Source organism: Sulfurovum zhangzhouensis (assembly GCF_030347965.1).
GTDB classification, from domain to species: domain Bacteria; phylum Campylobacterota; class Campylobacteria; order Campylobacterales; family Sulfurovaceae; genus Sulfurovum; species Sulfurovum zhangzhouensis.
This window is the reverse complement of the sequence record NZ_JAQIBD010000005.1, coordinates 1-57,671: the sequence shown is the minus strand read 5'-3', so window position 1 is coordinate 57,671 and position 57,671 is coordinate 1. Positions and strand designations below refer to the sequence as shown.

General features: G+C 39.1%; 57 protein-coding genes (1 of these 57 running past the window's edge). 35 read left to right on the top strand and 22 right to left on the bottom strand.

The features are described 5' to 3' along the window. The 4 genes from PGH07_RS10925 to PGH07_RS10910 all read left to right on the top strand — a co-directional run. A protein-coding gene (locus PGH07_RS10925; RefSeq protein WP_289414530.1) for a DMT family transporter crosses the window boundary here: on the top strand, positions 1 to 4 show its end. 878 nt of this gene lie to the left of the window's left edge; the window shows 4 of its 882 coding nt (coding positions 879-882); its start codon lies beyond the left edge, outside the window; it ends in the stop codon at positions 2 to 4. A 93-nt stretch (positions 5 to 97) separates the two neighbouring features. Continuing rightward, entirely contained in the window at positions 98 to 814 is a 717-nt protein-coding gene (gene tlyA, locus PGH07_RS10920) for a 23S rRNA (cytidine-2'-O)-methyltransferase TlyA (RefSeq protein ID WP_289414529.1), read from the top strand. Beyond that, positions 814 to 1,620, top strand: a complete 807-nt coding sequence (locus tag PGH07_RS10915; protein ID WP_289414528.1) for a bifunctional riboflavin kinase/FAD synthetase — start codon at positions 814 to 816, stop codon at positions 1,618 to 1,620. The genes tlyA and PGH07_RS10915 overlap by 1 nt, the downstream gene beginning before the upstream one ends. Next, positions 1,617 to 2,384, top strand: a complete 768-nt coding sequence (locus tag PGH07_RS10910) for an alpha/beta hydrolase (protein WP_289414527.1) — start codon at positions 1,617 to 1,619, stop codon at positions 2,382 to 2,384. Before PGH07_RS10915 ends, PGH07_RS10910 begins: the two co-directional genes overlap by 4 nt. Before the next feature lie 10 nt (positions 2,385 to 2,394). Here PGH07_RS10910 and PGH07_RS10905 read toward each other — a convergent pair whose 3' ends face one another. Next, a complete protein-coding gene (locus tag PGH07_RS10905) occupies positions 2,395 to 4,242 on the bottom strand; it encodes a diguanylate cyclase domain-containing protein (protein WP_289414526.1) in 1,848 nt (615 codons plus the stop codon). Positions 4,243 to 4,408: 166 nt separating this feature from the next. On the opposite strand from PGH07_RS10905, the gene cmoA reads away from it, so the two are divergent. Both cmoA and PGH07_RS10895 read left to right on the top strand, forming a co-directional pair. Then, a complete protein-coding gene (cmoA, locus tag PGH07_RS10900; RefSeq protein ID WP_289414525.1) occupies positions 4,409 to 5,116 on the top strand; it encodes a carboxy-S-adenosyl-L-methionine synthase CmoA in 708 nt (235 codons plus the stop codon). Between the two features lie 314 nt (positions 5,117 to 5,430). Then, positions 5,431 to 6,768, top strand: a complete 1,338-nt coding sequence (locus tag PGH07_RS10895; protein ID WP_289414524.1) for a class II 3-deoxy-7-phosphoheptulonate synthase — start codon at positions 5,431 to 5,433, stop codon at positions 6,766 to 6,768. A gap of 53 nt (positions 6,769 to 6,821) precedes the next feature. Here the strand turns inward: PGH07_RS10895 and PGH07_RS10890 are convergent, their stop codons facing one another. From PGH07_RS10890 to PGH07_RS10880, 3 genes are all read right to left on the bottom strand, one after another. Then, positions 6,822 to 8,009 carry an ArsS family sensor histidine kinase gene (locus PGH07_RS10890; protein WP_289414523.1) on the bottom strand — a complete coding sequence of 396 codons (1,188 nt, stop codon included), beginning with the start codon at positions 8,007 to 8,009 and terminating at the stop codon, positions 6,822 to 6,824. Continuing rightward, positions 8,009 to 8,662: a response regulator transcription factor gene (locus tag PGH07_RS10885; RefSeq protein WP_289414522.1), complete on the bottom strand. Its 654-nt coding sequence runs from the start codon at positions 8,660 to 8,662 to the stop codon at positions 8,009 to 8,011. The genes PGH07_RS10890 and PGH07_RS10885 overlap by 1 nt, the downstream gene beginning before the upstream one ends. Positions 8,663 to 8,729: 67 nt before the next feature. Further along, the gene (locus tag PGH07_RS10880) at positions 8,730 to 9,527 is read right to left on the bottom strand and encodes a shikimate dehydrogenase (protein WP_289414521.1); all 798 of its coding nucleotides are present in this window, start codon (positions 9,525 to 9,527) and stop codon (positions 8,730 to 8,732) included. A gap of 301 nt (positions 9,528 to 9,828) precedes the next feature. On the opposite strand from PGH07_RS10880, the gene PGH07_RS10875 reads away from it, so the two are divergent. Then, positions 9,829 to 12,018 carry a TonB-dependent receptor gene (locus PGH07_RS10875; RefSeq protein WP_289414520.1) on the top strand — a complete coding sequence of 730 codons (2,190 nt, stop codon included), beginning with the start codon at positions 9,829 to 9,831 and terminating at the stop codon, positions 12,016 to 12,018. A 9-nt stretch (positions 12,019 to 12,027) separates the two neighbouring features. Further along, positions 12,028 to 13,506 carry a 4Fe-4S binding protein gene (locus PGH07_RS10870; protein ID WP_289414519.1) on the top strand — a complete coding sequence of 493 codons (1,479 nt, stop codon included), beginning with the start codon at positions 12,028 to 12,030 and terminating at the stop codon, positions 13,504 to 13,506. Between the two features lie 58 nt (positions 13,507 to 13,564). Here PGH07_RS10870 and PGH07_RS10865 read toward each other — a convergent pair whose 3' ends face one another. From PGH07_RS10865 to PGH07_RS10845, 5 genes are all read right to left on the bottom strand, one after another. Beyond that, on the bottom strand, positions 13,565 to 14,971 hold the full coding sequence (locus tag PGH07_RS10865) for an anthranilate synthase component I family protein (RefSeq protein WP_289414518.1): 1,407 nt from the start codon (positions 14,969 to 14,971) through the stop codon (positions 13,565 to 13,567). A gap of 2 nt (positions 14,972 to 14,973) precedes the next feature. Beyond that, positions 14,974 to 15,870, bottom strand: coding sequence for an SPOR domain-containing protein (locus tag PGH07_RS10860; RefSeq protein ID WP_289414517.1), 897 nt, complete (start codon positions 15,868 to 15,870; stop codon positions 14,974 to 14,976). A gap of 51 nt (positions 15,871 to 15,921) precedes the next feature. After that, positions 15,922 to 16,419 (bottom strand): DUF1882 domain-containing protein, encoded by a 498-nt coding sequence (locus PGH07_RS10855; protein ID WP_289414516.1) that lies wholly within the window; start codon positions 16,417 to 16,419, stop codon positions 15,922 to 15,924. A 36-nt stretch (positions 16,420 to 16,455) separates the two neighbouring features. Further along, positions 16,456 to 17,706 (bottom strand): serine hydroxymethyltransferase, encoded by a 1,251-nt coding sequence (locus PGH07_RS10850; protein ID WP_289414515.1) that lies wholly within the window; start codon positions 17,704 to 17,706, stop codon positions 16,456 to 16,458. Positions 17,707 to 17,809: 103 nt separating this feature from the next. Then, a complete protein-coding gene (locus PGH07_RS10845) occupies positions 17,810 to 18,049 on the bottom strand; it encodes a hypothetical protein (RefSeq protein WP_289414514.1) in 240 nt (79 codons plus the stop codon). A gap of 162 nt (positions 18,050 to 18,211) precedes the next feature. On the opposite strand from PGH07_RS10845, the gene PGH07_RS10840 reads away from it, so the two are divergent. Next, positions 18,212 to 18,622 carry a hypothetical protein gene (locus PGH07_RS10840; protein WP_289414513.1) on the top strand — a complete coding sequence of 137 codons (411 nt, stop codon included), beginning with the start codon at positions 18,212 to 18,214 and terminating at the stop codon, positions 18,620 to 18,622. 53 nt (positions 18,623 to 18,675) lie between these two features. Here the strand turns inward: PGH07_RS10840 and lysS are convergent, their stop codons facing one another. Genes lysS through gatC form a run of 6 tightly spaced genes read right to left on the bottom strand, consistent with a single transcriptional unit; the run spans position 18,676 to position 23,242 of the window. Beyond that, the gene (gene lysS, locus PGH07_RS10835; protein ID WP_289414512.1) at positions 18,676 to 20,328 is read right to left on the bottom strand and encodes a lysine--tRNA ligase; all 1,653 of its coding nucleotides are present in this window, start codon (positions 20,326 to 20,328) and stop codon (positions 18,676 to 18,678) included. 50 nt (positions 20,329 to 20,378) lie between these two features. Beyond that, positions 20,379 to 20,834, bottom strand: a complete 456-nt coding sequence (locus PGH07_RS10830; protein ID WP_289414510.1) for a Fur family transcriptional regulator — start codon at positions 20,832 to 20,834, stop codon at positions 20,379 to 20,381. An 11-nt stretch (positions 20,835 to 20,845) separates the two neighbouring features. Continuing rightward, positions 20,846 to 21,481, bottom strand: a complete 636-nt coding sequence (locus PGH07_RS10825) for a CvpA family protein (protein WP_289414509.1) — start codon at positions 21,479 to 21,481, stop codon at positions 20,846 to 20,848. 57 nt (positions 21,482 to 21,538) lie between these two features. Next, positions 21,539 to 22,591, bottom strand: coding sequence for a type IV pilus twitching motility protein PilT (locus tag PGH07_RS10820; protein ID WP_289414508.1), 1,053 nt, complete (start codon positions 22,589 to 22,591; stop codon positions 21,539 to 21,541). Positions 22,592 to 22,601: 10 nt separating this feature from the next. Next, positions 22,602 to 22,943 (bottom strand): arsenate reductase family protein, encoded by a 342-nt coding sequence (locus tag PGH07_RS10815; RefSeq protein WP_289414507.1) that lies wholly within the window; start codon positions 22,941 to 22,943, stop codon positions 22,602 to 22,604. An 8-nt stretch (positions 22,944 to 22,951) separates the two neighbouring features. Then, positions 22,952 to 23,242 carry an Asp-tRNA(Asn)/Glu-tRNA(Gln) amidotransferase subunit GatC gene (gatC, locus tag PGH07_RS10810; protein WP_289414506.1) on the bottom strand — a complete coding sequence of 97 codons (291 nt, stop codon included), beginning with the start codon at positions 23,240 to 23,242 and terminating at the stop codon, positions 22,952 to 22,954. Between the two features lie 82 nt (positions 23,243 to 23,324). Between gatC and PGH07_RS10805 the strand changes: the two genes are divergently transcribed. The 14 genes from PGH07_RS10805 to PGH07_RS10740 all read left to right on the top strand — a co-directional run bounded on the left by PGH07_RS10805 (position 23,325) and on the right by PGH07_RS10740 (position 36,957). Continuing rightward, complete coding sequence (locus PGH07_RS10805; RefSeq protein WP_289414505.1) at positions 23,325 to 23,666, top strand: ferredoxin-thioredoxin reductase catalytic domain-containing protein; 342 nt, start codon at positions 23,325 to 23,327, stop codon at positions 23,664 to 23,666. Positions 23,667 to 23,742: 76 nt separating this feature from the next. Then, on the top strand, positions 23,743 to 24,087 hold the full coding sequence (locus PGH07_RS10800) for a rhodanese-like domain-containing protein (RefSeq protein ID WP_289414504.1): 345 nt from the start codon (positions 23,743 to 23,745) through the stop codon (positions 24,085 to 24,087). A gap of 1 nt (position 24,088) precedes the next feature. After that, positions 24,089 to 24,637: a YqiA/YcfP family alpha/beta fold hydrolase gene (locus PGH07_RS10795; RefSeq protein WP_289414502.1), complete on the top strand. Its 549-nt coding sequence runs from the start codon at positions 24,089 to 24,091 to the stop codon at positions 24,635 to 24,637. A gap of 8 nt (positions 24,638 to 24,645) precedes the next feature. Further along, complete coding sequence (gene dapE, locus PGH07_RS10790) at positions 24,646 to 25,743, top strand: succinyl-diaminopimelate desuccinylase (RefSeq protein WP_289414500.1); 1,098 nt, start codon at positions 24,646 to 24,648, stop codon at positions 25,741 to 25,743. Between the two features lie 10 nt (positions 25,744 to 25,753). Continuing rightward, entirely contained in the window at positions 25,754 to 26,155 is a 402-nt protein-coding gene (locus PGH07_RS10785; protein WP_289414499.1) for a thioredoxin family protein, read from the top strand. Positions 26,156 to 26,197: 42 nt separating this feature from the next. Beyond that, complete coding sequence (locus PGH07_RS10780) at positions 26,198 to 27,187, top strand: sensor histidine kinase (protein ID WP_289414498.1); 990 nt, start codon at positions 26,198 to 26,200, stop codon at positions 27,185 to 27,187. Between the two features lie 247 nt (positions 27,188 to 27,434). Then, positions 27,435 to 28,193, top strand: coding sequence for a 4Fe-4S dicluster domain-containing protein (locus PGH07_RS10775; RefSeq protein WP_289414497.1), 759 nt, complete (start codon positions 27,435 to 27,437; stop codon positions 28,191 to 28,193). A 1-nt stretch (position 28,194) separates the two neighbouring features. Next, positions 28,195 to 29,163 carry an NrfD/PsrC family molybdoenzyme membrane anchor subunit gene (nrfD, locus tag PGH07_RS10770; protein ID WP_289414496.1) on the top strand — a complete coding sequence of 323 codons (969 nt, stop codon included), beginning with the start codon at positions 28,195 to 28,197 and terminating at the stop codon, positions 29,161 to 29,163. Between the two features lie 13 nt (positions 29,164 to 29,176). Then, positions 29,177 to 32,515, top strand: a complete 3,339-nt coding sequence (locus PGH07_RS10765) for a molybdopterin-dependent oxidoreductase (RefSeq protein ID WP_289414495.1) — start codon at positions 29,177 to 29,179, stop codon at positions 32,513 to 32,515. A 171-nt stretch (positions 32,516 to 32,686) separates the two neighbouring features. Next, entirely contained in the window at positions 32,687 to 33,343 is a 657-nt protein-coding gene (locus tag PGH07_RS10760) for a TorD/DmsD family molecular chaperone (RefSeq protein WP_353049841.1), read from the top strand. After that, positions 33,340 to 34,440, top strand: coding sequence for a 4Fe-4S binding protein (locus tag PGH07_RS10755; protein WP_289414494.1), 1,101 nt, complete (start codon positions 33,340 to 33,342; stop codon positions 34,438 to 34,440). Before PGH07_RS10760 ends, PGH07_RS10755 begins: the two co-directional genes overlap by 4 nt. A gap of 89 nt (positions 34,441 to 34,529) precedes the next feature. Continuing rightward, the gene (locus PGH07_RS10750) at positions 34,530 to 35,000 is read left to right on the top strand and encodes a hypothetical protein (RefSeq protein ID WP_289414493.1); all 471 of its coding nucleotides are present in this window, start codon (positions 34,530 to 34,532) and stop codon (positions 34,998 to 35,000) included. A gap of 102 nt (positions 35,001 to 35,102) precedes the next feature. Continuing rightward, the gene (locus PGH07_RS10745) at positions 35,103 to 35,573 is read left to right on the top strand and encodes a hypothetical protein (protein WP_289414492.1); all 471 of its coding nucleotides are present in this window, start codon (positions 35,103 to 35,105) and stop codon (positions 35,571 to 35,573) included. Between the two features lie 100 nt (positions 35,574 to 35,673). Beyond that, positions 35,674 to 36,957 (top strand): malic enzyme-like NAD(P)-binding protein, encoded by a 1,284-nt coding sequence (locus tag PGH07_RS10740; RefSeq protein ID WP_289414491.1) that lies wholly within the window; start codon positions 35,674 to 35,676, stop codon positions 36,955 to 36,957. Between the two features lie 29 nt (positions 36,958 to 36,986). Here the strand turns inward: PGH07_RS10740 and PGH07_RS10735 are convergent, their stop codons facing one another. Genes PGH07_RS10735 through PGH07_RS10720 form a run of 4 tightly spaced genes read right to left on the bottom strand, consistent with a single transcriptional unit; the run spans position 36,987 to position 40,678 of the window. After that, the gene (locus tag PGH07_RS10735) at positions 36,987 to 37,478 is read right to left on the bottom strand and encodes a phosphatidylglycerophosphatase A family protein (RefSeq protein WP_289414490.1); all 492 of its coding nucleotides are present in this window, start codon (positions 37,476 to 37,478) and stop codon (positions 36,987 to 36,989) included. A 10-nt stretch (positions 37,479 to 37,488) separates the two neighbouring features. Beyond that, the gene (locus PGH07_RS10730) at positions 37,489 to 38,682 is read right to left on the bottom strand and encodes a sulfate adenylyltransferase (RefSeq protein WP_289414489.1); all 1,194 of its coding nucleotides are present in this window, start codon (positions 38,680 to 38,682) and stop codon (positions 37,489 to 37,491) included. Further along, positions 38,660 to 39,538, bottom strand: coding sequence for a response regulator (locus tag PGH07_RS10725; protein WP_289414488.1), 879 nt, complete (start codon positions 39,536 to 39,538; stop codon positions 38,660 to 38,662). The genes PGH07_RS10730 and PGH07_RS10725 overlap by 23 nt, the downstream gene beginning before the upstream one ends. A 15-nt stretch (positions 39,539 to 39,553) precedes the next feature. Continuing rightward, the gene (locus PGH07_RS10720) at positions 39,554 to 40,678 is read right to left on the bottom strand and encodes a bifunctional 2-C-methyl-D-erythritol 4-phosphate cytidylyltransferase/2-C-methyl-D-erythritol 2,4-cyclodiphosphate synthase (RefSeq protein ID WP_289414487.1); all 1,125 of its coding nucleotides are present in this window, start codon (positions 40,676 to 40,678) and stop codon (positions 39,554 to 39,556) included. Between the two features lie 196 nt (positions 40,679 to 40,874). Here PGH07_RS10720 and PGH07_RS10715 point away from each other — a divergent pair, with 196 nt between their 5' ends. The 5 genes from PGH07_RS10715 to PGH07_RS10695 all read left to right on the top strand — a co-directional run bounded on the left by PGH07_RS10715 (position 40,875) and on the right by PGH07_RS10695 (position 45,677). Further along, positions 40,875 to 42,086, top strand: a complete 1,212-nt coding sequence (locus tag PGH07_RS10715) for an Mrp/NBP35 family ATP-binding protein (protein ID WP_289414486.1) — start codon at positions 40,875 to 40,877, stop codon at positions 42,084 to 42,086. Between the two features lie 289 nt (positions 42,087 to 42,375). Further along, entirely contained in the window at positions 42,376 to 42,732 is a 357-nt protein-coding gene (locus PGH07_RS10710) for a hypothetical protein (RefSeq protein ID WP_289414485.1), read from the top strand. A 56-nt stretch (positions 42,733 to 42,788) separates the two neighbouring features. Beyond that, complete coding sequence (locus PGH07_RS10705; protein ID WP_289414484.1) at positions 42,789 to 44,054, top strand: hypothetical protein; 1,266 nt, start codon at positions 42,789 to 42,791, stop codon at positions 44,052 to 44,054. Positions 44,055 to 44,064: 10 nt separating this feature from the next. Then, the gene (locus PGH07_RS10700; protein WP_289414483.1) at positions 44,065 to 44,943 is read left to right on the top strand and encodes a metal ABC transporter substrate-binding protein; all 879 of its coding nucleotides are present in this window, start codon (positions 44,065 to 44,067) and stop codon (positions 44,941 to 44,943) included. Then, positions 44,934 to 45,677, top strand: a complete 744-nt coding sequence (locus tag PGH07_RS10695) for a metal ABC transporter permease (RefSeq protein WP_289414482.1) — start codon at positions 44,934 to 44,936, stop codon at positions 45,675 to 45,677. The genes PGH07_RS10700 and PGH07_RS10695 overlap by 10 nt, the downstream gene beginning before the upstream one ends. On the opposite strand, the gene PGH07_RS10690 is transcribed toward PGH07_RS10695, so the two are convergent. Next, positions 45,663 to 46,145: an exosortase/archaeosortase family protein gene (locus PGH07_RS10690; RefSeq protein ID WP_289414480.1), complete on the bottom strand. Its 483-nt coding sequence runs from the start codon at positions 46,143 to 46,145 to the stop codon at positions 45,663 to 45,665. The genes PGH07_RS10695 and PGH07_RS10690 overlap by 15 nt on opposite strands. A gap of 105 nt (positions 46,146 to 46,250) precedes the next feature. Here PGH07_RS10690 and PGH07_RS10685 point away from each other — a divergent pair, with 105 nt between their 5' ends. Beyond that, the gene (locus tag PGH07_RS10685) at positions 46,251 to 46,508 is read left to right on the top strand and encodes a restriction endonuclease subunit S domain-containing protein (protein ID WP_289414479.1); all 258 of its coding nucleotides are present in this window, start codon (positions 46,251 to 46,253) and stop codon (positions 46,506 to 46,508) included. On the opposite strand, the gene glmS is transcribed toward PGH07_RS10685, so the two are convergent. After that, entirely contained in the window at positions 46,509 to 48,317 is a 1,809-nt protein-coding gene (gene glmS, locus PGH07_RS10680) for a glutamine--fructose-6-phosphate transaminase (isomerizing) (protein WP_289414477.1), read from the bottom strand. A gap of 4 nt (positions 48,318 to 48,321) precedes the next feature. Continuing rightward, positions 48,322 to 50,790, bottom strand: a complete 2,469-nt coding sequence (locus PGH07_RS10675) for a [protein-PII] uridylyltransferase family protein (protein WP_289414476.1) — start codon at positions 50,788 to 50,790, stop codon at positions 48,322 to 48,324. A 113-nt stretch (positions 50,791 to 50,903) separates the two neighbouring features. Here PGH07_RS10675 and mqnE point away from each other — a divergent pair, with 113 nt between their 5' ends. The 6 genes from mqnE (at position 50,904) to PGH07_RS10645 (ending at position 57,390) form a co-directional block, all read left to right on the top strand. Further along, positions 50,904 to 51,986 carry an aminofutalosine synthase MqnE gene (mqnE, locus tag PGH07_RS10670; protein ID WP_289414475.1) on the top strand — a complete coding sequence of 361 codons (1,083 nt, stop codon included), beginning with the start codon at positions 50,904 to 50,906 and terminating at the stop codon, positions 51,984 to 51,986. Then, the gene (locus PGH07_RS10665) at positions 51,979 to 52,425 is read left to right on the top strand and encodes a phosphoribosyltransferase (protein WP_289414473.1); all 447 of its coding nucleotides are present in this window, start codon (positions 51,979 to 51,981) and stop codon (positions 52,423 to 52,425) included. The genes mqnE and PGH07_RS10665 overlap by 8 nt, the downstream gene beginning before the upstream one ends. A gap of 8 nt (positions 52,426 to 52,433) precedes the next feature. Continuing rightward, positions 52,434 to 53,003: an anthranilate synthase component II gene (locus tag PGH07_RS10660; RefSeq protein ID WP_289414472.1), complete on the top strand. Its 570-nt coding sequence runs from the start codon at positions 52,434 to 52,436 to the stop codon at positions 53,001 to 53,003. A gap of 7 nt (positions 53,004 to 53,010) precedes the next feature. After that, positions 53,011 to 54,099 carry a hypothetical protein gene (locus tag PGH07_RS10655; RefSeq protein WP_289414471.1) on the top strand — a complete coding sequence of 363 codons (1,089 nt, stop codon included), beginning with the start codon at positions 53,011 to 53,013 and terminating at the stop codon, positions 54,097 to 54,099. Between the two features lie 129 nt (positions 54,100 to 54,228). Continuing rightward, complete coding sequence (locus PGH07_RS10650) at positions 54,229 to 55,566, top strand: ATP citrate lyase citrate-binding domain-containing protein (protein WP_289414470.1); 1,338 nt, start codon at positions 54,229 to 54,231, stop codon at positions 55,564 to 55,566. A 9-nt stretch (positions 55,567 to 55,575) separates the two neighbouring features. Next, positions 55,576 to 57,390: a citrate/2-methylcitrate synthase gene (locus tag PGH07_RS10645; protein ID WP_289414469.1), complete on the top strand. Its 1,815-nt coding sequence runs from the start codon at positions 55,576 to 55,578 to the stop codon at positions 57,388 to 57,390. Positions 57,391 to 57,671 lie beyond the last annotated feature (281 nt).

Genomic DNA, 57,671 nt, shown 5'->3' with positions numbered 1-57,671 from the left:
ATAAAAAAGAGTTACGTTTCGAGGGTTTATCTGTTGGAATGATATAATATCCCTTATTTTACTTCCGAGTTAAAAAATTTTATAAAAAGAAAGAATGATGAGATTAGATAAATACCTTGTTGAAGAGGGTTACTTCGAGAGTCGTAATAGAGCATTGGATGCGATCAAAGCAGGGAAGGTTACTGTAGACGGCAAGAAAGCCAAGGCATCACAGAAGATTTCGCCTGAAACTCAGGTAGAAGTAGAAGATGAAAAATTCTATGTAAGCCGTGCAGCACGTAAACTAGAGAGCTTTTTATCTACGTATCCAATGGAACTGCAAGGGAAACGTGCACTTGATATCGGCTCAAGTACAGGCGGGTTTGCCCAGATACTGCTTGAAAATGAAGTAGGGTCACTTACATGTGTAGATGTTGGGAGTAATCAACTGCATATTTCACTAAGAGGAGATGCAAGACTCTCTTTATATGAAGAGACAGATATCCGTGACTTTGAGGATGAAAAAGGTTTTGAAGTAGTTACTTGTGATGTCTCTTTTATCTCGATACTGCAGATTATTGATGATATTGATAGGTTAAGCACGAAAGATATCATCATTCTTTATAAACCTCAGTTTGAAGTGGGGCGTGAAGTAAAACGAGACAGTAAAGGTGTTGTACAGGATATTGATGCGATCCGTAAGAGAAAAGAGGAGTTTGAAGCATATGCAGAGGATCTCGGATGGGAACAAAAGTTTCAGACGGCTTCACTGGTAGCTGGAAAATCAGGTAATCAGGAGTATCTCTATCACTATGCTAAATCGGGGCAAAAGTAGTGAGCTTAACCAATCAGATCAAATCTATTGCCATTGGTTCTTTTGACGGCTTTCATCTTGGGCATCAGGTTTTGGTAGCTCAGGCTGAAGCGATCGTGATCATTGAGAGAAACGGCGGTTATCTTACACCTGGGTATAAGCGTAGTTATTATACGGACAAGATCTGTTGCTTTTATCACTTTGATAAGATCAAAGGTTTAACCCCGAAAGCATTTGTAGCGAGGCTGTTAGAGGATTTTCCACTGCTTGAAAAGATCGTCGTAGGATATGATTTTCTTTTTGGACAAGGGAAAATAGGTAATGCTGCACTGCTCAAAGAGCTTTTTGATGGTGAAGTAACGATAATAGATCAGGTATGCTATGAAGGAATTCCTGTACATTCCCGTACGATCAAGGAGTATCTTCGAGAAGGAAGGGTTAAAATGGCCAATGAACTTCTGGGAAGATGTTATGAAATTGAAGGGGAAGTAATACGCGGACAGGGACTTGGGAAAGAATCTTTTGTTCCTACGCTCAATCTTTCTGTTGATCATTATCAACTTCCTCTAGAAGGAGTATATGCTACACGGACTAAGTTGGGTGATACCTGGTATGATTCGGTAAGTTTTTTGGGAAACCGTGTGACCACAGATGGAAATTTCGCTGTTGAAACACATATCCTTGATCATGTAATAGATAATATCCACGACATTGTATCTCTGAAATTTTTAGATCTTATTCGTGTCAATAAAAAGTTTGACAGTTTTGAAGCATTGAAAATCCAGATTGAAGAGGATATTAAAAAGGCAAAAGAACTTTTAGGATGAAAAAAATGTTTTTTTCTGTTATTGCGTCTATTTTAATGATTTATTTTCTTGTTGGATTACTGCTTTACCTTTTTCAAAACAGTTTGATTTACTATCCGACTCCTCTTGTGAAACATGCATTTACCGAAAAGATATTTATGAATGATGATGAAACTATTAGAGTCATTACTTTAAATGAGGGTAAAAAGAATGCTATTGTCTACTTTGGCGGCAATGCCGAGTCAGTTGCCCATAGTGCAGAAGTTTTTTTTGACAAATTTCCCGAGTATACCGTTTATCTGGTCAACTATAGAGGGTATGGGGGAAGCAGTGGTACTCCGACGCAAGCAGGACTTTTTAATGATGCGATATATATCTATGATAATATCAAGAAAGATCATCAGCATATCATCGCTATAGGACGAAGTTTAGGTTCCGCAGTTGCAGTTTATCTAGCCTCACAAAGAGAGATAGAAAAGCTGGTTCTTATTACACCTTTTGATACGCTTCAGAGTGTTGCGCAAGAACAATATCCTATTTTCCCTATGTCATTTTTTTTGAAAGATAAATATCGCAGTGTAGAGTATGTTGAAAAAAATAGTGCAAAAAAGACACTAATGCTTATAGCACAGGATGATAAGATCATACCTGCAAGTCATGCTTATACACTTGCGAAATATTTTGTTCAAAATGATCTTACGATTAAAGTGATTGAAGGAAAAGGTCATAATACAATATCATCTGATAAAAGTTATTACACTCTATTAAAAGAATTTATTGATTGAATAGTATTTGCTAGATTACATAATTTAACGAGGTATCTTTAAGAGGTTTTTCGAACAGATAACATTGCGTATTCGCTTGTGCATACTCGATACAGTTTTTGCCGCTTCTTTTAGCCCGGTACATTGCCTGGTCTGCTGCTTTGACTAGCAGTTCGGAACTAGTACCATCATACGGATATATCGAGGCACCGATACTCATACCTATATTAATCGATTTTCCATCAATGACGCATGGGGTTGCGGTGAGTTTATTGATCCTCTTGAGTACCTTGTCTAGATAATGGAAATTTTCAAGCTCTTCAATGAGAATAACAAATTCATCTCCACCGAAACGACAGACTGTATCCTCTTTTCTCAAAAGCTCTTTTAGATAGTAGCCTACACGTTTGAGTATTTCATCTCCTACCGTATGCCCATAAGTATCATTGATCGGTTTAAAGTTATCAAGATCACAAAAGATGAGACTGATATGTTTATCGAAACGTTGCGCATGTTCTATGGCGTGTTCTAACCTGTCATTGAGCACAATTCTGTTTGAAAGTCCCGTTAGCGGATCGTGTGTAGCGAGAAAGGCTTGTTCACGTGTATTTTTATGGTGGTGCGTTATATCAGAGAAGACAGCGATAAAGTTTTCTATCTTGCCTTGACTGTCCTTGATCGCATTGATACTTAGCCATTCGATATAAAATTCACCGTTTTTTTTACGATTGGTAATTTCTCCCTGCCAGCATCCTTCGTGGTGCAGTTGATGCCACATCTTTTGATAGAACTGTTTATCATGGTTACCTGATTTGAGAACTCTCGGATTTTTACCAATGATTGTATTACGGTCATACCCTGTGATCTCTAGACAAGCATCGTTGACGTGGACGATATTGTTTTTAGCATCAGTAATAACAACACCGTCCATTGTATGTTTGAAAACAGCTGAAGATATCTCTAGGGATTTACGGTTATGGCTGTTATTGATTGCAGAGCCAATAATGGAAGCAGCGGTACTAAGCATCTCCACATTGCTCTCTTGAAGCACTTCAGCATGCCCGTTTCCTATGCCTAAAAATCCCCACCAACGGTCTTGTACAAAAATCGGTAGTATCAGTAAAGAGTTGATTTTAAAGAGTTTGAGAAGTTTTATCTTTGACTTATCATAATCATTCCTGTTACCATTGATCAACTGATTTTTTTTCAACTTATTTTTCCATCGCATAAGATGGTGTTTTTGGTAGTGGATGTTTTGTTTCCCTTTGGCTTTTTCATTATCGTTAATGTAAAGCAGTTTATGAGCAGAAGAACATGTTTTGTCATGTTCATTTTCATAAATAAAGATACAAGAGGCTCTTGCTGCATTTTTGAGATTTTTCATCTCTTTGTACATTGCCAATAGCCAGTCAGGCTGTTGTAAAAAGCTATGTGACATTTCATTGATTGCATGTAAAATATCTTCTTGACGCTCCAGTTCATACCGGGCATCCCTTTTTTCAATGATATCATGATACAGTTGTTGGATCGTTTTAGAGAAACTTTTAGCCTCGAAAGGTTTTGAGAGAAATTGGTTGACGCCAAGCTCGATCGCTTTGAGCAGGATATCCCGTTTTTCAAAGTCGGTAAAGATTGCTATTTTGACATCTTCATCGATCTTACGTATCTCTTCCACCATTTCCAAGCCGTTCATTCGTGGCATGTTGATATCGGATAAGATAAGATCGGGTTGATATGTCTTGTAGTGAGAAAGGCCTTCTTCCCCGTCTGATGCCAGATAGATCCTATCGGCATAAGGTTTCAACATATGATGAAGTATTGATATTGTGGTTTTGTCATCATCGACAATAAGTATCCCCATCTCTCCCATTTTTCCCATTTGTCCCATCTCCTATATTCGTCTATTCTAATAGGATAAAGCTTTAATATAAATAAAATGTATACTACTTGTAAAGAAATAGTTATAAACCTGAAAGTTTCTTTAAATGGCATACTTCTGCTTCTATTGGGTATAATGCTAAAAAAGATAATGAAGACAAACCGCGATGAAAGATAAAGTATTTGACAAGCCTATAGAAAAGAAATTTGAATTTGATGAAGCAGTTGCATCAGTCTTTGATGATATGCTTAGCCGTTCTGTGCCTTTTTATGATGAGGTACGTCAGTTGATTATTTCCGTCATTCTTGCAGAAGAGGGTGAAGGGAAAAGTCTACTTGATCTTGGCTCATCTACGGCGAAATTTTTACTTGATCTTGACAGTAAGTTAAGTACGAAAATGCATCTTAAAGGTATTGATAACTCGCAAGCAATGTTAGATCGTGCCAGACAAAAATGTCAAGCATTTGGTGCGGAAATTGATCTGGAACTTGCTGATATGCTGGAGTATGAATTTGGTGGAGATGATGTTATCGTATCTAACTATACACTGCAATTTATCCGTCCTATGCAGCGTCCTGAATTGGTAAAAAAGATCTATGACGGATTGAATCAAGATGGGATATTTATCTTCTCTGAAAAAGTGGTCTTTGAAGACAAGAGACTTGATAAACAACTTATCGACATTTACTATAACTATAAAAAAGCGCAGGGATACAGTGAATATGAGATCGCACAAAAGCGTGAAGCACTGGAGAATGTACTGATCCCTTTTACGATTGAAGAAAATATCCAGATGTGCAAAAAAGCCGGATTTAAACAAGTTTCTACACTTTTTCAATGGGCTAACTTTGTCACATTTATAGCTAAAAAGTAGATGTGAAAAAGTCTATTTTTACTCTTTCCCTGAAATACGAGTTGCATTATTTAATATGAGTTATTCACAATATATTCACATAGGTGAATAACTTAAGAAATTATAAAAAGTAATAATTAATTTTTAATTTTTTTTAAAATGTTACTTTCTTGACTTGTTCATAATTTTTATCATTTAGCGTTGTTAATATTCTAAAATGGGCTATTTTAAAAATGCTATTTGGCACTCTAAGGTTATTGGAGGTGCGCATAAGCTATAATCATCCAATTTATTACAGGGTACCCAAGAAGGGACCATAGAAGAAAGGAACGATTATGAGTTGGACACCGAGTAGCTGGAGAGAATTTCCTATCAAGCAACAACCAACCTATACTGATCAGGAGGCTTTGAAAGCTGTAGAAAAAGAGCTTAGTTCTTATCCTCCGCTTATCTTCGCGGGAGAGGCAAGAAAGCTTAAAGAAAAACTTGCAGCTGCAGGACGAGGAGAAGCATTTTTACTCCAAGGTGGAGACTGTGCCGAGAGCTTCTCTGACTTTAATGCAAAATCGATCAAGAACCTTTTCAAGCTTATGCTTCAAATGAATATGGTGTTGATGTACTCAACCGGAAAGCCTGTGGTGAAAGTAGGACGTATTGCCGGGCAGTTTGCAAAACCGAGAAGTTCCGATTTTGAAGAACTTAATGGTGTGATGTTGCCTTCATATCGTGGTGATATCATTAATAGTATTGAATTCACTGAAGAGGCTAGAGAACCAAAACCTGAAAATATGATCAAAGCCTATAACCAGTCTGCAGCAACGCTTAACCTTCTTAGAGCATTTTCAAGAGGCGGCTTGGCTGATCTTAGTAAAGTACATCAATGGAACCTTGACTTTATCAAAGATAATCCGCTTGGACAGAAGTATGATGAACTCAGTGACAAGATCGATAGTGCGATGAAATTTATGTCTGCATGCGGTTTGACAAGTGATGTCATGCCGCAACTTCAGCAAACAACACTTTATACGTCACATGAAGCATTACTTCTCAACTATGAAGAGGCATTGACAAGACTTGATAGTGAGACAGGTGAATACTATGATTGTTCAGCACATATGCTTTGGATCGGTGATCGAACCAGAGATCTCAATGAAGCGCATATTGAATATTTCAGAGGAATTGCTAACCCAATCGGTTGTAAAGTAGGACCATCTATGGGTGAGGATGAGCTTATCGAGCTGATCGATGCGCTGAATCCGAAGAATGAAGAGGGAAGATTGAATCTGATCGTACGTATGGGTGCTGATAAGATACGTGAGTACTTCCCAAAACTACTTAAACGTGTAAGGGATGAAGGTAGGAATGTAGTGTGGTCATGTGATCCTATGCACGGAAATGTAGAAAAAAGTTCTACAGGATTCAAAACAAGAGATTTTGCAAATATTCTTAGTGAAGTAGAACAGTTTTTTGCGATCCATAAAGAGATGGGAACCGTGGGTGCAGGTATTCACCTTGAGATGACAGGTAATGATGTTACAGAATGTACAGGGAGTACCTCATGTGCGATTACAGAAGAAGGGCTTGCTAGCCGTTATCATACACAATGTGACCCAAGACTCAATGCTTCTCAGGCACTTGAGCTTGCATTTATGCTTTCAGATACGATTGAGTAATGCTTTTATTCCCAGCCTTAGCTGGGATATATTTTGACTTTTTCAAGACAAAGTTATTTTTTTATGATGAAGCGATTCATACCTTCGATATGCTCATACTTCAGACCCATTTTATGAATATCCAAGATACTTTTTACGATATATAGTCCAAGCCCCAATCCTTTTTTAGAGGTATGGAATGGTTTAAAGTAGTTTTCTATCGGTTCTTGTAGCATCTCTCCTCTGTTTTCTACCGCGATATGATCTTGGTTGATAATCACTTTGATATGTTTATCTATACTGTATTTGATCCCGTTATCTAGGAGGTTTTTGAGTGTCAATGTGAAAAGTTCGAAATCTACTTCAAGTTTAAAGTCTTTAACTGTATCAATACTGATGTGTTGCTTAGGATTTTCAAACATCAAAAGATCGATACTGGCTTCAACAAGATCAGAGGCCTTATAGGGCTTGATAGAGAGTTGAAAGTTCTTTGAAGTGATCTGTTCTATCTTTGCAAATTCATCTATCAGTAGATTTAGCCTCTCAAAGATACTGTGCATACGGGCTTTGTTCTTTTCATCCGGCAGCATCTCACTAATAAGCCGGCCTTTCCCGATAGGTGTTTTTAGTTCATGCATAATAGCACGCAAAAAAAGTTGTCTTGATTGTAGCAATTCCCGTATCATCTCTACCGCATGATCAAACTCGTTTGCCACTGCAGCGATCTCATCGTTTTTATCACTTTTACAAGAGATATTGAGATTGCCCTGTGAAAAGGTTTTTATCTTATTCTTTAGTACTGATAGGGGTCTAAGACTCCGTATGATCCACATATAGAGCATAATGATAAGAAAAAATACGATCGAAAAGACAATTATTCTTTTGAAAGGGAACTCTGCCTTATTTTTATTCTCCAAGATAAGTTTGAATCTGTCATTGTTGATCAGAAGAACACGTTTTAAACGAAAAGTATCTACGGCATAACGTGTGTACTTCCCTTTTTCCTTGAAAAAACTTTCGATCTGAACAAGCATCTCTTTATCTGTGATCAGGGACATATTTTGTGCTTCTAGGTAAGCTTCATCGACTTTACCTGTTTGGAGGTAATAGCTGTAGATATAGTGAACGATTTCCCGCTCCTGTGCCTCTGTTCGTTCTAAATACTGGCTCTGATCATATTTGATCGAAGCCATAAAGAGTGCGGCAAGCAGCACTAAGGTAACAGAAAATACCAGATTGATCTTATTGCGTAGTGAAGTCATCAGACGAGCTTATACCCTACCCCGCGTACGGCCTGGATACGTTTGGGATCACCAAGTTTGGAGCGTATCTTTGAGATGATCACATCAAGGCTTTTCCCTTGTGAGTCAATACTCATTGTTGCAGAGGCGTTGATGATCTGTTCACGTGACTGGGTAATACCCTGATGTTTTACAAGTAGTGAGAGTACTTCAAACTCAGCAGGAGTAAGTGACAATGCCTGTCCTTGAAAATAAATAGTATCGCCCTTGGTTTCAAAGTCACTCTTTGGCAGGGTATCACCGTTCTCTTTGCTTTTAGAGTATCTTCTAAGAAGGGAAGTGATACGTGCATACATCTCTTTGGGATCATATGGTTTTGGAAGATAATCATCTGCACCCAAAGCCAAAGCTTTGACCTTGTCATTGATATCGGAACGTGCTGAAGAGATGATAACAGGGATATCATACTTGCGTACGATCTCTTCACATGCTTCAAGTCCATCCATACCTGGAAGTGTTAAATCAAGGATAGCCAGATCAAACTTTTTCACACCTGCACTCAAACCTAGGTACGGATCTTCGTAGTTTGTTACTTTGATGTCATATTGAGCTAGATATTCACTGAGAAGCTCTGCAAATTCCGGATCATCTTCTATCATAAGGATATTGATCATATAGACTCCTTTATTAGCTTTATTTTAGTCACTTAAGGTTAATGGTAATCAAATGTTTTAGTATGTCTTAAAGTATAAATGCTCTTTTCATATAGGGAATTATCTCATGAAACTTATAGGCATTATCCGTAAAATATTCAAAGGCAATAACTCCTTGGTAGAGCAGCATATCTGCACCGTCTTTGGTAGGTTTGTTATGGGCTTTGGCAAGCTTGAGAAACGGTGTATCTTTGCCATAAATGATGTCAATACAGGCTTTTGCTGAAGGGATGACTTCATCCAAGAACTCTTTGGGACAAGGTAGTGAGTCATCTTCAAGCCCTGCTGAGGTCATGTTGATCACTAGATCATACTCTTGAATTTTAAAATTTTCAAATGTATATGTCTCAAACCCCGCTTCTTGATATCGTACCAGGCGGCCTTCGCTTCGGTTAAGGATCGTAACATCATAACCTGCTTCTTTTAAGATCATTGAGGTAGATTGAGCTGTACCTCCAGCACCTAAAAAAAGTACCTTTTTAGCTCCATTAAACTCACTAATTGCCTTCAGGAATCCTGGTGCATCAGTATTGTAACCATAAAGTTTTCCATCTCTTTCCACTATCGTATTGACAGCACCTACTTTTTGGGCAAAAGGATCTAACTCATCACAGGCTTGGTACGCATACTCTTTGTGAGGAACCGTGATATTGATCCCTTTGAGTCCAAGCTCAAAAAATTTATCTTTTAGTTTTCCCCCATTTTCGAGCAGGTAGCGGGTGTAGCAAGCATCAATCTTCAGACCTCTGAAGGCAAGATTATGCATGAGTGGCGATTTGGAATGAGAGACGGGATTACCGAAAATAGCAAAAAGATGTTTTGACATGATATGTCCTTGGCTTGTGATCATCTAATTTTAGCTTAATGTAGCTTATTAGGTAAGACCTTAGTTCAGTATTGGTAGACAAATATTTACATTTTTAATAAGAATGATAAGTTGATAAAAAAATTAACAGAAAATTAACAGTTCTTTTATATGATTAATTAGCAAAAAGAGGCTTGTTCGTATCCCCTACGACAATAGAAATATACGAACAAACACACATCACATTGTAAAATGCAATGGTGTCATTATATCAACCAGCATCTTTATTTAACCCTCTTTTTGCAGTATAAGGAGGATTTAAATGGACAAAATAAAAGTAGGATTGGTTACTTCTGCTTTAGTATTAGGATTTACGAATATCTCTGCATTGGAGGATATAGGTGACATTCAAGTTTATTCTACAACTATTGACGATAGATTTGAGGCAAAGAAGGATGAACCTTCTTCCGTGAGTACTATTAGCGGCGATAAAGTGGATGAGTCACATGTCGAAAATATTCAACAAATCTTACAGTCAATTCCTGGGATCACGACTGAGGTGAAGACAGGTGATTCACTTAAGATACATATTAGAGGTGTTGAAAACCAGATGTATATGGGTGAAAAACCTGGTGTGGCAGTTGTAATCGACGGTGTGCCTGTTTTTGAAAGAACGGGAAGTGTCAATATTGACCTAGATAATATTGAGAGTATCAAAGTCATAAAAGGTGGTGCTTCTTATTTATTTGGTGATGATGCATTGAGTGGGGCAGTAATAATTACGACCAAAAAGGGAGCAAAGTATAACAATAATTTTGTCTCCCTGGAAAGAGGAAGTTACGGGTACCAAAAACTTTTGGCTAGAACAGGTTATTCCAATGATACAATGAATTTCCACATACAAGCTAGTGAAAGAAAAGGGAAGGGGTATCACGAAGACTCAGCATACAGTGCAAAATATTTCAATGGAAAGTTGCAATATTATATCGATGAAACTTCTGATATCACGTTTGGTATGGAACTCTCAGATAGAGAAAAAGATACGCATGGGACTGTTGGTGGTGTAACAGAAGCTAAGACCAATCCAAAGTCAATCTACCTTGGAGATCAACAAAGCCGAGATTATACAAGAGGCTATGATGTTCAGCTTGGAAAGTTTTTTGTGACATATGCAAAAGATTTTGAAGATAATTCGAACTTGTTAATCAATGGATATGTTTATACTGATGATACAGAATTTATGTCTTCACCTCAAACTTTAGATGAAAATGGAACAGCACAAGAATATTTTGATGATAATGACTATGTATATGATAATGTCTATCATCAGATACAAAGAGGTATCAAGAGCGAATATAGAACATCGTCTGAAAAGTTTGCAACATTGTTAGGATTAGATATTCGTGCCAATGAATATGAAAATAGTTCATTTTATCGTGTTGACCAGGCATTGATAGATTATAGAACCCGTACAACAACACCAAGTTACTTTGAAGCAGGTGATCCTAAAAGTGATAGTACCACTGATGAAAATGTATTTGCTCTATATGGCGAATACAAATATGCAGTAAATAAAAATTTAAGTGTAACTGCAAACCTTAGATATGATATGATCATGCTAGACTACTCAGATTATAAAGATAATCAATTTAAAAAAGATTTTAACGTTTACTCCTATAGATTGGGTGCCAACTATCTGTTAAGTGAAGACACCTCTTTTTATATGAATTACTCTACAGGGTTTAGAGCACCGACTGTAGAACAGCTCTATGCAGGGGATGTAAGTACATGGGGAAGTACACTTAATAATCCTGATTTGGAACCTGAACATGCTTATAACTATGAGATTGGATTCAGAACTAAAAAGAGCGGCATAAGCTATGACTTTTCACTCTTCCAACTAGATAGAAAAGATTTTATTATGAAAACATCAGGGAATTATGGAGATACAGAGACAGATGATATATGGGACAACGTTGGTGGAGCAAGACATAGGGGCGTGGAGCTTGCGGCAAGCGGTCAACTTTTAAAAGACCTTTCTTTTAACCTGGCATATACCTACCTGGATGCAAAGTATACAGACTATAAGAACTTCGGAATGACGTTAGGGAGTGGCTGGAGTGCAGACGTTGTAACTTATGATGTGACTGGAAATACTATTCCTAGAACATCTAGACATCAGTTCAATGTCATAGCTGACTATATAGCTATAGAGGATCTTAAACTTACAGCAGAGGTGAATGCAAGGTCAAGCTATTATGCTGATGATCTGAATGAACTAAGAATTGGGGGACATGCAACTATGAACCTCGCTACAAGTTATAGGATGAAATTCCATGATAATGATGTCAATATGTTTGTCAGAGTGGATAATGTATTTGACAAGCAATACTACAATACAGCAAGATCAAGCGGTGATAGGGATGAAAATGGTGTGTTTGACTATGAGGACCTTTCTATTACTGTAAATCCAGGAAGGATATTTACTGCAGGTTTGAGTGTGAAATTTTAAGGAGTTGTAATGACGACATTCAAAAAAAGAGATAAAAACGATATTTACGGGATGCCTATAGTTGGATTCTTTTTCAAGAATCCTCTTTTTCTCAATGGATTAAGGGTTACCGTATTACTGCTTTTTGCCTATGGGGTTTATATGGGCTTTGTGGATCAAACACCTGAAAACACCTTTACCAGATATCTTTTCTGGGGATTGTTCTGGTCACTATTTATCATCGTATCTCTTTCAAGTTTCGGTCGCATCTTTTGTGGTATCTGTCCGCACGGATTTGTTGGGAAATATTTGACAAAATGGGGAATGAATAGGGAGTTTCCAAAGTTCTTGAAAAACAGATACATCGGTATTTCTCTTATCGTTATAGGATGGTGGGGTGTTTACTATGCCTATCCATCATTCTTTAAATCTCCTTTAGCAACGGCAATGTTGTTTTTTGTACTTACTGTGATAGCAGTAGTTTTTTTCTTTGTCTATAAAGAGATGAGTTACTGTAAATATATCTGTCCAATCGGTTCTTTGACTAGAGCCTATCATCGTATCGCTCCAACTTGGCTTGGTACCTATAAAGAGGATTGCAGTCAATGTAAAACGTTTGATTGTGCAACAGCATGCAGCGCTAACCTGAAGCCATTTACTTTTGACAAGAGAAACAGTATGACTGATTGTACTCTATGTATGGATTGCAGTACAGCCTGTGAAAGTGTCAGTTTCAAGATCAACAAACCTTCGTTTTCTCTCTTTGATACCTTTAAGATAGAAAAGTTTGAAGTATGGGTTTTTATCCTCATCACTGCAGCAATTTCGATCACGATGAGTTTCCACCATGCATTGGGAAGAACGGCGATAGCGGATGAGTTTATTTGGTCTAAAACTGCGAACTTTGTACAGCAGTATATTGATTTGGGTTCTATGGATGTTGTAGGCTTGTTTGCCTTTATCTATGCAATGGTATTGAGTATAGGTATTACCTACATTGGCATGTTCTTAGCTTCAAAGCTTTTGAATGCAACGTTTGAAAAAACCTTTTATACTCTAGGTTATGCATTTATCCCACTATTTATCATCGGTGGATTATCTCATCTGCTGCAGAGTTTTTTTACACATACATATGCGGATATTGCCAATGGATTTATCTATGGATTTGGACTTGATACTGCGCCGGTCCACAATCTTGCTGCCAGAAAAGAGACCTGGTTAAATATCTTTAATTATTTCCCATACATTGCAGTGATATGGGCATATGTCATTTTGGGTAAAAGGATAGGTTTTTTCAATGCATCTAAAGTCAAGAAGACAGTTGCATTTATTTTTGCTTCATCACTGATCACTTTTTTTCTAAGTCTAAATATCTATAAGATATATGTCTATAAAACCTATGGTTTTGCAAATACAGGACACCACCATAGCACAGCAAAGAAAGATCAACATCATGCTGGGATTGAAAAGAAAGGTATAGATAAAACTGTTTCTAAAAAAGATATGTAATGTATAAGAAGCTAATCATTTTTATGATTAAGGGATGTGAGGTGAGGGCACTTTATGATTAAAGTGTCTTCATCTCATTCAGGGTTGCCATAAGTGCTCCCAGTTTGTTTTTTACCTCTAAGTATTCAAGTTCCGGGATGGAGTCTGCAACAACACCTGCACCTGCCTGCAGTGTAATAGAATCAGGTTTAATAAGGGATGTGCGTATAGCGATAGAGGAGTCCATATTCCCATTAAATGAGAAGTAACCTACTGCCCCAGAGTAAAATCCGCGTTTGAGACCTTCATAGCCTGCAATCAATTCCATTGCTTTGATCTTTGGTGCCCCAGTCATCGTACCGGCTGTAAAAGTTGCTGCAAAAAGGTCAAACATATCTTTATCTTCTGCGATCATCGCTTCTACATCAGATACAAGATGCATTACATGAGAGTATCTTTCAACACGCATCATTTCAGTGACCTGTACTGTTCCAACTTTGGCTACACGTCCCACGTCATTACGTCCAAGGTCAATAAGCATGAGGTGCTCTGCACGCTCTTTAGGATCAGCCAGAAGTTCTGATTCCAACTCTTTGTCTCTTTGGTGCGTTTTACCTCTTTTGCGCGTTCCTGCAATTGGACGTAAGAGAATTTCTCCATTAGTAAGTCTTACCATCACCTCTGGACTTGAACCACAGATGGAAAAGTCTTCATAATCAAGTAAGAAAAGATAAGGTGAAGGGTTCTTCGAACGTAGTATCCTATAGAAGCTGAGTGGATCAATCTTTCCTTTTTGTGTATAGCGGTTTGAAAGCAATATCTGGAAAATATCACCTGCACGTATATTTTCTTTACACTCATCGACCATCGCTTTAAATCGTTCTTCTTCAATACTGAACTCACCTTCACCTTCCAGTTCAACAGGTATAAGAGGCATTGGAGTGCAAATATCATTTAGAGACTTTGTAATCTCATTGAACTCGTTGGTTAAACGTGTATCATTGAGAATGAGTGTAAGTTTTGCATTTTTGTGTGAGTGGGCGATAATGATCGAGGGACGTACAAGATCCATATCCGGTGTATCTAACGGATCAAGCAAACCATTCATACTCTTTTCCAGTATTGGTTCAAAGACTTTTACCATGTCATAGCCGATAAAACCGATAAAACCGTCTACAAAAGAGAATCCGACTTCTTCTGCCTTTGCTTGATACTTTGCCTTGTCTAAAGACGTATAGTATGACTTTAGAAAACTAAAAGGGTTTTCTGAAAGGTTTTGGAGAGTTCCGTTTTGATCTGTATAACGAGTCGTTTTATCTTTGTAACTAAGACGCTCTTGAGCTCCTATCGTGATAAAAGAGAAATTCCCGTCAGCTGTGTTGACTACACTTTCAAACAACATTGTGATTTCATCGGGAAAGAGTGTTTTGATCTTTCCGTAAAGTGCTACTGGAGTGAGTTGGTCAAATAGTATTGTTTTATGCATGATTACTTCTTATTAAGCAGAAACGCGCGTTTATTGATGAGGGCTTTGACCCTCACAAGTGCATCTTCTGCAGATTTTTGATCAGAATATGGTCCAATCAGGAGTTTCTTGTATCCTTTTGGACTTCTTTTTGTGATGATATAGGTAAATCCATTACTGGTGATTCTATTCAAGAAATGTTGACTTGGATCATTGCTGAATGCACCTACCTGAATATAGTAATTACCGTGATGAATAGCTTTTGTATAGTTTTCAGCAGGCCTTGTGATCACATTGGCAGGTCTATATTTTTCTACTCTTTGCTCTTCTACGATCTGTTCTGTTCTGTTTTGAACTTTTTGCTTTGATACTTCAGACGTTGGATGAATTGAATTTTCAGCAGGTTGTTCTACGATATTCAGGATATCCGTTGGCTTTTCTTCCTCTGGTTCCGGCATTGGCGCTGGTGTGAGTTCTTTCTCTACTTCCACTTGCTTATGAACCGCTACTTCTTCTGGTTGCTCTTCTGATTTCGGTAGTTCTACATTTGTAGATTTTTCAGGCTTATCGGTTATTTCTGACATAGGTGCCGGAACTTCTTCTGTGATTTTTGGAGTTGTTGTCTCCTTGGTGATTTGGACCCGGTTCTCATCTTCTGTTACTTCTAAAGGTGTGGAAGTTTTATCCTCAGGCCCTGTCACGCTTTGCAGTGTAAGATCGGGACTGATCATCTCTATCTCATTTTGTTCAAAAAGAAGTTGATCCTGTTTTGGTGCTTTGAGTAAGATTTTAGTAAAGATAATTGAAACGATCAGTACAACAATTGCCAGAGCGATAATTGTCAGAAAACTTTTTGCCTTATTGGCTTGCTTCGGTTGTATATCATCGATAATGAGGTCATCTAAATTATGATCGTTCATAGTAGAAAAGTTCTCCCAAACAAATTTGGATGATTATATCATATAGAACTTTTAGATGAGTTTTTTATAAGGCAGTGTGATGATATTGTATGCTTCGGGTAAAGAAATATCCGGCAGACATTTCCACTTTTTTGTGAGTTTTTGTTTGAGCAAATTTGAAAGCTCTTTCAACTGTTTATCCGCTTCTTCCAAAGAGAGTTTATCTACTTCTATAAATACCTGTATACGTTCTTCACTCTTTCCTTGATAGATATGATACTTTTCTATGTGCAAAGTATCAAAAAGATGTTTGATGAGGTAATGGAACCTTTGATACTCTTCCCCTTTGTATTCGATCACGAGATAGTCGGTATATCCATTTTCAAGTAGAGGTGCAGCAATGGTATATTCGCGCTGTAGATGCTGTTCAAGTAAAAGAGGTGTAAGCGGTTCATCTATGCGTTCGAACTTAGCATAAAAAGTACGGTTGTTGAACTGTATCTGTTCAACGATACTATTACGTTTAATATAATAATGGGTATCAATAAGGTCGAGGTCAAATACTTTCAACTATTTGACCTCAAGTTTGATGTAAAACGTCATCGATTAATAAATCGGCTTGTCATAGATTTTAAAGTTTGAAGCAAGTTCTTTCATCTCTTCTTTGATTTTCGCGTGAAGTTCAGCATCATTAATGTTATCAAGTACGTCTGCGATCTTGTTTGCAATGATCTCAAACTCTGCTTCCTTCATTCCTCTACTTGTAAGTGCAGGAGAACCGATACGGATACCTGAAGTTACAAATGGGCTTCTTGTTTCACCAGGAACCGTGTTCTTGTTTACAGTGATACCTGCTGCTCCAAGTGCTGCGTCTGCATCTTTACCTGAGAAATCCTTGTTAAGGAACGAAAGAAGTACAAGGTGGTTATCTGTACCGCCGGAAACAACGTCATATCCTCTTTTCATCAATACCTCTGCCAGTACTGAAGCATTTGCTTTAACCTGCTTTGCATATACTTTCCACTCAGGGCTTAGGTTGTGTTTGAAACCTACTGCTTTTGCAGCAACCACATGTACAAGTGGACCACCCTGAAGACCAGGGAAGATCGCAGAGTTGATTTTCTTCGCGATCTCTTCGTCGTTAGTCATGATCATACCGCCACGAGGTCCTGCCAGTGTTTTGTGTGTTGTCGTTGTTACAACATCCGCATACGGGAATGGACTTGGATGTTCACCCGCACATACGAGTCCTGCAATGTGTGCAATGTCTGCAAAGAGGATCGCACCAACTGCATCAGCGATCTCACGGAACTTTTTAAAATCGATCTCTCTAGCATATGCTGAAGCACCACACACGATGATCTGAGGTTGTACGATCTTAGCGATATCCATTACTCTATCGTAATTGATACGGCCGTCAAGCTCTACACCATAAGTGAAGCTTTGGTAGTTTTTACCGGAGAAGCTCGGCTTAGAACCGTGAGTAAGGTGTCCACCGTGGCTAAGGTCCATACCAAGGATCTTCTCACCTGCTTTTAGCAGTGCAGCATATACCGCACCATTTGCTTGAGAACCTGAGTGAGGTTGAACGTTTGCATAGTTACAACCGAAAAGTTCACATGCTCTATCAATAGCCAGTTGTTCTACAACATCAGCATTTTCACATCCACCGTAGTATCTTTTGTAAGGGTAACCCTCTGCATATTTGTTCGTAAATACCGAACCCATTGCTTCCATTACAGCTGGAATAGTGAAGTTCTCACTAGCGATCATCTCAAGGTGATCGGTCTGTCTCTCAAGCTCATTATTAATCGCTTCAAAAATTTCCGGGTCGAAAGTTTCCATTGCGTATGACATGTTATTCCTTTTCCCGATGATATCGGTGGGTAATTTATTGAATGTATTTATAGCAAATTTCGGCTAAGGATATTATGAAAACATGTATTATTCGTCGGTTGAATCAGTTATCTTTATTTTCTTTATCCTCTATGATATGTTTGATTGTATCAAGTTCTTCTATGATCTTCTTGTTAGTAACACTGTTTTTATAGGACATAATAATAAGTTTCACCGAGACCAAAAAGACACCAACTTCCAACAGGAGCCCATGTGCAAAACCCTTGGTAAAAAGTGCAAGTGTAAAAAGTATCAATGTTACGATAATCACAATTACTGAAGCCATGTCAAAGTGTTCATTCATATCTCTCTCCTGTACTGGACTAGTGATGAAGTTTGATCCATTAATGAGTATATAAAAAGAACACTTAAAGAGGAAAAGCAGATTAATTTTTACATAATTTTAAAATGTAATAATATTCTTAGAATCACTTCTGACTGAGTTGCACCGGCAAAAGGAGAAGAAATGAAAAAAAATATATCTTTTTTGTTAAGTATTATCGCGCTTATTATGGTGGGGTGTGGAGGTGGAGGTTCAGGAGGCTTTATCGATATTGCTGCAATCATTGAGCATAAAGACTTCTATCGGTATATCGAGGCTGAGGAAAAGTATCTTAAAGAGCTGTTTGATGGAAATGGAACATTGATGAAGGAAGTATATACTCTGGATAATGTGAAAGAGGGTAATAGTACAAGTGAGTACCTAATAGATGGGGCTTATGTCTATATTACTGAAAATAATGTGACAGAAAGATGCAGGGTTGAAGATAATAATAAATCAGTGACTTTTTCGTGTATAGAGGTAGGTGTTACAGGTGCTGCTGTTGATACTGTACGTTGGTTTGAACTGGATGATGCATTAGCAAATCCAGAATAAACATAGAGAAGCAATAATCTCCATGTTATTCTTTTGTAAAATATATCTTACTTCTATTTTTTGTTCTGAGATCTCTCTTTACAAGCATTGACATCGATACAGAACATACCTTTGCCTTTTTTGGCAGGTTTGAGCTCTTCGAGTATATCATGCCCGCATTTTTTACATAATGTTTCAGCATCAACGATAGGTAGCAGCTCTTCTCTTGGTTTTTCCGGTTTCATCGCAGGGAAGAGAAGTACATCACGGATAGAGTGCTGGTTGGTCAGCATCATGACAAGACGATCAATACCGATACCTTCACCAGCTGTTGGTGTCATACCGTAGCTTAGTGCTTTAACATAGTCAGTATCCATATGCATCGCTTCATCATCACCGGTAGTCTCTTTTGCATCGACCTGGCCTTTGAACCTTTCATATTGATCGATCGGGTCATTAAGTTCTGAGAAGCCGTTAGCGATCTCTTTCCCTGCCATGAAAAGTTCAAAACGTTCAGCAATATCCAGGTTGTCATCACTTCTTCTTGCCAAAGGCGAGATATCAACCGGGAAATCGGTAATATAAGTCGGATTGATCAGTTTTGCTTCAACAAACTCATCGAAAAGTTCAGCCTGTAGGTAACCTAAGGTAAGGTTAGGATCTACTTCAACTTTGTGTTCTTTAAGGTAAGCGACAATCTTTTCCTTGTCACTTGTGATCTCTGCCGGAACCCCGCCGATTGTTGTCAAGGATTCAATATATGGTACTTTTGCAAACGGTGTGGAGAAATCAATCTCTAGTTCACCATATGGAAGTTTTCTCTCTAATCCAAGATTATCAAAGAGGTAATCAAATAGTTCTTCAGTGATCTTCATCAGATCATCATATCTATGATAAGCCCAGTAAAACTCGATCATCGTGAATTCAGGATTATGAGTATGGTCCATACCTTCATTACGGAAGTTTCTATTGATCTCGAATACAGCTTCCATACCACCTACGATCAAACGCTTGAGGTAAAGTTCCGGAGCGATACGAAGGTATCTTTCTACATCCAATGCATTGTGATGTGTGATAAACGGTCTTGCGTTCGCTCCACCAGGAATCGGGTGCATCATCGGTGTTTCTACTTCAAGGAAGTTTTTCTCTTCAAAGAACCTTCTCACAAGAGACACGATCTTACTTCTCATGATAAAGGTCTCTTTGACTTCCGAGTTCATGATCATATCAAGGTAACGTTGTCTGTAACGTAGTTCAGGATCCTGTAATCCGTGGAACTTCTCAGGAAGCGGAGAGATCGCTTTACTAACGATATTCAGTTCTCTACAGTGAAGGGTGATCTCACCGGTCTGAGTAACAAATGGAAAGCCTTTTGCCTGAATGATATCACCGACTTCAAAGAGCTTTTTGACAATGTTGTTATAATAACCTTCCGGAAGATCATCCCGGTTGTAATAGATCTGTACAAGACCTTCACTGTCTTCTATCTTTGCAAATGCAGCTTTACCCATAATACGTACAAACTTGATACGTCCGGTCAATGCATAGTCTCTAGACTCATCTTTTTTAACCTCTGCATCTATTGTAAGAAGGTCCTGATTTTCACTTAAAAACTGTTTGGAAGGCATTCCTTTTTGAACCTGGTTAGGATAAGGATTTATCCCTTCTTCTCTCAGTTTTTCTGTTTTTTTGATACGTTCTTGGATATATTGATTATCAAATATCAAAGTTTCTCCTATTGTAAGTTTGTTCTTTTTTATATTTTTATTGAGAAGTATTACTCTTCTAATGCTTCTTCTTGGCAATCTTCGCATATACCTTCGATTTTCATAGTATGGCCTGTCATCTTGAAGTTAAACTTCTCAGCAATTGCTTCTTGCCGTTTTTCTATCGTTTCATCATAAAATTCAATGATGTCACCGCACTTGGTACATATAAGATGATCATGGTGCTTTTTAAGCCCCAGTTCATACTTTTTGCCCTGAATCCCAAAAGAGATTGAACTGACAATCTTAGACTCTTCCAGCAATGTCAACGTACGATATACTGTAGCAATACCGATGTTAATATCAGGATGCTGCTGTTTCAGTAGCATATAGATATCTTCAGGGGTATAGTGATCCTCATTTTCATACAAGAACTTCAAAATAAGCTCTCTTTGTTTGGTAAACTTGAGAGAATTACATTTTAGCAAATCCTTAAATTTTTCTAAAAGCTCAGGATATGAGATCATCAGCTGCCTTTTTATTGTGTCGTTGCACTGCTGTTATTATCATCCTTTACAACCGGTGTTTGTGTGGACAATACTGATGAAATATTTGTTTCATTCACTTCTGATAATGAAGTCGTTTCCATACCAAGTGATTTTGTATCCAGGTTTATCAGATAAGAACCGGTCGCATTGAGATAAGGATAGAGTTGACTATCATGTGTATATCTTTCAACTTTCTCTTTTAGCAGTTTAACATTAGAAAGTGCCGTAACGATCAGAGCAAAGATGATGAAGTATTTTCCACCACCTATGATCAGTCCCAAGAGGCGGTTGATAAATCCTAATCCGCTCGCAGAAGTGAGTTTAGATAAGATAGCACCGATCAGCGTCGCACCAAGCCATATAATGATCAAAACTGCAAGAAAACCGATCAGTTTAAGTATCGCAGTATTATCGAGTTGCAGGAAATTTGTTTCAATGAATTGCGCAGCTTTTTCTGAGAGACGTGAGGCAAAGTATACACCCCCGACCAATCCTGCCAATCCAAAAAACTCTTTGATGAAACCATTCATAAAGCCTTTGATTCCGAGAATAATGATGATCGCGCCTATTGTCACATCAAAATAGTTGAAGTCAACCATTGAAAAGTTTTGCAGTGAAAAATCCATGTTGTTTCCTACACTCCCAAATTTATTTTGCGTATTGTATCCAAAAAGACTTAGTGCCTATATTTTCAATTCACTTGGTTTATTGGCAAATTGCATTGCTACATCACGACTGATCAAACCTTCATTAAGGTATTTTTGAAGGGCTTGTGTCTGTGTTTGCATACCTGTATCACCTTGACCAAGTTGCATTTGTGAGTAAATCTGGTGTACTTTATCCTCACGAATCAGGTTGGCAATTGCGTGGTTAGTAATAAGTATTTCTGATGCAGCCACACGTCCTCCCCCCAGTTTCGGAAGTAGTGCCTGTGCAATTACGGCAACCAATGACGTAGAGATCATTGCACGGATCTGTGGTTGTTCATCTCCGCTAAATACGTCGATAATACGGTTAATCGTTCCAGCTGCTGAAGAGGTATGCAGTGTACCAAATACCAAGTGTCCTGTTTCCGCAGCAGTCAGAGCAGCTTCGATCGTCTCTTTATCCCTCATCTCCCCGATCAGGATGATATCCGGATCCTGACGCATCGCATACTTCAATGCCGCAGCGAATGACTTGGTATCTTCACCCACACCCCTGTGAGAGAAAACACATTTTTTATTTTGATGGATAAATTCGACCGGATCCTCAACAGTAACGATGTGTTTCTGTTCCGTTTCATTGATTTCATTAAGCATAGCCGCAAGAGTAGTCGATTTACCTGAACCTGTAGGTCCTGTAACCAGGATAAGACCTTTTTCACGTTTTACAAGTTTTTTATATACTTGCGGTGCTCCCAGATCATCAAGAGACGGGATATTGATAGGAATGATCCTGAATGCTGCAGCCATATCACCCAGTGTTCTATAGTAGTTTGCCCTGAAACGCCCAATCCCCGGAAGTAAAAGAGCGAAGTCTAGTTCATCATGCTCTTCAAATGCCTGTTTTTGCTTTTCTGTGATCAAGGAGTAGCACATCTCTTCGATATCATCACCGGTAAGTTTTGGAAGATTGACTGGTTTGAGTCTTCCATCAAGTCTGATTTGTGGTTCTGTACGACTTACTAAGTGAAGGTCTGATGCACCATGTGTTACAACACTCTGGAGTAGTTTTTTGATATCGAAGCTTGCCATAGGCTATCCTTTATTTTAATATTTCATTATATAAATTCTCATTATACCCAACGATTACATGATTGTCCACTGTAATCACGGGACGTTTGATGAGCATATTCTCTTTTGCTAACCACTCTTTTTTCCCCTGATCATCAAGATTGAGTTCTTTGAGTTTTAGGGTACGGTAGGTTGTCCCCCTTGTATTGAAGAGTGTGTTTATATCACTGTGCTCAAGCCATTTAGAGATCTCGGTATCAGATACAGGAGTTTCTCTGAAATCTATGAATTCGACGTCCAACTTATGGCTTTTGAGGTACTTGAGTGCTTTACGAACCGAGTCACAGTTTTTGATCCCATATACTTTGATCATTGATTGACCTATTCGATAATTGCAGGTACGATGAAGAAGTCATCTTTTGTGTTAGGTGCATGACATAGGATATCTTTTGCAACAGTGTCGTCACCTTGTGGAATATCTTCTCTCATGGGTGTCCCGCCTTCTAGTGTTGAGAATGTAGCTGAAAGGGTTTTTGTGTCCAATTCATTAAGGTTATCTACATAGGCAAGAATCTCTGTGAGTTGATTTTTAACTTCTTCTTTTTTTGACTCATCGATACGTAAGTGTGAAAGTTTTTCTAAATTTGCTAAAACTTTATCGTCAATTTGCATAATTTACCTTGCTTCTTAAAGATTTTTGCTTATTATATATCAATTTAGTTTAGAATTACAGAAATAAAGACAAAGGAAAACGATGTTAAAACTAGATATGAATTCACAAGAATTTAAAGATGAGATGGAAAAAACCGAGAAGTTTGCAGATAAAGTTTGTGAATCAAAAGGATGGGTCTACGGTCCAAATGCTGATGTTAATGAAGGTGTAATCATGGGGCTTGCAAGACACAAGCTTCTTTATGGAAAGAGGTTCTGCCCATGTTTTATGGTAGAAGAAGATCCGGAAAAACCAGGTAAGTTTAGAAGTACGGATGACCGTATCTGTCCTTGTAAACCGGCGATAGAAAAAGAGATCCCTGAACACGGTATCTGTCACTGTCAGATCTTCTGTACTCCAGAATACTTTGAAGCAAATAAATAATAGTTTTAAAAAAAGAAGATAGAATACGCGCATATTATTATCGTCATTTTTGAAAAGACTATATTAAAGGTATATTATGCAGTCAACATTAGATAAAAGCAATATTCACTCTGAAGAGTTGGAGGCTTTGCTAAAAGAGAGAGAAGAAGGAAACGTAGATTTTCTTCTTGTTGATGTAAGAGAAGATATGGAGTATAAAATGGGACACATCAAAGGTGTGGACCTGCTTTTGCCGACTTCTTCATTTGGTCAGTGGGCTCAAAAGTTTGCTGAGGAGAATAAAGACAAAACTGTTATTTTTACTTGTCGTACAGGTAACAGAAGCGGACAAGTACAACATATTTTTAAGCAACACGGACTTGATCGTATGATCAATCATGCGGGTGGAATTGTTTCTTATCGCGGTGAGATAGAAAAGTAAGATGTCCAAGATACTCTATCTGCATGGTTTTGCTTCTTGCGGAGAGGGAAATAAGTCCAGAGTACTTGGGGCATACTTTGGTAATGAGAATCTACTTGCACCTAACCTGCCGTTTGCACCGCAAGAGGCTATCGAAACTCTTTCAACCCAGATCTTGGGAGAGAAGCCTTCCCTGCTTGTAGGATCTTCATTAGGTGGTTATTATGCGACCTATCTTGCTGAAAAGTTTGACATTCCTGCTGTATTGATCAACCCTTCATGTAAACCCTGGGAAACCTTGGCAAATTATGTGGGATGGCAAGAGCGTTTTTGTGACGCTGAACGTTTTGAATTTAAACAGGTTTATTTGCACCAGCTTGAAAGATTCTCATCACCGCCTCAAAGCTCACGTTATCTTGTTTTACTACAAAGTGAAGATGAAGTATTGGATTACCGTGTAGCAAAAGAACAGTATAAAGAGTATAGGGTGATCGTTGAGTATGGCGGAAATCACCGTTTTGAAAATATTCACGAATATCTCTCCATGATAGAGAGTTTTATGAAATCTTAGGAGCATGTATGAATGTTGTTGATCTCTTGATGAAATTATTGAGTTTTGAATCCATCACCCCAGATGATGCCGGTTCTCTTAAGTTTATTGAGGAATACCTTCCCGGATATGAGGCTACTTATGTGAATATAGAAGGGGTTAAAAATCTTTTTTTGACCAAAAAATTCGGAAATGGATCCCATCTTTGTTTTGCAGGGCATGTCGATGTCGTACCTCCGGGTGACGGATGGGAGACCAATCCGTTTGTCCCTGTGATTAAAGATGATAAGATTTATGCCCGCGGTACACAGGATATGAAATCCGGTGTAGCGGCTTTTGTACAGGTACTTAAAGAGGCGGATGAATTTGAGGGACGTTTATCTCTCTTATTAACCTCGGATGAAGAAGGAGATGCAAAGTATGGGACTGTGGTCATGCTTGAGCATTTAAAAGAAGTTGGTATGCTGCCTGATTACTGTATCGTGGCTGAGCCGACCTGTGAAGAGAGATTTGGAGATGCGATCAAGATAGGACGTAGAGGATCGATCAACGGCTATCTTACTATTAAAGGGAAACAGGGACATGCTGCGTATCCTGAAAAAGCGATCAACCCTGTGCATCAGATCGCTCCGATCCTAGATAAGATCGCAGGGGTCAATCTTGATAGTGGTGATGATAATTTTGCACCAAGCAAAATGGTGATTACCGATATCCGAGGCGGTATGGAAGTAACGAACGTTACTCCGGGTTCACTTAAAATCATGTTCAATGTACGTAATTCCACAAAAACCTCACAAGAGGATATTAAACTACACATTGACAAACTCTTTAAAGATTTAAATTATACTTTGGAATTGACGCAGGGCTCCTATCCGTTTGTAACAAAGAGAGACTCTAAGATCGTAGAGAAGCTTACTGAGAGTATTAAAGATATAACAGGGCTTCAAACCAAGTTCTCTACAGCAGGTGGAACAAGTGATGCACGTTACATGGGTGCATACGGAATAGATGTGGTAGAGTTCGGAGTGAAGAATGATACAATTCATGCTCCGAATGAAAGAACCACTATCGGTGAAGTAGAAGGTCTTTATCAGGTATTTAAAGATTTGGTCAAAAATTTTAATTAAAGGCAGGTTGATGAGAAAAATTATATCAGTGTGGGCTATTACGTTGCTTTTTACAAGCTCACTCTTCGGTGTAGAACTGATTTGGGAAAAGGATACTGCTACAGCTTTCGCTAAAGCCAAAGCAGAAAAGAAAAACGTGATGTTAATGGTTGAGGCTACTCATTGTAGATGGTGCAAGAAGATGAAAGAGGAAACTTTGGCTGACAAAGAGGTAAGAAAACGTCTTCAAAACTACATACTGGTAATGATCTTGAGAAGTGATGAAAAAGCAATGAAGATACTGCCTGAGTCATATTACCCGGCACCGACGACTTTTTTCATGACACCGGAAGGTGAGATCATTGAAAAAGCGATCGGTTATTTTGAGGCGGATGACTTTATTACTTATATTAATGATGTTGAGGCTGACTGATATACCATGTTATTCGATCGTCCCCACTTCACAGAGTATGTAATGGCAAGGTTAGTGACATTGTCACTGACCGTTTTTGTCATATTTTCAGTAATTTTGGCGACTTTTATTGATGATACAATGACCTTGTCTTTAGTTATATTTATTCTCTGGCTTGCACTAACGATTTTTGTTTATGCAATCTATAGGGGTGCTTCGAAGATGCAGCGGGAGCTTGGAAAAATAAACAAATATCTTAAAATGCTGGATACGGTTGATACGATTGATCTAGATAGAATTTTTTTTACCCGAGAGTTTGAACAGATCAATCAAAACCTGACCAAGGTCCTTGAAAAATCTAAAAAAAGAGAAGAAATTAAACAACGCTATAATGCGAAACTCAAGCTTAAAAATAAGCAGCGGGGAGATATGATCTCGGCTATCGCCCATGAGTTTAGAAATCCTATTGCTTCTATTATAGGTTATGCACAAACATTACAAGAAGATAAAGATATTCCGCCTGCATTGCATGATAAATTTTTGGGAAAAATATGTAATAACGGTGATAAGATAGAAGCGCTATTAAGCAGGTTAGTACTTTGGAACAAGTTTGAAAGCGGAGAAGCAAAACTTCACCAAAGCACTTTTGACCTTATGAGTCTGACCCAAGAGGTGAAAAGTGCTCTTGTTGATGATAAGTATAAAAGCAGGAAAATTATCATACAGGGTGAACCGCGCCAGCTTGAAGCGGATCGTACATTAATTGAAATAGTCATTAAGAATTTGATTGAGAATGCACTTAAATATTCAAAAGATGATGTTTTGGTCAGTATAACCGATGATCGTTTTTCGGTGAGTGACAAAGGTGTAGGTATCTCTGAGGATGATATTGAGAAAGTGACCAAAAAGTTCTATCGGTCAGGTACACACAACTGGGATAACTCAATGGGGCTCGGACTATCGATTGTCAAAAAAATCCTTCTCCTGCATAATACTGAACTTGAGATCCAAAGTACACTGGACAAAGGTTCTACTTTTTCTTTTAAGATATAACCATTTTAAATAATTAATAATTTTATATCTTAATTGAAGTATTTCTTTATTTGATGATATAAGACATTTTTATTTATGAGCAAAGTTACCTAAAAGTTACATTTTAAAAAAATGCAATTTTCTTTCCACACAATAACCATTTTTTTATTCAAAATTAAATAAACTCTTAACATGCAATACCCTGAAAAGCCTGCTTTAAGGGGTACTTATGATAATCATAAGTTTAGCTAAATTTTAAGGAGGAAACATGAAACTGGGTTTCTTGGTTGACCTAAACCTATGTATGGGTTGTAAGGGTTGTGAAGTCGCGTGTAAAGTGGAAAATGAAGTTCCACTTAGCTCTTGGCGTTTACGTGTAAAGTATATTGATATCGGAACATTCCCGGATACATCAAGATCATTTACACCACTACGTTGTAACCACTGTGAAAGCGCACCATGTGAGCGTATCTGTCCTGTTTCGGCATTGCACTATCTTGAAAACGGTATTGTAAATGTTGATAGCAATAGATGTATTGGATGTGCAGGATGTATGATGGCGTGTCCATACGGTGCAATCTACATGGATCCTGAAACAAACACTGCAGATAAATGTACATACTGTGCACACCGTATCGAGAGTGGTATGATGCCGGCATGTGTAGTTGTTTGTCCAGTAGAAGCAAATATCTTTGGTGATGTGGAAGATGATCATTCTCATATCTCTCAGTATATTATGGCACATCAGGGTGGAGTACAGGTGCGTAAGCCGGAGAAGCATACAAATCCTAAACACTATTATGTAGGTGGTGGTACTTATACACTTGACCCACTAGCTCATCAAAGACTTGAAGGACATAACCTCTTCAACAATATTACAACCCTTAAGCACGTCGGTGATCCAAACCACGGTGTATTAGATAGATTCTTGGCACCATTTGTATCACATGCTGAACATGATAATAAGAGCTTCATGAACTTTGACAATAACGGACTTGAGTCTCATGAACAAGAGGGAGGTCACTAAGATGGTAGAACATACAATTGATGCAACACACGCAGTTGTTACGCTTGACGTAGCACTTCCAGGTATTATCTGGGGATGGATGATCACACTGAATATGTGGGCAAAGAGTATTGGTACGGGTGTAGTATTTGTAGCAGCATACCTACTTTACAGACACAATAAAGATGCAATGCCTAACCTAAGATGGTCAATGCCTGTGATCTCTTTCATCGCACTAAACGTATTTTTGCTCTTTACACTTGTGGATCTTCACCAGCCGTATAGAATGGTAAATATCTTCTTGCACCCACACTGGACATCTGCGATTACTGTAGGGGCATGGATGGCATCACTTTTTACACTTTTAATCACGATTCTTATGGTGATTGGTTTGGCTGATCAGTTTACTGAATACTTCAAAAGAGGATGTAAAGTAGCACCAGTAAGATCACTCATGTCATTTGCAAGCAGCAAATCTGCTACATATGAGAAGATTTTCCCATTTGTAGTATTTCTTGCTATTCCTGTAACGGCGTATACTGCGATCATTATGGCAGAATCAAGTGCAAGAGAGCTTTGGCAAGCACCTACTGAAGTAATGCAGATGATTTGGGCAGCCTTGATGGCAGGTTCAGCAGCACTTATTTTGGTATCTGGTTCATGGAGTCAGGAAGCAAGAAAAGATCTGGCATTGATCCTTTCAGTCGCTGTGTTCTTCTCATTTGCAATGTATATGGGTGAGTATTTCTTCTCATTCAAGTCTTCTGAAGCGGAAGCGACATTGGCATATGTACATGCAGGTGGATCATATAATGTAGAGTTCTGGTTTGGTATGACACTTGGATTTATCGCACCTTTCTTCCTCGCAACTTCTACAATGAAGAATGACAATGTAACGCTGCTTAGATTTGCAGCTATTTTGGCACTTGTGGGTCTATATATGGCAAAAGACGTATGGCTCAAAATCCCACAGATGTTACCATTGAGTTAAGGAGAGTAGATTTATGACAAAATCAATGAATAACACAACAGATAAAAATTTTATCGAAAGTAGAAGAAGTTTCCTAAAAGGTACAGCATACTCTGTAGCAGGTGCAACACTTGCTACAGGTGTATTTAAGACTGTAGCTGAAACTCCGGCTGTAGCAGAGAACAAGTTCACACCTACACCGAAAACACTCTCTTTCTATCCACCACTTGAAGAGTGGGATAGCTTCACTGAGCTTGATGGAAATGACTGGAAAAGAGGTGGTACAGCTAGAAACGGTGTACAAAGTGAAGAGAATCCAAACGGTATCAAAACTACAGAGTATATGCTTGTTCCAACTGCATGTTCAAACTGTGAGGCTTCTTGTGGTCTGACAGCATGGGTTGACCTTTCTACATATAAAGCTGGCGGTCAATTGGCAGTACGTAAGTATATGGGTAACCCGCTTCACGCAGGTTCACGTGGTAGAAACTGTGCAAAAGGTTATGCAACTCAGTCACAAATGTATGATCCGGATCGTATCCCATTCCCACTTAAAAGAGCACCAGGTTCAAAAAGGGGTGAAGGTAAGTGGATAAGAACCACTTGGGATGAAGCAATGGCTGAAATCGGTAAGAAGATGAATGATACTCTCAAGAAGGGTGATGAAATCTCAAGAAAGTCTATCATGTACCATGTTGGTCGTCCAAATGAGAATGGGTTTGGTCACCGTGTTCCTCACTCAATGGGTTGTGATGGATATGATTCTCATACAAATATCTGTTCTGCAGGTGCAAGACAAGGTACAATCCAGTGGACGAATGACGATAGAAACTCTCCGGATTGGGCAAATGCGAAGTTGATCTTCCTTCAGTCATCACACGCAGCAGATGCTGGTCACTACTTCCAACAAGCAGCAGGGCGTATCGCTGATGCACGTAAAAAAGGTGCAAAGCTTGTTGTTATGGATCCAAGACTTTCAAACTCTGCTGGTATGGCTGACCTTTGGGTACCATGTTGGCCAGGAACTGAAACGGCTCTTTACCTTTACCTTGCAAACAGAATTCTTAATGAAAAAGGAATCAATGGTGAGGATCTAGTAAATCACGAGTTTGTGAGAAACTGGGTAAACTGGGATGAGTTGATGAGCAACAGAGAGTATCTTGACCTACTTGTAGAGAAAGGATATATTAAAGCTGCTCCGGCTGGAAACTCATATGAAGATTTCATTGAGATGGCAAAAGAGATGTACAGCCCGTATACACTTGACTTTGTAGCTGAAGAGTGTCGTATCGAGAAGCGTATCGTTGAGAAGCTTTACGACATGTTCATTGATGCAGGTGCAAGAGTAGCTACATATATCTGGAGAGCAGGTCCTATCGGTCATAAAGGTGGATGGATGATCGCTCGTTCAGCATTCCTTCCATTTGTACTTCGTGGTGCGATGGCAGGAGACAAAGGTGGAGTAGGTCTACACCACTGGCATGTTATCTCTGTTAACGGAAAGGGTGATAAAGCAACTGAAGCAGATAATGCACCAGGTGCAGTTGATGTATGGAATGAATTGGCTTGGCCACCTGAGTATCCACTCAGTTCATACGAGATGTCTCATATCTTGCCACACCTTCTTCTAGATGATGAGTGGAGAGCGAAGTGGAAAGCTAAAGGATTGAACGTACCTGAGAAATTGGCTGTATGGATTCCACGTATGTACAACCCAGTATGGATCAACCCGGACGGATTCAGATGGATCGAAGCGTTGAAACGTGAAGATAAGATTGAGATGTCATTCAACCTTTCTCCAACTTGGTCTGAAACTAACTGGTACTGTGACTATATCCTTCCAGTAGGATTGGCAGGTGAGCGACATGACCAACACTCTGAAGCAACTGAACCTAAAAGATGGTTAAGTTTCCGTAACCCGGCACTTAGAGTAGCTCTAGAGAAAATGGGATGGCAGCCAAAAGATCCAACACGTGCTACACTTGAAGCGCATATTAAAGCAGGTCTTGGTGAAATCTGGGAAGAAGTAGAGTTCTGGGCAAACATCATGGTACATCATGTAGATCCTGATGGAAGCCTTGGTATCAGAAAATATTGGGCATCAAAAGAAGATCCAAGTAGAGCAGTAACGATTGCAGAGTGGTATCAAGCAGCATTTGATCAATTGCCGAACCTTCGTGCAGCAGCTAAAGCAGCATACCCAGACTCTAAGTATCCTAACTACGAGATGATGAGAGATAGAGGTACATGGCTAGAAGAAGCAAATATCTATAAGCCGCAAGAGAGACCACTGGCTAAAGACGGTGATGCTTATATTGCACATGGACATAGATATGAAGCAGATCAAGTTGAAAAGACTGAGTTTGGAACTCTCGTTGTAACTGATGAGCATACAGGTGAGAAACAAGCGATCGGTATTGAGCGTGATGGTAAGATTATGGAAGGATTCCATACACTTTCTAAGAAGCTTGAGTTCTTCTCTTCTTACTTTGCTGAGTGGAAATGGCCTGAGTACGCTGTGCCTATCTATCCAACAACAAAAGAAGATAGAGTGAAAATGACACATGTTGTTACGCAAGTACACCATGACTTTATGACAAAAGAGAATGAATTTGCACTGAATACAATATTCAGATTGCCATATAACATTCATACACGTTCTGTGAACTCTAAACACTTGATGGAGATCTCTCAGAACCACAACCCGATTTGGATTAACACAGAAGATGCGAAGAGACTTAACATCAAACGTGGTGATGCAATCAAAGTTACGATTACAGATACTGTATCAGGTCTTGATTCTGGTTATTTTATTGCTATGGCAGTACCTACAGAAGCGACAATGCCGGGTGTTCTAGCTAACTCTCACCACGCAGGTAGATGGAAGCTTAAGAATGCTGTTGAGATCCCAGGATTTGAGCATAAACTTGGAATAATGGGTCTTGGTGCACCGCTTTATGAGATGACTATGGATGGTAAAGTGGGAACACTGAAGCCAAAACAAGGTCTAGATCAAGGTATGCAAGAGCGTAGAGATACTTGGCAGTTCAAAGAGTACAACAGAGACCTTGATAATATCTGGTGGGATGGTCTGAGCGGTTCTTGGCAAAATGCTGTAGCACCATCACATCCAGACCCGGTTGCAGGTAACCATGCATGGCACCAAAAAGTATCTATCGAGCCTGCTGGTAAAGATGATAACATTGGTGATATCTGGGTGAACTATGAGAACAATATGAAAGTTTACCAAGCATGGAGAGATAAACTTACTCGTCCGCTTGCAAAAGGCGATACACTTAGACGTCCTAAGCATATTAAGCGTCCATGTGTGCCTCTTTCTCACAAAGCATATTCAGTGGAGATCACTGACTAATGCTATTACCTTGGGCTTCGCCCGGGGTATTAATCTTCTTATACACCAGCTTGTACTATTTTCCAGATAACTAACACTCTTATGGCTTATTTATCTTGAAAGTGGTATAGTGCCAACTAATAATAACCCTGTTTACTTAAATAAGAAACAGGATGAACGACAAGGGTAATAATGGAACAAATGAAACATGATATAGAGAATCGTATTGCGTTGTATGCGTTGATCTCAAGATTGATGTTGATTGAAGTTGATGATAAGTTTTTGGATACGATTGAAAGTGATGAAGCGATTCTTGCGCTTTTTCCCCACTATATGGGATGGAACAAGCGTAAAGAGCTAAGTCGTGAAGAACTTATCAGTCAATACTACAATGTAGACTTTGCGAATCTTTTTTTGATGCACTTAGTGCCTTATGAAAGTTTCTATACTAGAGATGATCAGATGATAGAGAGCGGAGGAGATAATCCGGTTATTGAACTTTATAATGAACTTGACTTCCGTGTGGAACTTGATAAAGCCAGAGTAGTTAGTGCAGACCATATAGGTGTAGAACTTGAGTTTATGTACATGCTCTGTGCAGCACAAAAGAAAGCACTTGAGGCTGATGATAAAGACGGCATCTGTGAATTACTTCAAGTACAAAGAGCATTTTTGAAAGAGCATCTCCTTGAGTGGGCTCCGATGTTTCTGATCAATGCAAAAAGAGAGTCTCGTACACCGCTTTATCATGATGGTACTGAGTTGACACTGGAGTTTTTACTTTCTGATTATGAATATATTACTCAAATGCTTGCTGCACACTGTAATGAGGATGCGGAGAACGAATGAGCCTTCATTTAGAGATCGCTTCATGTGTACGTGCGACCAGTAAATTTTCCCAGTGTACCAAGTGTGTAGATGCTTGTCCTGAGTCGATTCAGATTGTTGATAATTTACCTACTTTTGCGAAGGGTACAGGTGTCGAGGCAGCTGCATGTATTGGTGCCTGTCCTACTGAAGCTTTTGCATTGAGTGACTTTTCGACTACAGAGTTCTTTTTTACTTTTTTAGAATCAAAAATAAGACTTATTTCACCAAAGATCAACGTTCCATGTCTATCAGTACTGAGTATTGAACATCTTATATCCCTTGCAGTGGCAAGTGAAGAACCGATCACACTGGATCTTAGCAGTTATGATCCGGATAGTCAGCTTTATGATCTGATCGAGGCTCGTGTCGAAGAAGCAAATTTTATTCTTTCCAGTATTTCATCAAAGCAGTTGGAGACCAATATTGATAGAGTTGAGACTCTTTTAGATACAGAGAGTAAGGAAGAGACTTCCAGACGATCATTTCTCGGTAATGCATCGCTTAAGGGAGTGATGAAACATAAAAAAGAGTTTGATGAAGCTGTAGAAGCAGAAGAACTTCGTTCATTTGAACTAGATACTTCCGTGATCTCTAAAATAAAAGAGAAGCATCTGCCAGATAAAAGAAAGATACTCTTTACAACATTTAAGCGTCTTGATATACCGGAGTCTTTTGATGTTATTGCGATAGAAGATATAAGCTTTATCTCCCAAAAATATGTGGATGAGAACTGTACGAACTGTCAGATCTGCTACCGTATCTGTCCTACGGGTGCACTCTCAAGCAACAAGAAATTCTCACTTATTCACTTTGATGCCATGCTATGTGTGAAGTGTCATCTCTGTCATGATGTGTGTGAACCTAATGCAATCCAATTACAAGATGGGTTTGAGATTAAAGAGTTTTTTGAGCCACAACAGCGGACATTGGCAACTTTCAATATCAAACGTTGTAATGAGTGTGGAAACCATTTCACTTATATTGGTGGTGAGCAGACCTGTCCACGCTGTTTGATCGAAGAGGAAGAGGCTATGTTCCTGCATGATAATGCCAAACGTATGAGAGGAGAAGAGTAAAATGGTACATTTTTCTGAACCGATAGGTGAAAATTTAGTGAGAGGAATTGAAGGTGAGCTTTGCTTAGCTTCAAGAAGATAGGAATAATATGCAACCTCATGAGATACAGCCTGATACGAAGTTGTGTACGATACTTGGTTATAATGCACAAACGGGGTATACGAGAAAATACTTTAACAAAATATTGAAGTCACAAGGGATTAATGCTACTGCAATCGCACTCAATATTACCGATGAACATTTTGACTTTACGATGTCAAATGTAGCAAGTTCAAAGGTTGATCGTATGATGATTGAGAGGGAGTTCCAGCAAAAAGCAGTGCATTACTGTGACAGCTTAAACGAAGCAGCTCAAAGAGAACAAAGAGTTGACTTTATCGAGATAGAAGAAGGTAAGATCACAGGATATTGCCTGGATGATAAAGTGAATTCACTTTTTGAAAAGCCGGAGTTTCTGGATGATCAGATACGCTTTATTGCAAAAATGATGCTGATTGCTAACAGGTGGTATAATGCGAAGATAGATACGGATGAGATACCGCTGTTGATAGGTGATTGAACTAAATAAGATTGATTTTTAAAAAGCGGCTAGTTGCTTGATAGCCTGTCGAAAACACATTGAAGCTTTGCTTCACGAATGATATGATAGAAGGAGAATAATATGAGAGATATGGAAGATTTAAGAAAAGAATTTGAAAACTTTAACGAGCAGAACTTCAATGGAAACCCTGCGTTTTGTCCTGATGGACAGTGTGATTCAGATGAGGAGATAGATCTTAAGGATTACCCATCTTATACAGAAGCGCTTTATGAAAAGTTGATCGCTCCTTATCAAAGCGGTATCTACATTTCACGTTGGGATATTAAAGATATTGCACTTGCTGCAGGTGATTCAATGGCGATTCACCCACGTAAGCGTATGTTTGAGCTACTAATGAAGTATGCTACAAGTAAAGAAAATATGCAGAAGGTACTTGATGCACTTGAGGAGCATATGGAAGATAAGATTGGTATTTATACTGAAATGATTGAGAATTTTCCTGCAAGTGCAGAGATATTTGAGCCAAAGATAGAGAAAGCTCGTAGAACGATGAGGATCTTCCCTCAGATCATTGAAGAGTATTTTGAGTAATTTTGCTCAGATACTTTTTTATCCTTCTATTCTTTCCTACACTTAAATCCCTAATCTTTGATACAGTATAATTAATATCACATGCATTGAAAGGGATATCATGTCAGAAATCAAAAAAGAAAAAGCCTTAGAATATCATATCGGTGGGAAAATCGGTATAGAGATTAAAACACCATGTAATACACAGTATGAACTCTCATTAGCTTATACCCCGGGTGTAGCACATCCATGCCTAGAAATAGCCAAAGATGAGAATCTTGCATTTGTATATACCAATCGTGCCAATTTGGTGGCTGTTATCTCTGATGGTACTGCAGTACTCGGACTTGGCAATATCGGTCCCTTAGCCGGGAAACCAGTAATGGAAGGTAAATCGGTACTGTTTAAAAAATTTGCAAACGTAGATGCATTTGATATCGAACTTGATGTACATAGTGTGGATGAGATCGTTGCAACATGTAAAGCGATAGCACCTACTTTTGGCGGGATAAATCTTGAAGATATTGCTGCCCCACAATGTTTTGAGATCGAAAAAAAATTGCAGGCAGCGTTGGATATCCCTGTTTTTCATGATGATCAGCATGGTACTGCAATCATAACTACCGCAGGGCTTATGAATGTACTCGAACTAACAGGTAAAAAGGCGGAAGAGATTAAAATCGTGGTTAATGGTGCCGGCGCAGCAGGAATTTCATGTGCAAAGATGTACAAAGCATTAGGCGTAAGACATATCGTAATGTGTGATAGTAAAGGAGTGATTTCTACAAGCAGGGATAACCTCAATCAATATAAAACAGAGTTTGCCATTGATACAGACGCAAAGACACTAGAAGATGCTATAGAAGGAGCAGATATGTTCTTAGGGCTAAGTGTAGCAGGTGCATTGACCAAAGAGATGGTGGCAAAAATGGCTCCTGAGCCTATCATTTTTGCATTGGCAAACCCGACTCCTGAAATACTCCCGGAAGAAGTTGCAAAAGTGAGAGATGATGTGATTATGGGGACAGGGCGCTCAGACTATCCTAACCAGATAAACAATGTACTGGGTTTCCCGTTCATCTTTAGAGGAGCACTTGATGTGCGTGCCAAGAAGATCACAGAAAAGATGAAGATGGCTGCTGCCAATGCACTGGCAAAGCTGGCCAAAGAGCCGATCCCGTATTATGTCAAAGCAGCATATAAAAATGAAAATCTTGTATATGGTAAAGAACATATCATACCAAAACCGTTTAATAAAGAGGCCTTGATCTGGGTTGCATCAGCTGTTGCCAAATGTGCTGTAGAGGAGGGGGTATCACGTATTGATAATTATGATCATGAAGCGTATAAAAAGCAGTTAAGATGTATGATCTACAATACAGAGGACTGTGAAGAAGAGAAATAATTTGGAAGAGTTCATCTTCCAAATTATGCTTAGATGATCTTATTGATACCTAGTAGGATCAGAGAACTCAATAAACCTCCGGCGATTCCTGCCAATACATCATCCAACATCACACCATATCCGCCTTTCCATTCTCTGTCGATCTTTCCGATCGTAGAAGGTTTCCATATATCAAAAAGTCGGAACGCAGCAAAACTAAATACAAGTGAGAGTATGTCTGCATACGGATAGCTTAATGTGATCATCGTAGAGTAGGCGATCATTAGTGAAAGCCACATACCAACGGCTTCATCGATAACGATGTGGCTTTGATCATGATCCCCGGTAAGTTTTTCATACTTGTTTACTTCAAAGATACCGATAATTGTCACAGCAATCGTTAACATAAAAAGAGACTCTATCCCCAAATAATAAAGGATAGCCACACCAAAAGGAAGTGCAGCAAGTGAGCCTACGGTACCAGGTGCTTTAGGAGCAAGCCCGGTACCGAAAAATGTCAAGAAAAGTTTTTGTATGGTCATCTTGTTACCTTTATGTGAGTGAAGAGGTTTGATAAAGCTCTGTAAGCTTTAGGTAGAACTGTTCTTCACTTTGCTGTTCCAAAAGTCCTGAACCGGGCATCAATGAGTAGTGAAGTTCCTGGAGGTTATCGAAACGGTCCGGAAAGAGTGAAGCAAGGATATTTGCTGCCACTTCTTTACGTACCAGTATCGGAGGAGGTACCAGTCCAGACTGGATCAGTTTCATGATCGAATCAGAATGATAGTGTACATGATGATGCTGTCCATGAGGACAGGTATTGATGCTGACCAGTGTTTTACACATATCACAGTAGACGTACTCATCTATGGTTTTGATTTCTATATCGATATTTTTACAGGTATCAAAAATAGAACTGAGTCTGTTCTTATCATAATATAGTCCTAGCCCGCCATGGTTTTTTCCGATGACCAATTGATGACAGCCGTAGTTCTTTGCTAAGAGTGCATCTAGTACAAGCTCATTGTATCCTGCAAAAATATAAGTATTTTCAAATGGAAGTATCAATACTCTATTACGCGGTAAGAAGTTTTCTACATATGTTGAGAGTGCATTGTAGCGAATATCATATCTAAGACCTTCGTTATTGAACGGTTTGCGTAAAAAGATGATCAAGAGGTCATTTTCACTTATAGTTTGACGTATCATACGCTCATGTGCACGGTTTAGCGGGTTAGCAGCAATCATCATAGAGCTTACACGTTTAGCTCCTGTTTTGGTGATCATGCTCTCGATACGTTTTAGTGTATCTTCAATCAGCGGGTAGGTAACAGTATATTCTCCGCAAACAGCAATTTCCCCAAGTCTTGATCTGGTATGTTTGACACCTGGGTGGTGAGGATCAGTTGTACCATAGATCTTGATGAGCCTTGCTGCAGGATCAATAGGAAATGTTTCATCTACGATTAATTCCCCCACTTTTTTACCATCATTGATAAGATCTAATACTTCACCTTTCTTTGTATCTTGAAGTACGGCATCATTCTTTTTCCCTTTAGGCGCTAGAACAAATGAAAAAGGGAAAGGTATGCCTTTATATTCCTGAGTTTCATCAACCTCTTTAGCTTCTTGGGCATTCATCAGCTTATCAACCGGTGAGATCAGTCCTGCTTGTACAAGTGCCAGAGAAGAGAGTGCTTCTGTATCTATATAGAGTGATCGATTATTTGTTTTTGAAGAGCCCATACTTTTTCCTTTTTTCCCATAAGCTTTTTCTAGAGATACCAAGTTTCTTAGAGAGTTCCGTATCCGGGAACTTGTACTGGAAGCTATTGACGATAAATTTGACATAGTCATCAATGGTCAATATCTCGTTTTGATCGTAAAGTTTACTGTCAGTATTGAGTGTAATCGTATTGAAATTACTCTCAAACGACGAAGTACAGCTGAGTATAAAATTATAATCATTCAAGATCTCGAGGAGCTGCTCTTTCTCTGCTTTTTTGAGTGTATGCACTTCTGTGATATAGAGTAGAGACTTTCTATCGCTGCTTTCTATTTTTTCTTTCCATTTTTTCTCTGAAAGCGGTATAAAGGTAAGTGTTTTATTTTTTGCTTTTGCATGGTTGAACACTACTTTATCAACAAGTCTTTGATAATTTGTCTCGATAACTACCGGTGTAGTAAACTCAATATCCTCATCCACTGTGATCTCTTTAAGGAAGTTATCGATGTACTCTTCATAAAGATTGATACGTTTTTTGAGTTGCTGGTACTCTTGAAAATGGTCAATCTTACGTACAAGTTCTTCGATCATAAACGGTTTTACAATATAATCTTTTGCACCTAGTCTTAAAGGTTCACTCACTGTGTCATTATTGATATAACTGACCATCAAAATGATGATCTTATCTTTAAATTTTGTGATGAGCGGCCCGGTATTTTGCCCTGGCAGGTTGGTCGAGAGTAGATAAACATCGCCATTTGTATTCATAGCCTCTTTAACCGAGCTAAAAATCTCAGTCTCAAAGCCAGCTTCATTCAGCTTAGCGGCGATACTTTGAGCCAGATATAATTCATTTTCTACGATAATGATTTTCATAACGTTTACTTTCCTTTATAAAAGTCGTTGCCATTGATAATAGTTCAAGTTTGCCACTGCATGTACAGTAACTCCCTCTTTACGTCCGATAAATCCAAGTTTTTCAGAAGTCGTTGCTTTGATATTCACCAAATGCGGCGGGATATTCAAAAGTGATGCAAGGTTCTTTCTCATCTTCGCTTTATAAGCCCCGATTCTCGGAGCTTGTGCTACGATGGTCATATCGACATTACCTATGGTATAACCATATGAGGTGATGCGTTTGACCGTATCTCGCAATAACTTTTGTGAATCAATATCCGCATAGTTGTTGTCAGTATCCGGATAAAGTTCTCCTATATCACCCATTCCTGCTGCACCAAGTAATGCATCAATGAGTGCATGGATCGCAACGTCTCCATCACTGTGTGCTTTGAAACCGTAATCGACTTCAATTTTGATACCACCAAGCTTCATCTCTTTCCCCTCTTCAAAAGGATGGGTATCTATACCAAATCCAGTGAGAGTACGTGATGAAGGAGGTGTAAGACAGGGGAGTTTTCCCAAGTCTTCAACCGTTGTAAGTTTATGGGCCATAGCCGAACCTTCCACAAACAAGATCTCTTCTCCCAATGCAGCGATCGCAGAGCTTTCATCTGTAAAGGAGTAAGAGGTCTCTAGCGCTCTTTTCAAGGTATCGGTATAACTTAATTGAGGTGTCTGAATACTTCGTACATTCTCTCTATCGATGGGCTTACCTTCATAATAGAGTGTATCTACCGCTTTAAGCGTCGGTACGACACAGGCACATTCTCCTTTAGACTCAAGGAGACGGCCAAGTACCTTAGGATCGATACAGCATCTGGCAATGTCGGAAACAAGTACATAAGGTGTATCAACAACCTGCAAAGCATTGCTGAGTGACTCCTGACGAGAGCTTCCGCCTATAACATAGGTATAGTCTGCAAAGTTTTTCATAATATTGATCTCTTCATTGGTTGAAACAATAATAATCTTTGCAAAATGGCCTAGGTGTTCAAACTGCTCAGTAACATGCAGCCATAACGGAATCTCTCCGCTGAAGAGCCACTGTTTTTTTACCGGTGCGTCAAAACGAGATGAACTACCCGCCCCTAAGAGGACCAAGCTAATATCAGACAATCTCATTTCCTTTCTTTCAAATATAGTTTACATCATGTATCAAAATGTAACGTATTATACATATAAAAGCTTGATTAATTCTGTAAAAAAATATAAATAGGATAAAATTTATCTGATTTTATCTGGGCTTTCAATCTATTTTAAGATTTGCTTGGTATAACTCTCCTATAGATTTCTCAACTAGATAGGAAAAAATATGACAAAAGAAAATGTATTAGAAGCATTGAAAAATGTAACTTATCCTGGTTTTACTAAGGATATCGTTACATTTGGATTTGTAAAGGATATGATTATCGAAGGTAATGCAGTTGCATTGACTGTAGATATTACTTCTTCGGCAGATGAAGTAAAAGCACAGATTACTGAAGAGGCAACGACTGAGCTAAAGAAGCTTGGCTTTGAGAATATTAACATCAACATAACGGCACCTCAGGCTCCAAAGCAGATGAGTAACTCAGTAACCGGTAAGAATATTGCACCTCATGTAAAGAACTTCCTTATGGTAAGTTCTGGAAAAGGCGGGGTTGGTAAATCAACGACTTCTGTAAACATCGCAGTAGCGATGGCGATGCAGGGTAAAAAAGTAGGTCTTCTTGATGCAGATATCTATGGTCCGAATATTCCTCGTATGATGGGTATCGAAGATCAAAAACCGGAAATTCAAGGGAACAAAGTACTTCCTCTAAAAGCTTACGGTGTAGAAGTAATGTCTATGGGTTCATTGATGGAGCCTGGACAATCATTGATCTGGAGAGGTTCGATGATCATGAAAGCGATCGAGCAGTTCCTGAGAGATATTCTTTGGTCAGACCTAGATGTATTGGTAATCGATATGCCACCGGGAACAGGTGATGCACAGCTTACTTTGGCACAGTCTGTACCTGTGACAGCAGGTATCACGGTAACTACACCGCAAATGGTATCACTTGATGACAGTAGAAGAAGTTTGGATATGTTCCAGAAACTTCATATTCCAACTGCCGGTGTGATCGAAAATATGAGTGGATTTATTTGTCCTGAGTGTGATGCAGAGTCAGATATCTTCGGTATGGGTACTTCAGCACCTGTAGCAATGGAGTATGACACAGAACTTATCGCACGTATTCCTATCGAACCGGCGATCAGAATCGGTGGAGATACAGGTAGACCTGTAACTTACCACCAACCGGATTCTGAAACAGCAAAGCGTTACCAGGAAGCAGCAACTAAAGTACTGGCATTTATCGAGAAGGTAAATGCTGAGGGTGGTGCAAATAACCAGGCGATCCAGCCGACAACACCTCCAGGTGTAAGTGCATGTAGCACAGGTGCAGGTGCAGCTTCAGCACCGGCACAAGCGCATAGTCATAAGCATGAGCATAATAATGGTCCTGATGGCGGATGCTGTGGTGGTGGTTGTCACTCATAAGAACGTTGAGAGAACGTATTTAAGCTAGATGTGTGAGTCTGTCCCAAGGCTCAGTTTCTAGTGCTATCATTGACTTCGACACTGTCACATGTCAATAAGAATAACTCTGAAGGGGCCTCCTTCAGGGGATTTCCCACTATAAAATTTTACAGATTGCACCATTATCTTTATTAAAAGATAATTGATGTACTTTGATGCAAACTTCTTAGATTACCTTATAAAAAAGTTTACTTTTAGTAAGTTCAAACAAATTGGCTATAATGTCACGCTAAAAATAAGGAGAGTTACTGTGAAGAACAATACCACATTGTTTCGTTTTGTTCTGATCGCATTCTTCTTGTTTGCTTATCAAACTACCACGATACATTCCAAACATGACCATCTTTCAGAGTTTAGTGAATGTCAGGTATGTATAGCATTCAAAAGCCTGGGAACATCCCAGCATGAAACAGTTTTTTCTTTACAGAGTGAAAGTATTGCAATTGAGGTTAGTGAGGTTGAAGAGAAGAGGATCGTTAAAGATGCTTATGATCTTACTCAAACACCTGAGCAAAAAACTGTCTGTTTTGATGGGATGTTGGCACTAGATGTCAGCGTTCCACCTTTTGGCTTTGATGCAAATGCCCCTCCCTATATTCTTTCATAATCATTTAAACATATAAAAAACTAAAATCAATATCACTATACCATTTAAGGAATATTATGAAAAAAATATGGATTTTGAGTGCAGTTAGCACTGCATTTCTTATGGCTCAAAGTGATTCACTTGAATCCCTTTTGGAAAGTAAAAAAATTAATAGTACGACAGAGAAGAGTTTTGTAGAGTTATTTCAAGTGTCACTTATCGTTGATGGCGCTTACACTGTTAGAGAATTTGACAATGAAGATGAAGTAGAGCATTTGGAAATTCCGGGTTTTGTTCATGGAGGACATGGTGAAGAACATGAAGGACATGGGCACGCCTCATTGGATGGAAATGAAGGTTTTACTTTTAATTACGCCGAGTTACATTTTGGTGCACAAACAGATTTAATGGATTTTTCAGGGAACTTCCATATCACCAAAGATATGTTTGAAGTGGAAGAACTTTTTGGTGAGACTAGAGGGCTGCCTTATAGTTTCAGTATTAAAGTCGGTAAATTTAGAAGTGACTTTGGTTATCTCAATAACAAGCACGAGCACAGTTACAACTTTTTTGAGATACCGCTTATTTATAATGCACTCTTAGGTTATCACGGTCTATTGGAAGAAGGGTCACAGCTGCAGTATGTGTTACCTGCATCATACTATATTATGGTCGGGTTCGAAGCATTGAGAGGTGAAAATGAACAGAGCTTTGGATATGAAGGGTTTATAGATGGTATGAGTGATGCGAACTATCCGTCACTTTATGTTGGTTATCTGAAGACCTCTTTAGATATGACAGGAGGTACACTTTTGGCAGGATTGAGTTATGCAAACGGTCATACACGCTTAGACCATCTGGAAGATCCAGAAGAACCGCATGCTTTTGCAGGAGACACCAAGCTTTACGGAGTAGATTTAACATACAAGTACTATTTCGCTGCGGATAAGGCTATCAGTTTTCAAGGAGAATATCTCTATAGAAAGATGGATGGTATAAAGTATGCAGAGGGAGCTGTAGTAGAAGGGGATATGCTTAAAAAACAAGCGGGATTCTATAGTGAGCTCATTTATCAGCATGATAAAAATTGGAAAACGGGGGTACGTTACAGCGGTATCACACAAAATGATATTTTTCTCAATGACATAAAAAGTTTACAACCAGATGCTATGTATATAACTTCGATGATGGTAGAGTACAATTTTTCTGAAAAGAGTCGTCTAAGACTTCAGTATAATTATAACAGTGCACTCTATACCGATGAGGGTGAAAAGAACAATAAGAATGAACTCATCCTACAATATACCCACGCTTTTGGTGCACATGGTGCACATGCATTTTAGGAGGTAGCAGATGAGAGCATTATGGATAATTTTGATTTTTTCGACTTCACTTTTTGCTAAGCTGCAAATAGCAGTAGCTTACCCTTATATCGAACAGTTGACCAAAGAGATCGCAAAAGATAAAGCAGAGATTACGCTACTTTCACAAGGAAATTGGGATCCGCACTTTGTTGTACCAAAGCCTTCATTGATTAGTGGACTTCGTGACAGTGACCTATTGATACTTAATGGAGCATCTCTTGAGATCGGTTGGCTTCCTCCTCTGATTCAAAGGGCAAACAATCCAAGAATTCAAACAGAAGCTAAAGGATATTTGGATCTAAGCAAGTATGTCGAACTCAAAGATATTCCCACACATATCGACAGTTCAATGGGACATGTACATAAAGAAGGAAATCCACATTTTATTTTGGATCCGCATAACATTATTACGCTTGCTGAAGTGATTATGATTAAACTTTCTGTACTTGATAAGGAGAACTATCCTTTTTACAAAAAAAATTTTGAAGTATTCAAAACACGTTGGACCAAAAAGCTCAAAATTTACGATGCGAAAATGAAACAATGTGAAGGTATGAAAGTGGTTCAATATCATGAACTTTTCAACTATTTCCTTTACCGCTATAAGATTAAGTCACTGGATAATCTAGAGCCGTTACCCGGTGTAAAACCCAACTCAAAACACACAATGGATCTCATTAACAAGATACGTCAAAACAACGTTAAGCTCATCTTGCAAGATGTGTACCATGAAGACATAACAGCTTCTTTTATCGCATCAAAGAGCGGTGCAAAAGTGGTGAAGTTACCGCATGATGTCGGTGCGCTTAAAGGTACACAGACACTTGAAAAATTTTATGATACGCTTGTAGGCAGGATATGCAACTGATAGAGATTTTATGGCCGTCATTTATTTTGATTGTGTTTTTGGTGTTTATCCATGTAGTCCTTGGTATGGAGATCATTAAAAGAGGTGTGATTTTCACTGATCTAGCCATCGGTCAGATGGCTGCGGTGGGGATGGCAATAAGCATCGGGTTTTTAGACGGGAACTATCAGACACTCTTGACACTGTTTTTTGCGATGCTTGGAGCTTTGCTTGTCACCTATGCGACACGCTATGTCGAGCATATCGAAGCATTTATCGGGATACTGTATGCCTTTGGAGCTTCAAGTATTATGATCTTGCTTTCAAACAGCCCGCAGGGTACAGAACTCTTTACCAAGCTTAGTGCAGTAGATATACTTTTTGTTTCGCCAAATGATCTTATCATCCCGGCAATACTTTATAGTATGATTGCGATCCTTATGTTTTCACTTTACCGCAAGATGACAGGTATGGTACGGGAATTGAGCTTTTTTATACTCTTGGCACTTACAGTCACTTCATCAGTACAGCTTGCCGGGGTCTTGGTTGTATTTGTTCTCTTGGTTGCTCCAGCACTTATCGCACTGTCACAACAAAAGTTCACACCACTTTATGTTGCATGGGGCAGTGGACTGTTTTTTTCATGTATGGCATTGGTAGTTTCTTATTATTTTGATCTGCCTACAGGTTATAGTATTGTCTTTTTTCAGAGCTTTGGTGCAGTAGGCTACCTCTTGATATCACCTAGAAGATGACCTGGAATGTTTGATAAAAAGTATAAAAAGTCCCAACCCTACGATCATTAAAAGTGCATTTCCGAAAATGTCATGGGCAAGATAGAAATTATCTCGACCACCTTGTTGTTCTACAAAATAAACCACAATAAGGATACGAAGAACATTCACTAGCGTAAAGATGAGGTAGCCTGCACCCATCCAAACAGGTTTGATCCAAACTCTTGAAGGGTATGCTAAGATCGCAGCAAAGTAAAAGAGGATAGGGATCATACCGTTACATGCCTGTGTAATGATAATCTTGTAGAAAGATGTAATCATGATATCGTTTCCTTGAAGCTGCCCGGACTTTAAAAAAGGCTCGAGCATCATCAGTGTTAATGAGGTTTGCGTATCATTGAGTACTCTGGAAATGATCGATGTATGTGCATAGAAGAAGACAAAGAGTAGTACAAGAGTCAGCAGGTAGAGTAAGACGAACTTTTTCATGACCTATACTATAACACATTAATGTTACATATGAAGTAAGTATTGAGAGAAATGTCTGGCTATAATTTAGATACAATACGTTAATCATTTTAATAGGATATGACTATGACATCAGCAGAAAAACTGAAAAATCTTTTGGAACTGGAAGTGATCCCTGATCTAGAAGTAGCGATAGATGAGCTTTTTGAAGAGATCGATAAGGCTAAAAATGCTTCAAAGGAGCAAAAAGAGGATCTTGCAGAGTTACGTGAGATGCGTACAGAATGTTTTGCGATCGTTGAAGAGTTGAAACGTAATGAACTTGAAGATGATGAAATCGAAGAACTATTGGCTGAATTGGTCGATATGAAAACTGCGGAGTAATTACTCCACAGTTACACTCTTTGCCAGGTTTCTTGGCATATCCACATCATTCCCCAATCTTACAGAGATCTCGAGAGCAAGCAGCTGAGTGACAACCATCATCTCAAAGAATTCCAGCATCGGGTGAGAATCATACTGTGTTTTGATGAAGTCATCAGCCAGGTCAAACGGTACTGAAGAGATCGCACAGATCGTTGCATCTCTGGCACTGAGCTCTTCTACATTGGATTTAATCTTCTCGTAATGCATACTCTTTGGCATAAGTGCAATTGTAAAGAGTTCACTGTCAGCCAGTGCAATAGGACCATGTTTCATCTCTCCTGCTGGATAACCTTCCGCATGAAGATAGCTGATCTCTTTAAGTTTTAGGGCTCCTTCCAGCGCTAGCGGATAGAAGATATCACGTCCGATAAAGAAAAATCCATGCCCGTGCAGGTATCGCTTTGAAAGTCTATGCAGTTTTGTATGGAGTGTATCAGTGACAATAAGTGCTTTTGGGGTATGAAGCATTGCATTGATCTCACGTGCCAATAGTTCAGTAGGAACACTATTTTTCTGTTGTCCTACATAAAGTGCAAGCATCCAAAGAACCATCGTCTGTGTGGCAAAAGCTTTGGTACTTGCAACACCTTTTTCTATTCCTGCACGTGTAAGGATTGCTGCATCACTTTCTCGTACGATAGAAGAGTTGTCTACGTTACAGATACTAAGACTTTTAAGTCCTGCGCCTTTTGCCATTTTCAGTGCCTCAAGGGTATCAGCAGTTTCACCACTTTGGGAGATTGTGATAAAGAGTGTATCTTGTGTAAGCAGAGGTTCTTTATATCTGAACTCTGATGCGATCTCTACATCACAGCGTATTTTTGCAATACGCTCAAAAAGATATGCAGCAGCCAGTGCAGAGTGATAACTTGTACCGCATGCACAGATTTTGATCGCGTTAATACCATTAAAGAAGTCATTACTGAGCTCTTCAAATTCGATACCCTTATCAAGTACACGTCCCATCATTGTTTCACTCATCACACGGCTTTGTTCATAGATCTCTTTTTCCATAAAGAAACGGTAGCCGTCTTTTTGAGCCAATGTCTTATCGGCTTTGAGAGGTTGTTTTGTAAAACTTTTTTCACCGTTGGCATTGAAAAGCTTTATTGTCCCTTCTTTTGCATATCCGTATTCGCCGTCTTCAAGATAGTAGACTTCACTTGCTTTCCCAATGATCGGTGTATCTGAAGAGGCAAAGTAGATTTCCTCTCCGTCAAATCCCAGCAGCATCGGTGAACCGTTTTTGGCAAAAAAGATTGTATCAGGTGCACTTTCTGAGATGAGTAGGGTAGCATATGCACCTTCCAGACGATTAACGGTCTGTTCAAATGCCTTGAACGGATCTTCGGATTGATTGTAATACTTCTCATAGAGGTGAACAATAGTTTCGGTGTCAGTTTGGCTTAGGAAGTTAAAGCCTTCAGAGATAAGCTCTTCTTTAAGTGCTTGGTAGTTCTCGATGATCCCGTTATGGACTACATAGCTGTATCTACCTAAATGCGGGTGTGCATTGAGTTCAGTAGGTTTACCATGTGTGGCCCAGCGAGTATGTCCGATAGAGATACCAAACCCTTCAGAGTGAAACGACTTGGTTTTCTCTCTAAGGTTTTCAAGTTTTCCTATGGCTTTAAAGCTGTCAAGTTTTTTACCTTCAATGACAGCGATACCCGCTGAATCGTAACCTCGGTACTCGAGCTCCTGAAGTCCATCTAATAGTATCTCCTTCTTCTCTTTCGTACCTAGGTATCCGACAATTCCGCACATAAGATCAATCCCCTGTTAGTTTCTTCATTATTGTTTCGGTATTATGACAGAAGTTTCCATTCTTTTCGATGAGAAACATATCCTTGGCACGATTTTTTATCGTATAAATCTTCGCCGTAAGGATATCAATGCCTAACGCTTCAAAGGTCTCTGTTACATAGGCGAGCAGACCTTTTTGATTCTGACAGTTTAGATAGAGTGCACCATAGTTTTGAGAGTGTTCACAGTCTATCTCTATCTCTTCAGGATAGATCACAGGTACTTTGGTAAGTACACTTCCCTTTCTAATGAAAGATTCATGGATGATCTGCTCAATAGCCTGCAGGTCTTCTTGATCTACTTTCTCTTCAAAATCGATTTTGAAATATTTTGTGTCATCAAAGAGCTTGTAGATATCCATGATACGGATTTCCAGATTGGAAAGTTTGGCTAGAAGGTAGCCTAAATTGATCGGAGTTTTACGAATGATCTCTATGCTAAGATGTTCCTGGTTGTGGAGTGTAAACGTATAATCTGGCAAATCAAATGCCTGCTTACTGATCTCAACGATCTTTTTAGGTGTGTAGCGTAAAAAGAGCAGGTTTGATGGGATAAGCAGTATTTTATTTTGCTGGGCCTTTGTAAGCTTGAGGAAGTATGGACTACGTTTGAGCGACTGCTCTTTTTTGACACGTTTAGCCGTTTCATCAAGCAGTTTTTCCTGATCAAGTGTATCAAGGGCCTGCAGGTAGAGTGTATGGATCAGTTTGGATGCAAAAGAACTGTAGACATCTTCACCCACTGCACTCATATCCGCATAGGTAAGGATATAGATCAGGTCAAGCATCTTTTTTGTTTTGAAATGTGAAGCGAACTTCAGAATTACTTTTTGATTGTGTAGATCTTCTCTCTGTGCCACTTTGGACATCAGTGTATGATATAAGATCAGGGTCTCTCCCATTTCTATGAGTTCGTTTTTCATTCCCAGTTTGGAAGCAAATACCCTAAAGAGTGAAGCACCGACATTATGATGATCCCTTTTACGCCCTTTACCTGCATCGTGAAGCAGCGTTACCAGTTTAAGCATGGCTCTTTCATCTTCACTGAGTACTTCAAAGAGTGATTGAATGAAAGGTTCTTTGATACTTTCCAGGTGTTTGACCGACTGCAGTGAGTGGATATCTACAGCATAGGTGTGATATCCGTCAAACTGAGGCAGATCAACCACACGTTTGATCGGAGGGATCAGATACCTGAGCTGTCTGGCATATGCAAATGTTTTGAGTACAGGATAGACATGTGGTTGATAAAAAAGTCTAGCCAGGCTCTGATAGAGTTTTTTATTCATACGTTCGGGTTTTTTGGCATTGACCAGAGCCTGAAGCAGTGTAGGATGCGCTGTAAATGTTTGATCGGCATGTTCAACAAGCAGTTCTACAAGTGAATAGATATCTTCGTCGAGATTTTCTGGATAGAGATAGTTTTTAACTGTATCAGATATATGAAATTCTCTTGTCAGTAGTTCAAGCCAGATCGTACTGTAAAGTCGCAGGATCTTGAGACTCTCTGTTACTTTCCTTGAAAAACGCATAAGCTCCTCGGGTGAGTGATCATATCCAAGCAGTGATGCCACATGCGGAATGAGGTCAAGTCTGAGTTGATCCTCTTTCTTGTGTGACACTAGGTGAAGTGCAGAACGGACACGGAAGAGAAATTCCAGTGCGATACGGAAGGCTCTGTAGTCATTTTCTGTGATGATCTCTTCAGGAAGGTTTTTGATGTTATTCACATTATAGAGGATCTTCCCTATCCAAAAGACCAGGTTCGCATCGCGGAATCCTCCTACTCCTTCCTTGAGATTAGGTTCCATAGTTAGAGGATATTTTGTGTGTTTCTCTTTTTGCTCTTGTAGTTTTTCTTTGATAAATCCCTCAATATTATCGTGGCGTATTTTTTGAAGCGCATTTTGTGTAGCAGTCCAGATAAAATTTGAACCTTCGATAAAACGTGATTCGATGAGTGCGGTTTTGATCGTAATATCTGTTTTCGAGACTTCAAAGAGTTCATCGGTTGTATGTACACGGTGACCCAGTTTCAGTCCTGTATCCCAGAGAATATAGAGGATTTTCTGGATAAATGCTTGAGTGTTGTACCCGGGGATATCTTTGTATACGATCATAAGATCGATATCTGAACGGACACAAAGCTGTTCACGTCCATAACTTCCTAGTGCGATCATTGCAACAGGTAAGGAGTTTTTAAGCGGTGCATAGTTGCCGAACATTGCCCTAAGAGCAACTTTGTATACAAGTTGAAGAATACAGTCTATCTTACGTGTATGCTGTACTAAAAAGTCTTTACCACCCGAGGTACGAAAGGTCTCTTCGAGGTTTTCCATATAGTATTTGATGTCGGCTTTGAGTACTTTTGCGATCTTGAAGTCTTCGGCATTATTGTAAAGAAGCTCTTCTACATCGGCTTTGAGACTATCCACTGTTAACTCCCTAATCTTTTAGTGGTATAATACCAAAAACTGTTACCACGCCACAAATAAAAGATGATGAATTATTAAGCGATAAAGGGTGTGAGAAATATATGGATAGTCTTATGACGGAATTGCAAAAAGAAGCATTGATAGAAAAAGTAAAAAGAAGAGAACGATTAAGTCAGGAAGAGGGGGAAGCCCTTTATGATCTTGATTTGTATACACTCGGTGATCTGGCAGATGCAATAAGGAAGGAAAAATACGGTACGAAAAGTTATTTCAATATTAACCGTCATCTGAATCCTACCAACGTTTGTGCAGATGTCTGTAAATTTTGTGCATATTCTGCTACCCGTAAAAATCCGAACCCTTATACGATGAGCCATGAAGAGATGCTTGAAATCGCTACCAATGCGGTTAAGAACGGTGCTAAGGAAATACATATCGTCTCTGCACACAATCCGGATGCAGGGTTGGAATGGTATATGGGTTCCTTTAAAAAGATAAAAGAGGCTCATCCTCAGCTTCATGTCAAAGCGATGACCGCTGCGGAGGTCGATTTTTTACATAGAGAATATGGACTCAGTTATGATGAGGTTTTGGATTTGATGATAGAAAGCGGTGTAGACTCTATGCCCGGCGGAGGTGCTGAGATATTTGACGAGGAGGTTCGTGAGTATCTTTGTAAAGGTAAAGTTACTTCAGATCAATGGTTGCAGATCCATCAAAAATGGCACGAAAGAGGTAGAGAAAGTAATGCAACCATGCTTTTCGGGCATGTAGAGACTAGAGCACACCGAATTGATCATATGATCCGTCTTCGTGACCTTCAAGACAAGACAGGAGGGTTCAATGCATTTATCCCATTGGTATACCAAAGAGAGAACAACTATCTGAAGGGTTGTAACTTCCCTACTGGTCAGGAGATCCTGAAAACCTATGCGATCAGTCGTATCATGCTGGATAATATCCCGCACATTAAAGCATACTGGGTAACTGCTTCCATCAATCTGGCGCTCATTGCCCAGGAGTTTGGAGCTGATGATCTGGATGGAACGATAGAAAAAGAATCTATTCAGTCAGCAGCTGGAGCAAAAAGTGCCAAAGGGATGCAACTGGAAGAGTTTATCTCAATGATCAAAAATACAGGTTTCACACCTGTAGAGCGTGATAGTCTATATAAAGAGTTAAAAGTCTATGAATAGAGTTTATTACCCATATGAAGAGTTCAGGGAAGACCTGAAGATTTTAGCAAATAAAATCGATAAGCCCTTTGATGCAATACTCTGTATTGCAAGGGGTGGTATGACAATGGCACATCTGCTTGGTGAATATTTTGATATGCGTGAAGTTTACAGTGTCAATACTATCGGTTATGAAGATACGCAAAAAAATGAGAGTGTTGAGGTATTCAATATCCCTGAGCTTAAGTCTGCAAAAAGTGTGTTAATCCTGGATGATATAGTAGACAGCGGTGATACACTGATAGAAGTATTGAATGTATTAAGTGAAAAGTATCCCGAAGTTACGTTCATGACTGCCTCGCTCTTTTATAAAAAAAGTGCTAAAATAGCACCAGATTGGTGTGTCAAAGAAGCTACAAAGTGGATAGATTTCTTCTGGACAGTAGACCTGAAACAATAGGATAGAAAATGGTATTAATGATAGACAACTACGATAGCTTTACCTACAATATAGTACAGTACTGTAGAGAGTTGGGTGCTGATCTGAAGGTAATTCGTAATGATGAACTCACAATTGAGGAGATTAAGGCACTCCATCCTGATAAGATCATCCTCTCTCCCGGCCCTTCGACTCCGGATGATGCTGGAGTAACACTTGATGTGATCAAAGAGTTTGGAGATACGACACCGATCTTTGGTATCTGTCTGGGACATCAAAGTATTGCACAGGCATATGGCGGTGAAGTGATTCGTTCGAAGCATATGATGCATGGTAAGACATCGCAGGTACATATCGATGCACAAACACCTATTTTTAAAACATTGCCTGAAGAGTTCAGAGCTACACGTTACCATTCTCTGACAGTAAACAAAGAGAATCTGCCTGATCATATTATCGCTACTTCTCACAGTATCGATGATAATGAGATCATGTCTTTACAGATTAAAGATAAGCCGATTTATGGCGTTCAGTTTCACCCTGAATCTATTATGAGTGAACACGGACATACCATGTTGGATAACTTCTTAAAACTCTAAATATCAAATGAAAAAACACTATTTTTGGGCTATTGCATTTTTTTATGCAGTAGCGGTGTTTTATCTCGCAGCTACCACACCTATCAGTCCTCACGAAGCGAAGAGTCTGTTTACCAATGACTCTGTTGTTGCACTCTTAATGAAAGCAGGGCAGGGGATATGTGACAGTTTTTTAGGCTTAAGGCTTTTTTTTATCTTTGCAGGTTTTCTCAGTATTGTGCTTTTTTACCAATTGAGTAAAAAAGCATTGACAAGACCTGAAGATACCTACTTAGCTACTTTTGTTTTTATGCTCTTGCCGGGTATCCTGACAGGGACCATGTTGGCAAATATCGCTATTATTGTTTTACCAGTAGTTTTATTATTCGTATTGATGTATGAAAAAGGGTACTTCTGGATACTTCCGTTATTGATGTTGATACTCTTCTTTATCCATGAAGCATCCATTATTTTCTTTATGGCAGTACTATTGTATGCAGTGGTTCATAAGGACAAACGCCTGGCGATCGTCTCATCGGCATTCTTGTTGGCATTCATCTATTTGGCAAAAGGTATAGGGATAGGAGGTAGGCCTTCAGGACATTTCGTGGAGATATTCGGACTTTATGCAACACTATTTTCACCTTTTGTATTTCTCTATTTTTTCTATGCCCTTTATCGCATTCTTCTCAGAGGTAAAAAAACGTTACTTTGGTATATTTCTTTTACGGCACTGGCATTTTCATTGCTATTATCAATAAGACAGAAGATCAATATTACCGACTTTGCTCCTTACATGATGATTGCTGTTCCTTTGATGGTTTCTGTATTTACTCACAGTATGCGTGTACGATTGCCTCAGTTTCAAAAACCCTATAAAACAGGAGCCTATTTTGTCATATTCACATTAATATTGAATGCTTTGGTGATCATAACACACAAGATAAGTTATTATCAGACAGGAATGAGTGATAACCATTTTGCAAAACGTATTTATGCCCCTTATGACAAGGTACAGGAACTCAAAGCAAAAGGGGTTACGTGTTATGACCCGCCGCGACGAAGCGAATTGTATCAGTTTCAATACTATAATATGCCACTATGTAACAAAAAGTAAAAACAACGGTTAAAAAACTGTTTCCAATATACACATTATTTTTTTTATCCTTATGGATATGATTAGCTAAACGAAAGTTAAAACTATCTCATGCTAGACTATTGTGAACTTAATTAAAGGAGAACTCGTATGGCTCAAAAAGCGATTAGAGAATACGACGCAAAGTCGATTTTGGCTAAGCACTGGGATAAATATTTCCCAAATTTCACTTATGCTTACGAAACAGTAATGGTTCAGAATGGATCAGAGTTAAAAGAAGCTGCAAAAGAGAAGGCATGGCTTAACGAAAAGACATTGGTTGCAAAACCGGATATGCTCTTTGGTAAAAGAGGTAAGAACGGTCTTGTACTATTTAGAGACCAAAAACCTGGTGATGTAACACTTGAGAAAGCTGCTGCATGGATTGATGAGAAAGCAAAAGACAAACAAGAAGTATATTTCGCATTTGACGGTGACACACCTGCAGGTACTCCATCTGTAGATTACCTGACTCACTTTGTAGTTGAGCCGTTCACTCCGCATGAGCAAGCAGAAGAGTACTATATCTCTGCGACATGTGTTGGTGATGAAGATGTACTTTATATGTCTGCTGAAGGTGGAATGGAAGTAGAAGAAGGTTGGGAAGAGAAAGTAACTGAAGTATCTTTCAAGATCACTGAGAGCGAAGAAGTGATCGCTGAGAAGATCAGAGCGAATGTTCCTGCTGATGTAGCTGAGAAAGACAAAGCAAACTTCGCTGAATTTGCGATCGGTTTCTTCAGAGCATACAGAGAGCTTAACTTTGCATACCTTGAGATCAACCCATTCGTAATGCAAGGTAACAAGATCGAACTTCTTGACATGGTTGCAAAACTTGACGATACAGCTGGATTTATGATGGCTGAAGAATGGGGTGATGTTGAATACCCGACAGCATTTGGTATGGAAGAGAAGTCTCCAGAAGTTCTCGCTATTGAAGAAGCTGACTCTAAGACAGGTGCTTCACTTAAGTTGACACTTCTTAAACCAGATGCAAGAATCTGGACAATGGTTGCTGGTGGTGGTGCTTCAGTTGTATACGCTGATACGATTGCTGACCTTGCAGGTATCGATGATCTTGCGAACTATGGTGAGTATTCAGGTGGTCCGACAACTGGTGAGACAAAGTTCTATGCTGAAACACTTCTTGACCTTATGACAAGACAAAAAGATGCTCAAGGAAGAGATAAAATTCTTATCATCGGTGGTGCGATCGCAAACTTTACAGATGTTGCTGCAACATTCACAGGTATCATCCAGGCATTTGAAGAGTATGCAGATAAGATGAAAGAAGTTGGTGTGAAGATCTATGTAAGACGTGGTGGACCAAACTACGAAAAAGGTCTTAAAGATATCAAAGAGGCTGCAGACAGACTTGGTCTATGGATCGATGTATACGGACCGGAAACACACGTAACTGACATCGTTAGAATGGCAGTAGAGGCATAAGGAGAGAAGATGGCACAACTATTTACAAAAGATACACAAGCAATTTTCTGGAACAACAACGCTAGCGCGATCCAAAGAATGCTCGATTATGATTACACTATCAAGAGAAAAACACCTTCAGTAGCTGCGATTGTAGCTCCTACTGCAGATGCAAAATTCCAGAAGTTCTTCTGGGGTCCAGATGAGATCATGGTACCACTTTATAAGAATACAGCAGAAGCAAAAGCAGCACATCCAAACGCTGATGTACTTCTCAACTTTGCGTCACTCAGAACTGCATATGATGTTACTACTGAAGCACTTGAGATTGGTGGATTCAGAGTGATTATGATTACTGCTGAAGGTATCCCTGAAAGACTTGCTCGTAAGATGAACCAAGCGGCAAGAGATGCGGGTGTTATCGTGATTGGACCTGCAACGGTTGGTGGTATCAGCCCAGGTGCATTTAAAATTGCAAACGTTGGTGGTACGATCGAGAATATCGTAAACTCTAAGCTTCATAGAGCAGGTTCATGTGGTCTTGTAACAAGATCAGGTGGTCTATTCAACGAGCTTTCTAACATTATTGCTATCAATGCTGACGGTATTGCTGAAGGTGTTGCGATCGGTGGTGACAGATTCGTTGGTTCTGTATTTATCGACAACCTTCTTAGAATGCAAGAGAACCCAGAAGTAAAATATATGATTCTTCTTGGTGAAGTAGGTGGTACTGAAGAGTACAAAGTCATTGATGCCGTGAAGTCTGGTAAGATCACGAAGCCAATCATTGCATGGTGTATCGGTACAATTGCGAAATACTATAGCTCAGGTGTTCAGTTCGGTCACGCAGGTGCTTCAGCGAACGCTGAGAGAGAGACTGCTGAAGCGAAAAACAAAGCGATGGCAGAAGCAGGTATCTATGTACCTGAGACATTCAATGACCTACCAGCGAAAATTGCTGAGGTATACGGTAAACTCAAAGCTGAAGGTGTTATCAAAGATATCGCTGAGCCTGAGATGAATGTGGTACCAAAAGTAAGAAGAAGCAAGCAGTTCATCTGTACGATCTCTGATGATAGAGGTGAAGAAGCAACTTATGCAGGATTCCCTATCTCTTCAGTTGCACTTCCAAGCACTGGTAAAGGTATCGGTGATGTTATTTCATTGCTTTGGTTCAAAAAACAGTATCCAAAATGGGCTACAGACTTTATCGAGACTGTAATTAAGACAGTTGCAGACCATGGTCCTGCAGTATCAGGTGCACACAACGCTAAAGTAACTGCTAGAGCAGGTAAGTCAGTAGTTGAGTCACTTGTAACAGGTCTTCTTACAATCGGTCCAAGATTCGGTGGTGCGATTGATGGTGCGGCTGAGTACTTCAAGTATGCAGATGACAATAACTTGACACCGGCAGAATTCCTTAACTATATGAAAAAACAAGGTGTGCCGATTCCAGGTATCGGTCACAGAATCAAGTCTTTGAAGAACCCAGACCTACGTGTTAAAGGTTTGATGGATTATGCAGCTGAATTCTTCCCTGCAACACCATTACTTGACTATGCTAGAACAGTTGAAGCTCTTACGACATCTAAAAAAGAGAACCTGATCCTTAACGTTGACGGTACGATCGGTATCTTGATGGTAGATATGTGGAGAGCGCTTGGTTACTCTGAAGAAGAGATCAATGAGTTCATTTCTTCAGGTACACTTAACGCATTCTTCATCGCAGGTAGAACGATTGGATTCATCGGTCACGTACTTGATGAGAAAAGACTTGCTATGCCAATGTACAGACACCCAATGGATGACATCCTTTATGATGTGCAGGTAGCTGAAAAGATCTAATCTGGATCTATATTCTACTTATTTCGGACATGAGTAAAAACTCATGTCCATTTCTCTTTTTTTCTAATTTCCATTTTATATTTTTCACTATTATTTTCTTTTTCATGGAGTTCATATTTTTATCATTTTTTTATTTAATTAAAATGTATAGATGATGATGAAAAAGAAATTATAATCATCAAAATTTAAGTTCTTTTTCATATATAATGTAAGTAAAAATATAAATTTAAAAAAAATAGCGCTTTTTCAGAAAAACCCTTGACAACAAAGGAGTTTTTGTC

Coding starts and splice junctions, on each gene's coding strand:
- tlyA (WP_289414529.1), top strand. CDS start 98: ATGAGATTAGATAAATACCTTGTTGAAGAGGGTTACTTCGAGAGTCGT.
- PGH07_RS10910 (WP_289414527.1), top strand. CDS start 1,617: ATGAAAAAAATGTTTTTTTCTGTTATTGCGTCTATTTTAATGATTTAT.
- PGH07_RS10905 (WP_289414526.1), bottom strand. CDS start 4,242: ATGGGAAAAATGGGAGAGATGGGGATACTTATTGTCGATGATGACAAA.
- cmoA (WP_289414525.1), top strand. CDS start 4,409: ATGAAAGATAAAGTATTTGACAAGCCTATAGAAAAGAAATTTGAATTT.
- PGH07_RS10895 (WP_289414524.1), top strand. CDS start 5,431: ATGAGTTGGACACCGAGTAGCTGGAGAGAATTTCCTATCAAGCAACAA.
- PGH07_RS10890 (WP_289414523.1), bottom strand. CDS start 8,009: ATGACTTCACTACGCAATAAGATCAATCTGGTATTTTCTGTTACCTTA.
- PGH07_RS10885 (WP_289414522.1), bottom strand. CDS start 8,662: ATGATCAATATCCTTATGATAGAAGATGATCCGGAATTTGCAGAGCTT.
- PGH07_RS10880 (WP_289414521.1), bottom strand. CDS start 9,527: ATGTCAAAACATCTTTTTGCTATTTTCGGTAATCCCGTCTCTCATTCC.
- PGH07_RS10875 (WP_289414520.1), top strand. CDS start 9,829: ATGGACAAAATAAAAGTAGGATTGGTTACTTCTGCTTTAGTATTAGGA.
- PGH07_RS10870 (WP_289414519.1), top strand. CDS start 12,028: ATGACGACATTCAAAAAAAGAGATAAAAACGATATTTACGGGATGCCT.
- PGH07_RS10865 (WP_289414518.1), bottom strand. CDS start 14,971: ATGCATAAAACAATACTATTTGACCAACTCACTCCAGTAGCACTTTAC.
- PGH07_RS10860 (WP_289414517.1), bottom strand. CDS start 15,870: ATGAACGATCATAATTTAGATGACCTCATTATCGATGATATACAACCG.
- PGH07_RS10850 (WP_289414515.1), bottom strand. CDS start 17,706: ATGTCATACGCAATGGAAACTTTCGACCCGGAAATTTTTGAAGCGATT.
- PGH07_RS10845 (WP_289414514.1), bottom strand. CDS start 18,049: ATGAATGAACACTTTGACATGGCTTCAGTAATTGTGATTATCGTAACA.
- PGH07_RS10840 (WP_289414513.1), top strand. CDS start 18,212: ATGAAAAAAAATATATCTTTTTTGTTAAGTATTATCGCGCTTATTATG.
- PGH07_RS10830 (WP_289414510.1), bottom strand. CDS start 20,834: ATGATCTCATATCCTGAGCTTTTAGAAAAATTTAAGGATTTGCTAAAA.
- PGH07_RS10825 (WP_289414509.1), bottom strand. CDS start 21,481: ATGGATTTTTCACTGCAAAACTTTTCAATGGTTGACTTCAACTATTTT.
- PGH07_RS10820 (WP_289414508.1), bottom strand. CDS start 22,591: ATGGCAAGCTTCGATATCAAAAAACTACTCCAGAGTGTTGTAACACAT.
- PGH07_RS10815 (WP_289414507.1), bottom strand. CDS start 22,943: ATGATCAAAGTATATGGGATCAAAAACTGTGACTCGGTTCGTAAAGCA.
- gatC (WP_289414506.1), bottom strand. CDS start 23,242: ATGCAAATTGACGATAAAGTTTTAGCAAATTTAGAAAAACTTTCACAC.
- PGH07_RS10805 (WP_289414505.1), top strand. CDS start 23,325: ATGTTAAAACTAGATATGAATTCACAAGAATTTAAAGATGAGATGGAA.
- PGH07_RS10800 (WP_289414504.1), top strand. CDS start 23,743: ATGCAGTCAACATTAGATAAAAGCAATATTCACTCTGAAGAGTTGGAG.
- PGH07_RS10795 (WP_289414502.1), top strand. CDS start 24,089: ATGTCCAAGATACTCTATCTGCATGGTTTTGCTTCTTGCGGAGAGGGA.
- dapE (WP_289414500.1), top strand. CDS start 24,646: ATGAATGTTGTTGATCTCTTGATGAAATTATTGAGTTTTGAATCCATC.
- PGH07_RS10785 (WP_289414499.1), top strand. CDS start 25,754: ATGAGAAAAATTATATCAGTGTGGGCTATTACGTTGCTTTTTACAAGC.
- PGH07_RS10780 (WP_289414498.1), top strand. CDS start 26,198: ATGGCAAGGTTAGTGACATTGTCACTGACCGTTTTTGTCATATTTTCA.
- PGH07_RS10775 (WP_289414497.1), top strand. CDS start 27,435: ATGAAACTGGGTTTCTTGGTTGACCTAAACCTATGTATGGGTTGTAAG.
- nrfD (WP_289414496.1), top strand. CDS start 28,195: ATGGTAGAACATACAATTGATGCAACACACGCAGTTGTTACGCTTGAC.
- PGH07_RS10765 (WP_289414495.1), top strand. CDS start 29,177: ATGACAAAATCAATGAATAACACAACAGATAAAAATTTTATCGAAAGT.
- PGH07_RS10760 (WP_353049841.1), top strand. CDS start 32,687: ATGGAACAAATGAAACATGATATAGAGAATCGTATTGCGTTGTATGCG.
- PGH07_RS10755 (WP_289414494.1), top strand. CDS start 33,340: ATGAGCCTTCATTTAGAGATCGCTTCATGTGTACGTGCGACCAGTAAA.
- PGH07_RS10750 (WP_289414493.1), top strand. CDS start 34,530: ATGCAACCTCATGAGATACAGCCTGATACGAAGTTGTGTACGATACTT.
- PGH07_RS10745 (WP_289414492.1), top strand. CDS start 35,103: ATGAGAGATATGGAAGATTTAAGAAAAGAATTTGAAAACTTTAACGAG.
- PGH07_RS10740 (WP_289414491.1), top strand. CDS start 35,674: ATGTCAGAAATCAAAAAAGAAAAAGCCTTAGAATATCATATCGGTGGG.
- PGH07_RS10735 (WP_289414490.1), bottom strand. CDS start 37,478: ATGACCATACAAAAACTTTTCTTGACATTTTTCGGTACCGGGCTTGCT.
- PGH07_RS10730 (WP_289414489.1), bottom strand. CDS start 38,682: ATGGGCTCTTCAAAAACAAATAATCGATCACTCTATATAGATACAGAA.
- PGH07_RS10725 (WP_289414488.1), bottom strand. CDS start 39,538: ATGAAAATCATTATCGTAGAAAATGAATTATATCTGGCTCAAAGTATC.
- PGH07_RS10715 (WP_289414486.1), top strand. CDS start 40,875: ATGACAAAAGAAAATGTATTAGAAGCATTGAAAAATGTAACTTATCCT.
- PGH07_RS10705 (WP_289414484.1), top strand. CDS start 42,789: ATGAAAAAAATATGGATTTTGAGTGCAGTTAGCACTGCATTTCTTATG.
- PGH07_RS10700 (WP_289414483.1), top strand. CDS start 44,065: ATGAGAGCATTATGGATAATTTTGATTTTTTCGACTTCACTTTTTGCT.
- PGH07_RS10695 (WP_289414482.1), top strand. CDS start 44,934: ATGCAACTGATAGAGATTTTATGGCCGTCATTTATTTTGATTGTGTTT.
- PGH07_RS10690 (WP_289414480.1), bottom strand. CDS start 46,145: ATGAAAAAGTTCGTCTTACTCTACCTGCTGACTCTTGTACTACTCTTT.
- PGH07_RS10685 (WP_289414479.1), top strand. CDS start 46,251: ATGACATCAGCAGAAAAACTGAAAAATCTTTTGGAACTGGAAGTGATC.
- glmS (WP_289414477.1), bottom strand. CDS start 48,317: ATGTGCGGAATTGTCGGATACCTAGGTACGAAAGAGAAGAAGGAGATA.
- mqnE (WP_289414475.1), top strand. CDS start 50,904: ATGACGGAATTGCAAAAAGAAGCATTGATAGAAAAAGTAAAAAGAAGA.
- PGH07_RS10665 (WP_289414473.1), top strand. CDS start 51,979: ATGAATAGAGTTTATTACCCATATGAAGAGTTCAGGGAAGACCTGAAG.
- PGH07_RS10660 (WP_289414472.1), top strand. CDS start 52,434: ATGGTATTAATGATAGACAACTACGATAGCTTTACCTACAATATAGTA.
- PGH07_RS10655 (WP_289414471.1), top strand. CDS start 53,011: ATGAAAAAACACTATTTTTGGGCTATTGCATTTTTTTATGCAGTAGCG.
- PGH07_RS10650 (WP_289414470.1), top strand. CDS start 54,229: ATGGCTCAAAAAGCGATTAGAGAATACGACGCAAAGTCGATTTTGGCT.
- PGH07_RS10645 (WP_289414469.1), top strand. CDS start 55,576: ATGGCACAACTATTTACAAAAGATACACAAGCAATTTTCTGGAACAAC.